The organism is Streptomyces sp. NPDC051578 (assembly GCF_044454045.1).
Taxonomy (GTDB): domain Bacteria; phylum Actinomycetota; class Actinomycetes; order Streptomycetales; family Streptomycetaceae; genus Streptomyces.
Genome location: NZ_JBITDH010000001.1, coordinates 1,968,256 through 2,022,023, shown reverse-complemented (window position 1 = coordinate 2,022,023; position 53,768 = coordinate 1,968,256). Strand labels below are relative to the sequence as shown.

At 70.6% G+C, this 53,768-nt stretch carries 59 protein-coding genes and 1 pseudogene; 49 read left to right on the top strand and 11 right to left on the bottom strand.

All coding sequences use genetic code 11. From position 1 onward, the window contains the following. The first annotated feature begins 110 nt into the window (after window positions 1-110). From rplN to glmM, 25 genes are all read left to right on the top strand, one after another. Window positions 111-479 (top strand): 50S ribosomal protein L14, encoded by a 369-nt coding sequence (rplN, locus tag ACIA6C_RS09120; protein WP_003956455.1) that lies wholly within the window; start codon window positions 111-113, stop codon window positions 477-479. Window positions 480-481: 2 nt separating this feature from the next. Further along, window positions 482-805 carry a 50S ribosomal protein L24 gene (gene rplX, locus ACIA6C_RS09115; protein WP_136213229.1) on the top strand — a complete coding sequence of 108 codons (324 nt, stop codon included), beginning with the start codon at window positions 482-484 and terminating at the stop codon, window positions 803-805. After that, complete coding sequence (gene rplE / locus ACIA6C_RS09110) at window positions 805-1,356, top strand: 50S ribosomal protein L5 (RefSeq protein WP_030298216.1); 552 nt, start codon at window positions 805-807, stop codon at window positions 1,354-1,356. Before rplX ends, rplE begins: the two co-directional genes overlap by 1 nt. Window positions 1,357-1,361: 5 nt before the next feature. After that, the gene (locus ACIA6C_RS09105) at window positions 1,362-1,547 is read left to right on the top strand and encodes a type Z 30S ribosomal protein S14 (protein ID WP_003956452.1); all 186 of its coding nucleotides are present in this window, start codon (window positions 1,362-1,364) and stop codon (window positions 1,545-1,547) included. A gap of 223 nt (window positions 1,548-1,770) precedes the next feature. Next, the gene (rpsH, locus tag ACIA6C_RS09100; protein WP_007265911.1) at window positions 1,771-2,169 is read left to right on the top strand and encodes a 30S ribosomal protein S8; all 399 of its coding nucleotides are present in this window, start codon (window positions 1,771-1,773) and stop codon (window positions 2,167-2,169) included. Window positions 2,170-2,189: 20 nt separating this feature from the next. After that, window positions 2,190-2,729 (top strand): 50S ribosomal protein L6, encoded by a 540-nt coding sequence (gene rplF / locus ACIA6C_RS09095; RefSeq protein ID WP_053682616.1) that lies wholly within the window; start codon window positions 2,190-2,192, stop codon window positions 2,727-2,729. Window positions 2,730-2,731: 2 nt separating this feature from the next. Further along, window positions 2,732-3,115: a 50S ribosomal protein L18 gene (gene rplR, locus ACIA6C_RS09090; protein ID WP_030026334.1), complete on the top strand. Its 384-nt coding sequence runs from the start codon at window positions 2,732-2,734 to the stop codon at window positions 3,113-3,115. Window positions 3,116-3,160: 45 nt separating this feature from the next. Continuing rightward, complete coding sequence (gene rpsE, locus ACIA6C_RS09085; RefSeq protein WP_190183000.1) at window positions 3,161-3,763, top strand: 30S ribosomal protein S5; 603 nt, start codon at window positions 3,161-3,163, stop codon at window positions 3,761-3,763. Then, window positions 3,763-3,945: a 50S ribosomal protein L30 gene (rpmD, locus tag ACIA6C_RS09080; protein ID WP_053682614.1), complete on the top strand. Its 183-nt coding sequence runs from the start codon at window positions 3,763-3,765 to the stop codon at window positions 3,943-3,945. The genes rpsE and rpmD overlap by 1 nt, the downstream gene beginning before the upstream one ends. Before the next feature lie 2 nt (window positions 3,946-3,947). Then, complete coding sequence (gene rplO / locus ACIA6C_RS09075; protein WP_030154704.1) at window positions 3,948-4,403, top strand: 50S ribosomal protein L15; 456 nt, start codon at window positions 3,948-3,950, stop codon at window positions 4,401-4,403. A gap of 186 nt (window positions 4,404-4,589) precedes the next feature. Beyond that, a complete protein-coding gene (gene secY, locus ACIA6C_RS09070) occupies window positions 4,590-5,903 on the top strand; it encodes a preprotein translocase subunit SecY (protein WP_190183002.1) in 1,314 nt (437 codons plus the stop codon). Next, window positions 5,903-6,550: an adenylate kinase gene (locus ACIA6C_RS09065; protein WP_366080276.1), complete on the top strand. Its 648-nt coding sequence runs from the start codon at window positions 5,903-5,905 to the stop codon at window positions 6,548-6,550. Before secY ends, ACIA6C_RS09065 begins: the two co-directional genes overlap by 1 nt. Window positions 6,551-6,641: 91 nt before the next feature. Then, window positions 6,642-7,478 carry a type I methionyl aminopeptidase gene (gene map / locus ACIA6C_RS09060; RefSeq protein WP_361133925.1) on the top strand — a complete coding sequence of 279 codons (837 nt, stop codon included), beginning with the start codon at window positions 6,642-6,644 and terminating at the stop codon, window positions 7,476-7,478. Between the two features lie 140 nt (window positions 7,479-7,618). Next, window positions 7,619-7,840 carry a translation initiation factor IF-1 gene (gene infA, locus ACIA6C_RS09055; protein ID WP_003956442.1) on the top strand — a complete coding sequence of 74 codons (222 nt, stop codon included), beginning with the start codon at window positions 7,619-7,621 and terminating at the stop codon, window positions 7,838-7,840. A 73-nt stretch (window positions 7,841-7,913) separates the two neighbouring features. Continuing rightward, window positions 7,914-8,027: a 50S ribosomal protein L36 gene (rpmJ, locus tag ACIA6C_RS09050; protein WP_003956441.1), complete on the top strand. Its 114-nt coding sequence runs from the start codon at window positions 7,914-7,916 to the stop codon at window positions 8,025-8,027. A 199-nt stretch (window positions 8,028-8,226) separates the two neighbouring features. Continuing rightward, window positions 8,227-8,607 (top strand): 30S ribosomal protein S13, encoded by a 381-nt coding sequence (rpsM, locus tag ACIA6C_RS09045; protein WP_030710357.1) that lies wholly within the window; start codon window positions 8,227-8,229, stop codon window positions 8,605-8,607. Between the two features lie 54 nt (window positions 8,608-8,661). After that, window positions 8,662-9,066, top strand: a complete 405-nt coding sequence (gene rpsK / locus ACIA6C_RS09040) for a 30S ribosomal protein S11 (protein WP_003956432.1) — start codon at window positions 8,662-8,664, stop codon at window positions 9,064-9,066. A gap of 140 nt (window positions 9,067-9,206) precedes the next feature. Continuing rightward, window positions 9,207-10,229, top strand: coding sequence for a DNA-directed RNA polymerase subunit alpha (locus ACIA6C_RS09035; RefSeq protein ID WP_007265920.1), 1,023 nt, complete (start codon window positions 9,207-9,209; stop codon window positions 10,227-10,229). 139 nt (window positions 10,230-10,368) lie between these two features. Beyond that, a complete protein-coding gene (gene rplQ / locus ACIA6C_RS09030) occupies window positions 10,369-10,836 on the top strand; it encodes a 50S ribosomal protein L17 (protein ID WP_030298228.1) in 468 nt (155 codons plus the stop codon). 111 nt (window positions 10,837-10,947) lie between these two features. After that, window positions 10,948-11,799, top strand: a complete 852-nt coding sequence (truA, locus tag ACIA6C_RS09025; RefSeq protein ID WP_399273934.1) for a tRNA pseudouridine(38-40) synthase TruA — start codon at window positions 10,948-10,950, stop codon at window positions 11,797-11,799. 52 nt (window positions 11,800-11,851) lie between these two features. After that, window positions 11,852-13,471, top strand: a complete 1,620-nt coding sequence (locus tag ACIA6C_RS09020; RefSeq protein WP_399273932.1) for an ABC-F family ATP-binding cassette domain-containing protein — start codon at window positions 11,852-11,854, stop codon at window positions 13,469-13,471. A gap of 65 nt (window positions 13,472-13,536) precedes the next feature. Then, window positions 13,537-14,790 (top strand): glycosyltransferase family 87 protein, encoded by a 1,254-nt coding sequence (locus ACIA6C_RS09015; RefSeq protein ID WP_366080271.1) that lies wholly within the window; start codon window positions 13,537-13,539, stop codon window positions 14,788-14,790. A 236-nt stretch (window positions 14,791-15,026) separates the two neighbouring features. Further along, entirely contained in the window at window positions 15,027-15,470 is a 444-nt protein-coding gene (gene rplM, locus ACIA6C_RS09010) for a 50S ribosomal protein L13 (RefSeq protein ID WP_329197517.1), read from the top strand. A 42-nt stretch (window positions 15,471-15,512) separates the two neighbouring features. Continuing rightward, entirely contained in the window at window positions 15,513-16,028 is a 516-nt protein-coding gene (gene rpsI, locus ACIA6C_RS09005; protein ID WP_361133907.1) for a 30S ribosomal protein S9, read from the top strand. 136 nt (window positions 16,029-16,164) lie between these two features. Further along, complete coding sequence (gene glmM, locus ACIA6C_RS09000; protein ID WP_361133904.1) at window positions 16,165-17,523, top strand: phosphoglucosamine mutase; 1,359 nt, start codon at window positions 16,165-16,167, stop codon at window positions 17,521-17,523. 45 nt (window positions 17,524-17,568) lie between these two features. Here glmM and ACIA6C_RS08995 read toward each other — a convergent pair whose 3' ends face one another. Then, window positions 17,569-18,522 (bottom strand): DUF389 domain-containing protein, encoded by a 954-nt coding sequence (locus tag ACIA6C_RS08995; protein ID WP_399273928.1) that lies wholly within the window; start codon window positions 18,520-18,522, stop codon window positions 17,569-17,571. A gap of 16 nt (window positions 18,523-18,538) precedes the next feature. Beyond that, window positions 18,539-19,558, bottom strand: coding sequence for a type I pantothenate kinase (coaA, locus tag ACIA6C_RS08990; protein WP_361133898.1), 1,020 nt, complete (start codon window positions 19,556-19,558; stop codon window positions 18,539-18,541). A 272-nt stretch (window positions 19,559-19,830) separates the two neighbouring features. Between coaA and ACIA6C_RS08985 the strand changes: the two genes are divergently transcribed. The 8 genes from ACIA6C_RS08985 to ACIA6C_RS08950 all read left to right on the top strand — a co-directional run bounded on the left by ACIA6C_RS08985 (window position 19,831) and on the right by ACIA6C_RS08950 (window position 28,263). Further along, window positions 19,831-20,634 carry a hypothetical protein gene (locus tag ACIA6C_RS08985; protein ID WP_399273926.1) on the top strand — a complete coding sequence of 268 codons (804 nt, stop codon included), beginning with the start codon at window positions 19,831-19,833 and terminating at the stop codon, window positions 20,632-20,634. 144 nt (window positions 20,635-20,778) lie between these two features. Next, the gene (gene glmS / locus ACIA6C_RS08980; RefSeq protein ID WP_366082397.1) at window positions 20,779-22,629 is read left to right on the top strand and encodes a glutamine--fructose-6-phosphate transaminase (isomerizing); all 1,851 of its coding nucleotides are present in this window, start codon (window positions 20,779-20,781) and stop codon (window positions 22,627-22,629) included. 20 nt (window positions 22,630-22,649) lie between these two features. Then, window positions 22,650-23,018, top strand: coding sequence for a holo-ACP synthase (locus tag ACIA6C_RS08975; RefSeq protein ID WP_399273923.1), 369 nt, complete (start codon window positions 22,650-22,652; stop codon window positions 23,016-23,018). 121 nt (window positions 23,019-23,139) lie between these two features. Then, window positions 23,140-24,531: an NAD(P)H-hydrate dehydratase gene (locus ACIA6C_RS08970; protein WP_399273921.1), complete on the top strand. Its 1,392-nt coding sequence runs from the start codon at window positions 23,140-23,142 to the stop codon at window positions 24,529-24,531. A 421-nt stretch (window positions 24,532-24,952) separates the two neighbouring features. Continuing rightward, window positions 24,953-26,089: an alanine racemase gene (gene alr, locus ACIA6C_RS08965; protein ID WP_399273919.1), complete on the top strand. Its 1,137-nt coding sequence runs from the start codon at window positions 24,953-24,955 to the stop codon at window positions 26,087-26,089. A 47-nt stretch (window positions 26,090-26,136) separates the two neighbouring features. After that, window positions 26,137-27,378, top strand: a complete 1,242-nt coding sequence (locus ACIA6C_RS08960; RefSeq protein ID WP_399273917.1) for an alpha/beta fold hydrolase — start codon at window positions 26,137-26,139, stop codon at window positions 27,376-27,378. Beyond that, complete coding sequence (gene tsaE / locus ACIA6C_RS08955; RefSeq protein ID WP_399273915.1) at window positions 27,335-27,919, top strand: tRNA (adenosine(37)-N6)-threonylcarbamoyltransferase complex ATPase subunit type 1 TsaE; 585 nt, start codon at window positions 27,335-27,337, stop codon at window positions 27,917-27,919. Before ACIA6C_RS08960 ends, tsaE begins: the two co-directional genes overlap by 44 nt. A gap of 155 nt (window positions 27,920-28,074) precedes the next feature. Beyond that, the gene (locus ACIA6C_RS08950) at window positions 28,075-28,263 is read left to right on the top strand and encodes a hypothetical protein (RefSeq protein WP_361133878.1); all 189 of its coding nucleotides are present in this window, start codon (window positions 28,075-28,077) and stop codon (window positions 28,261-28,263) included. A gap of 48 nt (window positions 28,264-28,311) precedes the next feature. On the opposite strand, the gene ACIA6C_RS08945 is transcribed toward ACIA6C_RS08950, so the two are convergent. Continuing rightward, on the bottom strand, window positions 28,312-28,863 hold the full coding sequence (locus ACIA6C_RS08945; RefSeq protein ID WP_361133875.1) for a hypothetical protein: 552 nt from the start codon (window positions 28,861-28,863) through the stop codon (window positions 28,312-28,314). A 196-nt stretch (window positions 28,864-29,059) separates the two neighbouring features. On the opposite strand from ACIA6C_RS08945, the gene tsaB reads away from it, so the two are divergent. Genes tsaB through ACIA6C_RS08920 form a run of 5 tightly spaced genes read left to right on the top strand, consistent with a single transcriptional unit; the run spans window position 29,060 to window position 32,299 of the window. Next, on the top strand, window positions 29,060-29,722 hold the full coding sequence (gene tsaB, locus ACIA6C_RS08940; protein WP_399273912.1) for a tRNA (adenosine(37)-N6)-threonylcarbamoyltransferase complex dimerization subunit type 1 TsaB: 663 nt from the start codon (window positions 29,060-29,062) through the stop codon (window positions 29,720-29,722). A gap of 17 nt (window positions 29,723-29,739) precedes the next feature. Beyond that, entirely contained in the window at window positions 29,740-30,264 is a 525-nt protein-coding gene (locus ACIA6C_RS08935; protein ID WP_399274544.1) for a GNAT family N-acetyltransferase, read from the top strand. Continuing rightward, window positions 30,257-31,366: a tRNA (adenosine(37)-N6)-threonylcarbamoyltransferase complex transferase subunit TsaD gene (gene tsaD, locus ACIA6C_RS08930; RefSeq protein WP_399273910.1), complete on the top strand. Its 1,110-nt coding sequence runs from the start codon at window positions 30,257-30,259 to the stop codon at window positions 31,364-31,366. The genes ACIA6C_RS08935 and tsaD overlap by 8 nt, the downstream gene beginning before the upstream one ends. Continuing rightward, window positions 31,363-31,635, top strand: a complete 273-nt coding sequence (locus ACIA6C_RS08925) for a hypothetical protein (RefSeq protein WP_361133865.1) — start codon at window positions 31,363-31,365, stop codon at window positions 31,633-31,635. The genes tsaD and ACIA6C_RS08925 overlap by 4 nt, the downstream gene beginning before the upstream one ends. 46 nt (window positions 31,636-31,681) lie before the next feature. Beyond that, entirely contained in the window at window positions 31,682-32,299 is a 618-nt protein-coding gene (locus ACIA6C_RS08920) for a hypothetical protein (protein ID WP_366082409.1), read from the top strand. 66 nt (window positions 32,300-32,365) lie between these two features. Here ACIA6C_RS08920 and ACIA6C_RS08915 read toward each other — a convergent pair whose 3' ends face one another. Next, window positions 32,366-33,550, bottom strand: a complete 1,185-nt coding sequence (locus tag ACIA6C_RS08915; protein WP_399273907.1) for a serine hydrolase domain-containing protein — start codon at window positions 33,548-33,550, stop codon at window positions 32,366-32,368. Between the two features lie 83 nt (window positions 33,551-33,633). Next, complete coding sequence (locus tag ACIA6C_RS08910) at window positions 33,634-34,821, bottom strand: methyltransferase domain-containing protein (protein WP_399273905.1); 1,188 nt, start codon at window positions 34,819-34,821, stop codon at window positions 33,634-33,636. 92 nt (window positions 34,822-34,913) lie between these two features. On the opposite strand from ACIA6C_RS08910, the gene ACIA6C_RS08905 reads away from it, so the two are divergent. Continuing rightward, entirely contained in the window at window positions 34,914-35,858 is a 945-nt protein-coding gene (locus tag ACIA6C_RS08905; protein WP_399273903.1) for a polysaccharide deacetylase family protein, read from the top strand. Beyond that, the gene (locus tag ACIA6C_RS08900) at window positions 35,855-36,733 is read left to right on the top strand and encodes a polysaccharide deacetylase family protein (protein ID WP_399273901.1); all 879 of its coding nucleotides are present in this window, start codon (window positions 35,855-35,857) and stop codon (window positions 36,731-36,733) included. The genes ACIA6C_RS08905 and ACIA6C_RS08900 overlap by 4 nt, the downstream gene beginning before the upstream one ends. 27 nt (window positions 36,734-36,760) lie before the next feature. On the opposite strand, the gene ACIA6C_RS08895 is transcribed toward ACIA6C_RS08900, so the two are convergent. Beyond that, window positions 36,761-38,158, bottom strand: a complete 1,398-nt coding sequence (locus ACIA6C_RS08895) for an FtsW/RodA/SpoVE family cell cycle protein (RefSeq protein WP_399273899.1) — start codon at window positions 38,156-38,158, stop codon at window positions 36,761-36,763. A 315-nt stretch (window positions 38,159-38,473) separates the two neighbouring features. On the opposite strand from ACIA6C_RS08895, the gene groES reads away from it, so the two are divergent. Together groES and groL are read left to right on the top strand one after the other, a co-directional pair. Next, window positions 38,474-38,782 (top strand): co-chaperone GroES, encoded by a 309-nt coding sequence (gene groES, locus ACIA6C_RS08890; RefSeq protein ID WP_030230757.1) that lies wholly within the window; start codon window positions 38,474-38,476, stop codon window positions 38,780-38,782. A 138-nt stretch (window positions 38,783-38,920) separates the two neighbouring features. Further along, window positions 38,921-40,549: a chaperonin GroEL gene (gene groL, locus ACIA6C_RS08885; protein ID WP_190183028.1), complete on the top strand. Its 1,629-nt coding sequence runs from the start codon at window positions 38,921-38,923 to the stop codon at window positions 40,547-40,549. 141 nt (window positions 40,550-40,690) lie between these two features. On the opposite strand, the gene ACIA6C_RS08880 is transcribed toward groL, so the two are convergent. Together ACIA6C_RS08880 and ACIA6C_RS08875 are read right to left on the bottom strand one after the other, a co-directional pair. Next, complete coding sequence (locus ACIA6C_RS08880) at window positions 40,691-41,425, bottom strand: ester cyclase (protein WP_399273897.1); 735 nt, start codon at window positions 41,423-41,425, stop codon at window positions 40,691-40,693. Window positions 41,426-41,509: 84 nt separating this feature from the next. Beyond that, entirely contained in the window at window positions 41,510-42,283 is a 774-nt protein-coding gene (locus tag ACIA6C_RS08875) for an SDR family oxidoreductase (protein WP_366082680.1), read from the bottom strand. Between the two features lie 117 nt (window positions 42,284-42,400). Between ACIA6C_RS08875 and ACIA6C_RS08870 the strand changes: the two genes are divergently transcribed. Further along, window positions 42,401-43,309, top strand: a complete 909-nt coding sequence (locus tag ACIA6C_RS08870; protein ID WP_399273894.1) for a LysR family transcriptional regulator — start codon at window positions 42,401-42,403, stop codon at window positions 43,307-43,309. A gap of 172 nt (window positions 43,310-43,481) precedes the next feature. On the opposite strand, the gene ACIA6C_RS08865 is transcribed toward ACIA6C_RS08870, so the two are convergent. After that, on the bottom strand, window positions 43,482-43,808 hold the full coding sequence (locus tag ACIA6C_RS08865; RefSeq protein ID WP_136213260.1) for a WhiB family transcriptional regulator: 327 nt from the start codon (window positions 43,806-43,808) through the stop codon (window positions 43,482-43,484). Window positions 43,809-44,182: 374 nt separating this feature from the next. Between ACIA6C_RS08865 and ACIA6C_RS08860 the strand changes: the two genes are divergently transcribed. The 4 genes from ACIA6C_RS08860 (at window position 44,183) to ACIA6C_RS08845 (ending at window position 48,668) form a co-directional block, all read left to right on the top strand. Beyond that, window positions 44,183-44,794: a response regulator transcription factor gene (locus tag ACIA6C_RS08860; RefSeq protein ID WP_003948568.1), complete on the top strand. Its 612-nt coding sequence runs from the start codon at window positions 44,183-44,185 to the stop codon at window positions 44,792-44,794. Between the two features lie 264 nt (window positions 44,795-45,058). Further along, window positions 45,059-45,688, top strand: coding sequence for a sigma-70 family RNA polymerase sigma factor (locus ACIA6C_RS08855; RefSeq protein WP_329197567.1), 630 nt, complete (start codon window positions 45,059-45,061; stop codon window positions 45,686-45,688). Window positions 45,689-45,820: 132 nt separating this feature from the next. Continuing rightward, a complete protein-coding gene (gene guaB / locus ACIA6C_RS08850) occupies window positions 45,821-47,320 on the top strand; it encodes an IMP dehydrogenase (protein ID WP_361133836.1) in 1,500 nt (499 codons plus the stop codon). A 223-nt stretch (window positions 47,321-47,543) separates the two neighbouring features. Further along, window positions 47,544-48,668 (top strand): GuaB3 family IMP dehydrogenase-related protein, encoded by a 1,125-nt coding sequence (locus ACIA6C_RS08845; protein ID WP_361133833.1) that lies wholly within the window; start codon window positions 47,544-47,546, stop codon window positions 48,666-48,668. 78 nt (window positions 48,669-48,746) lie between these two features. On the opposite strand, the gene ACIA6C_RS08840 is transcribed toward ACIA6C_RS08845, so the two are convergent. Together ACIA6C_RS08840 and ACIA6C_RS08835 are read right to left on the bottom strand one after the other, a co-directional pair. Further along, the gene (locus tag ACIA6C_RS08840; RefSeq protein ID WP_399273891.1) at window positions 48,747-49,217 is read right to left on the bottom strand and encodes a hypothetical protein; all 471 of its coding nucleotides are present in this window, start codon (window positions 49,215-49,217) and stop codon (window positions 48,747-48,749) included. A gap of 114 nt (window positions 49,218-49,331) precedes the next feature. Continuing rightward, window positions 49,332-50,561 carry a nucleotide sugar dehydrogenase gene (locus ACIA6C_RS08835; protein ID WP_361129716.1) on the bottom strand — a complete coding sequence of 410 codons (1,230 nt, stop codon included), beginning with the start codon at window positions 50,559-50,561 and terminating at the stop codon, window positions 49,332-49,334. A 286-nt stretch (window positions 50,562-50,847) separates the two neighbouring features. Between ACIA6C_RS08835 and ACIA6C_RS08830 the strand changes: the two genes are divergently transcribed. Both ACIA6C_RS08830 and ACIA6C_RS08825 read left to right on the top strand, forming a co-directional pair. Continuing rightward, a complete protein-coding gene (locus ACIA6C_RS08830; RefSeq protein WP_399273889.1) occupies window positions 50,848-52,554 on the top strand; it encodes a glycerol-3-phosphate dehydrogenase/oxidase in 1,707 nt (568 codons plus the stop codon). A gap of 149 nt (window positions 52,555-52,703) precedes the next feature. Further along, window positions 52,704-53,768 (top strand): annotated as a pseudogene (locus ACIA6C_RS08825) (hypothetical protein); the annotation flags it as partial.

Genomic DNA, 53,768 nt, shown 5'->3' with positions numbered 1-53,768 from the left:
CCGCCAGACATAGCCTGGGGGGTTTCCCTCAGGTCAGTTCCGCCAGGCTCGGCGAGGGGCTCCGGTAACGGACCCCTCGCCGGGAACCGGCAGACAATCAGGAGATAGACGTGATCCAGCAGGAGTCGCGACTGCGTGTCGCCGACAACACTGGTGCCAAGGAAATCCTTTGCATCCGTGTTCTCGGTGGCTCCGGTCGCCGCTACGCGGGCATCGGTGACGTCATTGTCGCCACCGTCAAGGACGCGATCCCCGGTGGCAACGTGAAGAAGGGTGACGTCGTCAAGGCGGTCATCGTTCGCACCGTCAAGGAGCGCCGCCGCCAGGACGGCTCGTACATCCGCTTCGACGAGAACGCCGCTGTCATTCTCAAGAACGACGGCGACCCTCGCGGCACCCGTATCTTCGGCCCCGTGGGCCGTGAGCTGCGCGAGAAGAAGTTCATGAAGATCATCTCGCTCGCGCCGGAGGTGCTGTAAGCATGAAGATCAAGAAGGGCGACCTGGTCCAGGTCATCACCGGTAAGGACAAGGGCAAGCAGGGCAAGGTCATCGCGGCCATGCCCAGCGAGAACCGCGTCCTCGTCGAGGGTGTCAACCGGGTCAAGAAGCACACGAAGGCCGGTCAGACCGCTGGCGGTTCGCAGACCGGTGGCATCGTGATCACCGAGGCGCCGGTCCACGTCAGCAACGTTCAGCTGGTCGTGGAGAAGGACGGCCAGAAGGTCGTCACCCGCGTCGGCTACCGCTTCGACGACGAGGGCAACAAGATCCGCGTTGCCAAGCGGACGGGTGAGGACATCTGATGGCTACCACTCCGCGTCTCAAGACGAAGTACCGCGAGGACATCGCGGGCAAGCTGCGTGAGGAGTTCTCCTACGAGAACGTCATGCAGATCCCCGGCCTCGTGAAGATCGTGGTCAACATGGGTGTGGGCGACGCCGCCCGCGACTCCAAGCTGATCGACGGCGCCATCCGCGACCTGACGACGATCACCGGTCAGAAGCCGGCCGTCACGAAGGCCCGCAAGTCCATCGCGCAGTTCAAGCTGCGTGAGGGTCAGCCGATCGGCTGCCACGTCACCCTCCGTGGTGACCGCATGTGGGAGTTCCTGGACCGTACGCTGTCGCTCGCGCTGCCGCGTATCCGTGACTTCCGTGGTCTGTCGCCGAAGCAGTTCGACGGCCGTGGCAACTACACCTTCGGTCTCACGGAGCAGGTCATGTTCCACGAGATCGACCAGGACAAGATCGACCGTACCCGGGGTATGGACATCACCGTGGTCACCACGGCGACCAACGACGACGAGGGCCGTGCCCTCCTTCGTCACCTCGGCTTCCCCTTCAAGGAGGCGTAAGCGAGATGGCGAAGAAGGCTCTCATCGCGAAGGCTGCCCGCAAGCCCAAGTTCGGTGTGCGTGCGTACACCCGCTGCCAGCGCTGCGGTCGTCCCCACTCCGTGTACCGCAAGTTCGGCCTGTGCCGCGTGTGCCTTCGTGAGATGGCTCACCGTGGCGAGCTGCCGGGCGTGACCAAGAGCTCCTGGTAGTTCCCTCCGTCCGCAAGGACTTGGGAAGTCTCCAGGCACTCTCGGTAAGCATCTGGTCGGCGGATGCCCGGCCGCGCATGCCTTAGGCTTGTGTGGTTGGGCGTCCGCCGCCCATAACGACTTACTACGCCGTAGGTCCCCGCACCGCACCCGTCCCGCCACTGAGTGGGGAGAGGGATGGCGCATACAGGAAACCCCGGCGAGAGAGGCCGAAGGCCACTTCATGACCATGACTGACCCGATCGCAGACATGCTGACCCGTCTGCGTAACGCTAACTCGGCGTACCACGACACCGTCGTGATGCCGCACAGCAAGATCAAGTCGCACATCGCAGAGATCCTCAAGCAGGAGGGTTTCATCACCGGCTGGAAGGTCGAGGACGCCGAGGTCGGCAAGAACCTCGTCCTCGAGCTGAAGTTCGGGCCGAACCGTGAGCGCTCCATCGCGGGCATCAAGCGGATCTCGAAGCCCGGTCTGCGCGTGTACGCGAAGTCCACCAACCTGCCGAAGGTGCTCGGCGGCCTGGGCGTGGCGATCATCTCCACGTCCCACGGTCTCCTCACCGGCCAGCAGGCAGGCAAGAAGGGCGTAGGTGGGGAAGTCCTCGCCTACGTCTGGTAGTCGGGAACGGAGGAAAAGCAATGTCGCGAATCGGCAAGCTCCCCATCCAGGTTCCCGCCGGTGTGGACGTCACCATCGATGGCCGCACGGTCGCGGTGAAGGGCCCCAAGGGTTCCCTCTCGCACACCGTCGCTGCGCCCATCGCCGTCGCCAAGGGTGAGGACGGCGTCCTGAACGTCATCCGCCCGAACGACGAGCGTCAGAACAAGGCCCTGCACGGCCTGTCCCGCACGCTGGTGGCGAACATGATCACCGGTGTGACCACGGGGTACGTCAAGGCTCTCGAGATCAGCGGTGTCGGTTACCGCGTCGCCGCGAAGGGCTCCGACCTGGAGTTCCAGCTTGGTTACAGCCACCCGATCCTGATCGAGGCGCCCGAGGGCATCTCCTTCAAGGTCGAGTCGCCCACCAAGTTCACGGTCGAGGGCATCGACAAGCAGAAGGTCGGCGAGGTCGCCGCCAACATCCGCAAGCTGCGGAAGCCCGACCCGTACAAGGCCAAGGGTGTCAAGTACGCCGGCGAAGTCATCCGCCGCAAGGTCGGAAAGGCTGGTAAGTAGCCATGGCATACGGTGTGAAGATCGCCAAGGGCGACGCGTACAAGCGCGCTGCCAAGGCTCGCCGCCACATCCGCATCCGCAAGAACGTCTCGGGTACGGCGGAGCGTCCGCGCCTCGTCGTGACGCGTTCCAACCGCAACATCGTTGCTCAGGTCATCGACGACCTCCAGGGTCACACCCTGGCGTCCGCGTCGACCCTGGACGCTTCGATCCGCGGTGGCGAAGGCGACAAGAGCGCCCAGGCCCAGGCTGTCGGCGCGCTCGTCGCCGAGCGTGCCAAGGCCGCGGGTGTCGAGACCGTCGTGTTCGACCGCGGTGGCAACCGATACGCCGGGCGCATTGCCGCTCTGGCTGACGCCGCCCGCGAAGCCGGGCTGAAGTTCTAAGCCCCGGTTCCGGGACTCACGGACGTAACAGAGAGAGGTAATCCAATGGCTGGACCCCAGCGCCGCGGAAGCGGTGCCGGTGGCGGCGAGCGGCGGGACCGGAAGGGTCGCGACGGTGGCCCTGCCGCCGAGAAGACCGCTTACGTTGAGCGCGTTGTCGCGATCAACCGCGTCGCCAAGGTTGTCAAGGGTGGTCGCCGCTTCAGCTTCACCGCGCTGGTCGTGGTGGGCGACGGTGACGGCACTGTAGGTGTCGGTTACGGCAAGGCCAAGGAAGTTCCCGCGGCCATCGCCAAGGGTGTCGAGGAAGCCAAGAAGAACTTCTTCAAGGTTCCGCGCATCCAGGGCACCATCCCTCACCCGATCCAGGGCGAGAAGGCCGCGGGCGTCGTCCTGCTCAAGCCTGCTTCCCCCGGTACCGGTGTAATCGCCGGTGGCCCGGTGCGCGCCGTTCTGGAGTGCGCCGGCGTTCACGACATCCTGTCGAAGTCCCTGGGCTCCGACAACGCGATCAACATCGTGCACGCGACCGTGGCGGCCCTCCAGGGCCTGCAGCGTCCCGAGGAGATCGCGGCTCGCCGTGGTCTGCCCCTCGAGGACGTCGCCCCCGCGGCCCTGCTTCGTGCGCGTGCTGGGGCGGGTGTCTGATGGCCCGCCTCAAGATCACGCAGACGAAGTCGTACATCGGCAGCAAGCAGAACCACCGCGACACTCTGCGTTCGCTCGGGCTCAAGCGCCTGAACGACGTGGTCGTCAAGGAGGACCGCCCCGAGTTCCGCGGAATGGTGCAGACCGTCCGCCACCTCGTGACGGTTGAGGAGGTTGACTAATCATGGCTGAGAACAGCCCGCTGAAGGCCCACAACCTCCGTCCCGCCCCCGGCGCCAAGACCGCGAAGACCCGTGTCGGTCGTGGTGAGGCGTCGAAGGGTAAGACGGCCGGTCGTGGTACGAAGGGCCAGAAGGCCCGTTACCAGATCCCGCAGCGCTTCGAGGGTGGGCAGATGCCCCTCCACATGCGCCTGCCGAAGCTCAAGGGCTTCAAGAACCCGTTCCGCACCGAGTTCCAGGTCGTCAACCTGGACAAGCTCGGCGCTCTCTACCCCGAGGGTGGAGAGGTCACGGTGGCCGACCTGGTCGCCAAGGGCGCGGTGCGCAAGAACAGCCTCGTCAAGGTCCTGGGCCAGGGCGAGATCTCCGTGGCGCTGACGGTTTCGGTTGACGCCGTCTCCGCCTCCGCCAAGGAGAAGATCGCCGCTGCCGGCGGCACCGTCACCGAGCTCGTCTAAGACGAACTCACGTGACAAATAGCTAAAACCCGACCGGGGATGCCTCACATATGGGGCATCCCCGGTTGGTCGTTCCACGGGGGGCGCAGTCGCCGGTAAGGTGGCCTGCACCTTTGCTTGTACGTATTCACCGATCCCTCAGACCGTCACCTCTGACGCAGTAGCGCGGGGGTCGCAGGAGGCACCGTGCTCACCGCGTTCGCCCGGGCGTTCAAGACGCCCGACCTGCGCAAGAAGCTGCTCTTCACGCTCGCCATCATCGTGCTGTTCCGCCTCGGGTCCCACATCCCGGTCCCCGGCGTGAACTACAAGAACGTCCAGTTCTGTGTGGACCAGGCAGGGACCGGCAACAGCCTGTTCGGCCTCGTCAACATGTTCAGCGGTGGCGCACTGCTGCAGATCACGATCTTCGCGCTCGGAATCATGCCGTACATCACGGCGAGCATCATCCTGCAGCTGCTGACCGTGGTCATCCCGAAGCTGGAGAACCTCAAGAAAGAGGGGCAGTCCGGCACGGCGAAGATCACCCAGTACACGCGTTACCTGACGGTCGCGCTCGCGATCCTCCAGGGCACGGGTCTGGTGGCCACCGCCAAGACGGGCGCGCTCTTCGGGTCCTGCCAGCTCCGCACCGAGATCGTCTCGGACCGCTCGATCTTCACCATGATCACGATGGTGCTCACCATGACCGCCGGTACCTGTGTCGTCATGTGGCTCGGTGAGCTGATCACCGACCGCGGCATCGGCAACGGCATGTCGATCCTCATGTTCATCTCGATCGCGGCCGGCTTCATCGGCGCCATGTGGCAGATCAAGCTCCAGGGCAAGATCGCTGACGGATGGGTCGAGTTCGGAGTGGTGATCCTCGTCGGCCTGGCGATGGTGGCCCTGGTCGTCTTCGTCGAACAGGCGCAGCGCAGGATCCCGGTCCAGTACGCGAAGCGCATGATCGGGCGCCGCGCGTACGGCGGCACCTCGACCTACATCCCGCTCAAGGTGAACCAGGCCGGTGTCATCCCGGTCATCTTCGCCTCGTCGCTGCTGTACATCCCGGCACTGGTCGTGCAGTTCAGCGGCTCGACGGCGGGCTGGGCGACCTGGATCCAGAAGCACTTCGTCAAGGGCGACCACCCGTACTACATCGCCGCCTACTTCCTCCTGATCGTGTTCTTCGCCTTCTTCTACGTGGCGATCTCGTTCAACCCCGAGGAAGTTGCAGACAACATGAAGAAGTATGGTGGGTTCATCCCGGGCATCCGCGCCGGCCGGCCTACCGCCGAGTACCTGAGCTACGTACTCAACCGGATCACCTGGCCGGGGTCGCTGTACCTGGGTCTGATCGCTCTCGTGCCGACAATGGCGTTGGCAGGCTTCGGAGCGAACCAGAACTTCCCGTTCGGCGGGACGAGCATCCTCATCATCGTGGGTGTGGGTCTGGAAACCGTGAAGCAGATCGAGAGCCAGCTCCAGCAGCGTAATTACGAAGGGTTCCTCCGCTGATGCGTATCGTCCTCGTCGGGCCCCCCGGCGCCGGCAAGGGAACACAGGCCGCGTTCCTCGCCAAGAACCTGTCGATCCCGCACATCTCCACGGGTGACCTGTTCCGCGCCAACATCAGCCAGGGCACCGAGCTCGGCAAGAGCGCCAAGTCGTACATGGACGCGGGCGAGCTCGTCCCGGACTCGGTCACCATCGGCATGGCCAAGGACCGGATGGAGCAGCCCGACGCCGAGAACGGCTTCCTGCTCGACGGCTTCCCGCGCAACCTCTCCCAGGCCGAGGCGCTGGACGAGATCCTCAAGGCGGCCGGGCTCGCCCTGGACGCCGTCCTCGACCTGGAGGTCGAGGAGGACGAGGTCGTCAAGCGCATCGCGGGCCGCCGGACCTGCCGCAAGGACTCCGCGCACGTCTTCCACGTGACGTACGCGCCGCCGAAGACGGAAGGCGTCTGCGACCACTGCGGCGGCGAGCTGTACCAGCGCGGAGACGACTCCGAGGCCACGGTCCGCAACCGGCTGTCCGTCTACCACGCGGAGACCGAGCCGATCATCGACTACTACAAGGCCCAGGGCCTCGTGTCGACCATCCCCGCCCTCGGTGAGGTCGCGGACGTCACGCGGCGCGCGATGGACGCCTTGAAGAAGTAGTCCCCAGTCGTGCAGGTACGGCCGCGGTGTCCCAGGGACACCGCGGCCGTACTGTTGAGAAGTCCGATTTCAGAAGGTGGAAGGCCGTTCCATGGTGCAGCTCAAGACGCCCGAGCAGATCGCGAAGATGCGCGAGGCGGGGCTGGTCGTCGCCGCGATCCACGCGGCGACCCGTGAGGCGGCCGTGCCGGGCGCCACGACCCGGGACCTGGACATGGTGGCCCGCAAGGTCATCGCGGACGCCGGTGCGAAGTCGAACTTCCTCGGCTACGGCGGTTTCCCCGCGACGATCTGCACCTCGGTGAACGAGGTCGTCGTCCACGGCATCCCGGACGACAAGACGGTCCTCAAGGACGGCGACATCATCTCGATCGACGCCGGCGCGATCGTGGACGGCTGGCACGGCGACGCCGCGTACACGGCGTTCGTGGGCACCGGTCACGCTCCGGAGCTGATCGAGCTCTCGCGGGTGACCGAGGAGTCGATGTGGGCCGGCATCGCCGCGATGAAGCTCGGCAACCGCCTGGTGGACATCTCGAAGGCGATCGAGGGCTACATCCGCCGCCAGCCGCGTCCGGCCACCGGCAAGTACGGGATCATCGAGGACTACGGCGGCCACGGCATCGGTTCCGAGATGCACATGGACCCCCACCTGCTGAACTACGTCTCGCGCAAGCGGGGCAAGGGCATCAAGCTGGTCCCGGGCGTCTGCCTGGCGATCGAGCCCATGGTCTCGCTCGGCACCGCCCACACGGAGGTCCTGGCGGACGACTGGACGGTCATCACCACGGACGGGACCTGGTCCTCCCACTGGGAGCACTCGATCGCCCTGACGGAAGAGGGCCCGATCGTCCTGACCAGCCCGGACTGCGGCAAGGCGAAGCTGGCGCAATACGGCGTGACGACCGCGCCGGACCCCCTTGGTTAATGATCTATGGTGTAGGGCAAACTTTCCGGATTCGTCTTTCTGGGTGCCCTGCCGTAGACTGACTCGTCGGCTCCTTTGCATCCGCATGTCTTCGTGCGGAGCATGGAGCTGATCAAGGTAGCCGATTCGAAGGGCGAAGCGTGGCCAAGAAGCAAGGTGCCATCGAGATCGAGGGCACCGTGATCGAGTCCCTCCCGAACGCGATGTTCAAGGTGGAACTGCAGAACGGTCACAAGGTCCTCGCGCACATCAGCGGCAAGATGCGGATGCACTACATCCGCATCCTCCCCGATGACCGGGTCGTGGTGGAGCTGTCTCCGTACGACCTGACGCGTGGCCGGATCGTCTACCGATACAAGTAGATCTTGTCCTCACTCCCGACCGGGCGTCTGTTCCGGCGCGGGTGGTGGCACTGACCCGGAGAACCTCACCAACATGAAGGTCAAGCCGAGCGTCAAGAAGATCTGCGACAAGTGCAAGGTGATCCGCCGTCACGGTCGGGTCATGGTCATCTGCGACAACCTGCGCCACAAGCAGCGCCAGGGCTGACGCACGCCGACCGACCTGCCTTCCGCAGTTCTTCGCGCGACGTAAGAAAACGTACATACGCAGAACCCGCCCAGCCCTTCACGGGGCCGGCGGCACCTCCGGCGGGGGCCGGGGACCCGGACGTACCACCACCCATCAGGAGTGGTCGGCGGTCGGGAACGGTTCTGCGGAAGACCCCCGAACACACAGGAGCCATTGAATGGCACGCGTTTCCGGTGTTGACATCCCGCGCGAAAAGCGTGTGGAGATCGCACTCACCTACGTCTTCGGTATCGGGCGCACCCGGTCCAAGGAGATCCTCGCCTCCACCGGCGTGAACCCGAACACCCGCGTTCGTGACCTGGCCGAAGAGGACCTGGTCAAGATCCGCGAGTACGTGGACGCCAACCTCCGTACCGAGGGTGACCTCCGCCGCGAGATCCAGGCCGACATCCGTCGCAAGGTCGAGATCCAGTGCTACCAGGGCATCCGCCACCGTCGTGGCCTGCCGGTGCACGGTCAGCGCACCAGCACGAACGCGCGTACCCGCAAGGGCCCGCGTCGCGCGATCGCCGGTAAGAAGAAGCCGGGCAAGAAGTAGTCCTGTTCAGCGGTCTTGCGCTGTAGGACCGACCACCTCCCGTAGGAGATTTAGATGCCCCCCAAGGGTCGTCAGGGCGCTGCCAAGAAGGTGCGCCGCAAGGAAAAGAAGAACGTCGCTCACGGGCACGCCCACATCAAGAGCACGTTCAACAACACCATCGTCTCGATCACCGACCCCTCGGGCAACGTGATCTCCTGGGCCTCCGCCGGCCACGTCGGCTTCAAGGGCTCGCGCAAGTCCACCCCCTTCGCCGCGCAGATGGCCGCCGAGTCGGCCGCCCGCCGCGCGCAGGAGCACGGCATGCGCAAGGTTGACGTCTTCGTCAAGGGTCCGGGCTCCGGCCGCGAGACCGCGATCCGCTCCCTGCAGGCCACCGGCCTGGAGGTCGGCTCCATCCAGGACGTCACCCCCACCCCGCACAACGGCTGCCGTCCGCCGAAGCGCCGCCGCGTCTGACGCGACGGACGCGCCTGTGCGTCTTTGAGTGTCCGGGCGGTACGACCCCTTCGGGGGCCGTGCCGCCCGTACCCTTGCAGTACCCAGCAGTACATGTCGGGCGTCAAATAGTGGGCGTCCACGACTGAAGGAACACAGACATGCTTATCGCTCAGCGTCCCTCGCTGACCGAAGAGGTCGTAGACGAGTACCGCTCGCGGTTCGTGATCGAGCCGCTGGAGCCGGGCTTCGGCTACACCCTCGGCAACTCCCTGCGCCGCACGCTCCTGTCCTCCATCCCGGGTGCCGCCGTCACCAGCATCCGCGTGGACGGCGTCCTGCACGAGTTCACCACCGTGCCGGGCGTCAAGGAAGACGTCACCGACATCATCCTCAACATCAAGCAGCTGGTCGTCTCCTCGGAGCACGACGAGCCGGTCGTGATGTACCTGCGCAAGCAGGGTCCCGGCCTGGTCACCGCTGCCGACATCGCGCCCCCGGCCGGTGTCGAGGTGCACAACCCGGACCTGGTCCTCGCCACGCTCAACGGCAAGGGCAAGCTGGAGATGGAGCTGACCGTCGAGCGCGGCCGCGGCTACGTCTCCGCCGTGCAGAACAAGCAGCTGGGCCAGGAGATCGGCCGCATCCCGGTCGACTCCATCTACAGCCCGGTCCTCAAGGTCACCTACAAGGTCGAGGCGACCCGAGTCGAGCAGCGCACCGACTTCGACAAGCTGATCGTCGACGTCGAGACCAAGCAGGCCATGCGCCCGCGCGACGCCATGGCGTCCGCCGGCAAGACCCTGGTCGAGCTGTTCGGTCTGGCGCGCGAGCTCAACATCGACGCCGAGGGCATCGACATGGGCCCGTCCCCGACGGACGCCGCCCTGGCCGCCGACCTGGCGCTGCCGATCGAGGAGCTCGAGCTCACCGTCCGGTCGTACAACTGCCTCAAGCGCGAGGGCATCCACTCCGTGGGTGAGCTCGTCGCCCGCTCCGAGGCCGACCTGCTCGACATCCGCAACTTCGGTGCGAAGTCGATCGACGAGGTCAAGGCGAAGCTGGCCGGCATGGGCCTGGCCCTCAAGGACAGCCCGCCCGGATTCGACCCGACCGCCGCGGCGGACGCCTTCGGCGCCGACGACGACGCGGACGCCGGTTTCGTCGAGACCGAGCAGTACTGATTCTCCCCGCCGCCGGCGGCCGGGGCCTGTGGGCCCCGATCGCCGGCCGGGCTTGATCGAGACTTTCCCGGGGCAGCCGCTCCGGGGGAACTGACACCGGTACCTGACACGGCCGGTGCAGATATGAAGGAGTAACACCATGCCGCGTCCCGCAAAGGGTGCCCGCCTGGGCGGCAGCGCCGCGCACGAGAAGCACCTCCTCGCGAACCTCGCGAAGGCGCTCTTCGAGCACGGCCGCATCACCACCACCGAGGCCAAGGCCCGTCGCCTGCGTCCCTACGCCGAGCGTCTGGTCACCAAGGCCAAGAAGGGCGACATCCACAACCGTCGCCTGGTGCTGCAGACGATCACGGACAAGAGCATCGTGCACACGCTGTTCACCGAGATCGCCCCGCGCTACGAGAACCGCCCCGGTGGTTACACGCGCATCACCAAGATCGGCAACCGTCGTGGCGACAACGCCCCGATGGCGGTCATCGAGCTGGTCGAGGCCCTGACGGTCGCGCAGCAGGCCACCGGTGAGGCCGAGGCCGCCACCAAGCGTGCCGCGAAGGACGCCGAGGCCGTGGCCGAGGCTCCCGCCGCCGAGGAGACCAAGGAGGCCTGATCCCGTTCCGGGATCGAGCTTGCTTGATCGGCTCTGAACGGGCCCGCCCCTTCCCGGGGCGGGCCCGTTCTGCGTTCCTGACGTTCCCCAGCTTTTGAGAGGATCGGTCACGTGAGTGACGAGGTGGAGCCCGGGCACGTCCGGGTACGGCTGGACCTGTCGTACGACGGCAAGGACTTCTCCGGCTGGGCGAAGCAGCGCGAGCTGCGGACCGTGCAGGGGGAGCTGGAGTCGGCCCTGCGGACCGTGATGCGGCTGCCGGAGCCGGTGGAGCTGACCGTGGCCGGGCGGACCGATGCGGGCGTGCACGCGCGCGGGCAGGTCGCCCAGTTCGACGTGCGCGACGAGGTGTGGGCGGAGCACGAGGACAAGCTGCTGCGCCGCCTCGCGGGGCGGCTGCCGCACGACGTACGGGTGTGGAGGGCCGCGCGGGCCCCCGAGGGCTTCAACGCGCGCTTCTCGGCCGTCTGGCGCCGATACGCCTACCGGGTGGGCGACCACCAGGCGGGGGTGGACCCGCTGCGCCGCGGGCACGTGCTGTGGCACCAGTGGCCGCTGGACGTGGACGCCATGAACGAGGCCTCCACCGCGCTGCTCGGCGAGCACGACTTCGCCGCGTACTGCAAGAAGCGCGAGGGCGCCACGACCATCCGCACGCTCCAGCAGCTCAGCTGGGAGCGCGCGGAGGACGGCATCATCACCGCCACGGTGCGCGCCGACGCCTTCTGCCACAACATGGTCCGCTCGCTGGTCGGCGCGATGCTGCACGTGGGCGACGGGCACCGGCCCGTGACCTGGCCCGGCGAGGTCCTGCGGGCCGCCGTACGGGACTCCTCGGTCCACGTGGTCAAGCCCCACGGGCTCACCCTGGAGGAAGTCGGCTACCCGGCCGACGAGCTGCTGGCCGCCCGCAGCAAGGAAGCGCGCAACATGCGGACCCTGCCCGGAGCCGGCTGCTGCTGATCCACCGCTCATCCATTTGGGCGGATCGCGGCCCGGCCTGGACAATGCGCCCATGGGACATCTCGAAGCCAGCCACCTGGAGTACTACCTTCCCGACGGGCGGGTCCTGCTCCCCGACGTCTCCTTCCGTGTGGGGGAGGGCGCGGTGGTGGCCCTCGTCGGGGCCAACGGGGCCGGCAAGACCACCCTGCTGAAGCTGATCTCCGGTGAGCTCCAGCCGCACGGCGGGGCGGTCACGCACAGCGGCGGACTCGGCGTGATGTCCCAGTTCGTGGGCTCGGTGCGGGACGAGACGACCGTACGGGACCTGCTGGTCTCGGTGTCCCAGCCGCGGATCCGGGAGGCGGCGAGGGCCGTGGACCGGGCCGAGGCGCTGATCCTCACGGTCGACGACGAGGCCGCCCAGATGGCCTACGCGCAGGCGCTCAGCGACTGGGCCGACGTCCAGGGCTACGAGGCGGAGACCCTGTGGGACGTCTGCACCATGGCGGCGCTGGGCATCCCGTACGACTCGGCCCAGTTCCGCGAGGTGCGCACGCTCTCCGGCGGTGAGCAGAAGCGGCTCGTCCTGGAGGCGCTGCTGCGCGGGCCGGACGAGGTGCTGCTGCTCGACGAGCCGGACAACTACCTCGACGTCCCGGGCAAGCGGTGGCTGGAGGAGCAGCTGCGGACCACCCGCAAGACGGTCCTGTTCGTCTCCCACGACCGGGAGCTGCTGACCCAGGCCGCCCAGAAGATCATCAGCCTGGAGGCGAGCCCGATGGGCTCCGACGTCTGGGTGCACGGCGCGGGCTTCGGCACCTACCACGAGGCCCGCAAGGAGCGCTTCGCCCGCTTCGAGGAGCTCAAGCGGCGCTGGGACGAGGAGCACGCCCGCCTGAAGGCTCTGGTGCTGCGGCTGCGCAACCAGGCCGCGAGCAGCCCCGACATGGCCTCGCGCTACCGGGCGATGCAGACCCGCTTCCAGAAGTTCGAGGAGGCCGGCCCGCCGCCGGAGCCGCCGCGGGAGCAGGACATCACGATGCGGCTCAAGGGCGGCCGTACGGGCGTGCGCGCGCTGACGGTGCAGAACCTGGAGCTGACCGGCCTGATGAAGCCGTTCTCCCTGGAGGTCTTCTACGGGGAGCGGGTCGCGGTGCTCGGCTCGAACGGCTCCGGCAAGTCGCACTTCCTGCGGCTGCTGGCGGGTGAGGACGTCAAGCACACCGGTGAGTGGAAGCTGGGCGCCCGGGTGGTTCCCGGCCACTTCGCGCAGACGCACGCCCACCCGGAGCTGTTCGGCCGCACGCTCGTCGACATCCTGTGGACGGAGGCGGCCAAGCCCCTGGGCCAGGCGATGGGGGCCCTGCGCCGTTACGAGCTGGAGCGGCAGGCGGAGCAGCCGTTCGAGAAGCTGTCGGGCGGCCAGCAGGCGCGGTTCCAGATCCTGCTGCTGGAGCTGGCCGGCACCACGGCGCTGCTGCTGGACGAGCCGACCGACAACCTGGACCTGGAGTCGGCCGAGGCCCTCCAGGACGGTCTGGAGGCGTACGACGGCACGGTGCTGTGCGTGACGCACGACCGCTGGTTCGCGCGAACATTTGACCGTTACTTGGTCTTCGGTTCAGACGGTGTTGTACGGGAGACTCAGGAACCCGTATGGGACGAACGTAGGGTCGAGCGCGAGCGCTGAGGGGGTGAACGGCCCCCCGCGGGGTCGAGGGAGGCGTTGTGGGGCTGCGGCCTAGCATCTGGCTCATGAAGTGGGACCGTCCGGTTTCGGCCGGTCGGCGGGTCGACTGGCTGCTGCGGCCGGCGCCGCGCTCCTGGCGGGCGGTCTCCCTCGTGATCCTGCTGTCGATCGCGGTCTCCACGAGCCTGCGCGCGAACTGGGGCTCGGACAACGCGTTCGTGGTGAAGGCCGCGGACGCGCTGCTGTCGGGTGCCTCGCCCTACGAGGACAAGCGGTTCCTGTACCTGCCCAGCGCCGTGATCATGGCCGTGCCGGAGGCGCTGCTGCCGCACTGGGCGCTGCGCTGGCTGCTGCCGCTGGGCATGACCGCGCTGATCGGCGCCGGCTGGTGGGCGGCGCTGCGGCTGTTCTCCGTACCGGTGCGCTCCCGCCTCGCGGTGGGGGGTTTCGGCCTGTTCGCGCTGGCCTACAAGCCGTACCTGAACCTGGTGCTGATCGGGAACTGGACGGCGATCTCGGCGGCCGCGCTGCCGCTGGCGCTGCTGCTCGCCCACCGGCGGCGGTGGGCGGCGGCGGGCCTGGTGGTGGGGCTGGCCATCGCCTGCAAGCCGATGCTCGTGCCGATCGGCCTGCTGTTCGTACTGGCCCGGCAGTGGCGGGGGCTGGCCGTGGCGGTGCTGGTCCCGGTGGCGCTGTCACTGGCGGGGGCGCTGATGATGCCGAGCCCGACGCTGTTCTTCACCAAGACGCTGCCGTTCCTTTTCCAGGGGCAGGACGCCTACGCGCTCCCCTGGGACGCCTCTCCGATCGCGGTGCTGCCGCGGATGGGGGTGCCGCAGCCGGTCGCGGTGCTGCTGGCCGGGGCGGGGGCGCTCGGCGGACTGTGGGCGGTGTGGGTGCGCTGGCGGCGGACGGAGGGACCCGGCGGGGACGAGCTGCGCCTCGCGGAGACGGCCTGCATGGTGATGCTCGCCGCATTCCTGGTGTCGCGGCCGTCCTTCGACCACTACCTGCTGGTGGTGCTGCCGCTGCTGATCGTTTCGGGGGTGCGGGAGGGTTCGGCGGCCCGCTCGCCCTGGTTCTGGCTGGCCCTGGTGCCTCAGCTGGCGCTGGTCCCCTGGCCCGCGGAGCTGGCCCACAAGAGGCGGGCGTTCCGGGACATGGCGGCCCTGTGCGGGCTCGCGGCTCTGCTGGTGCGTCGTACCCTGCGCTCCGGTCGGGTTATTCTGGGTCCAGTAACAACTGCGGGGTCCCCACCCAGGACCGAACCGGAGTGCGCCGCGAAGCCAGCAGCATCGGCATCGCGGACCGCGTTTTGACCCGTACGGGTCCTCTTGGGTACTCTGCTGGTTTGTTATGCGTATTGGCTTTCTCATTCTCACGTGAAAGGGCCTTACGCCGGTCCACCGGACCGATGACCAGCGGTTCACACGGGTTGCGTCCCCGATGTGGACAAGCGGCTGTCGTGATCGTCCGTGGTGACCCTGTCAGGACCCTTCCCGCGGGGCTCGTGCCCTCTGGGATGACCCACCACTGAAGAAGCGAAGGCATACGCGTGCGTACGTACAGCCCCAAGCCCGGCGACATCTCGCGCCAGTGGCTCGTCATTGACGCCCAGGACGTTGTCCTCGGCCGTCTGGCGACCCAGGCCGCTGCCCTCCTGCGCGGCAAGCACAAGCCGACCTATGCGCCCCACATGGACATGGGCGACTTCGTCATCATCGTCAACGCCGACAAGGTCCACCTGTCCGGCAACAAGGCGTCCCAGAAGATGGCGTACCGCCACTCCGGTTTCCCGGGCGGTCTGCGTTCCGTGCGCTACGACGACCTCCTGGCGAACAACCCGGAGAAGGCCGTCGAGAAGGCCGTCAAGGGCATGCTCCCCAAGAACACCCTGGGCCGTCAGATGCTCTCGAAGCTGAAGGTCTACTCGGGCGACCAGCACCCCCACGCTGCCCAGCAGCCGGTGCCGTTCGAGATCACCCAGGTCGCGCAGTAGTTCCGGCCACCCCCTAAGACGTAGAGAATTCTGAGGAGAATCGTGGCCGAGACCACCGTCGAGAGCCCCATCGAGGGCGACGAGACGTACGACGCTGTTACCACTTTCGAGTCCGAGGCGCCGGAGGGTGACTACACCTCCGAGTCCCTCGCCGGCCGCTTCGGCGACCCGCAGCCGGCCGCCGGCCTGGGCCGTCGCAAGAACGCCATCGCGCGCGTCCGGATCGTCCCGGGCACCGGCAAGTGGAAGATCAACGGTCGCACCCTTGAGGACTACTTCCCCAACAAGGTGCACCAGCAGGAAGTCAACGAGCCGTTCAAGCTCCTTGAGCTGGACAACCGCTACGACGTCATCGCCCGCATCTCGGGTGGCGGCGTCTCCGGCCAGGCCGGCGCCCTGCGCCTCGGCGTGGCCCGTGCGCTGAACGAGGCGGACGTCGACAACAACCGCCCGGCGCTCAAGAAGGCCGGCTTCCTCTCCCGCGACGACCGTGCGGTCGAGCGCAAGAAGGCCGGTCTCAAGAAGGCCCGTAAGGCTCCGCAGTACAGCAAGCGTTAATCTGCGCCTGCTGTTCTGCAACGAAACCGCCCCGGCAGCACTCTCTGTGCTGCCGGGGCGGTTCGTTTACCGCCACAAGCGGCACATACCTGTCACACAGCGGCACTAAGCGAAGCGTGAACTCGGGAGGACAACAGTGGGACGACTCTTCGGGACGGACGGTGTACGAGGCGTCGCCAACGCGGATCTGACGGCCGAGCTCGCGCTCGGTCTCTCCGTGGCGGCCGCACACGTACTGGCCGAGGCGGGCACCTTCGCCGGCCACCGGGCCACCGCCGTGGTCGGCCGGGACCCCCGAGCTTCCGGCGAGTTCCTGGAGGCCGCGGTCGTCGCGGGCCTCGCGAGCGCGGGCGTGGACGTCCTGCGCGTCGGTGTGCTGCCCACCCCGGCGGTGGCGTATCTCACCGGTGCGCTGGGCGCCGACCTCGGCGTGATGCTCTCCGCCAGCCACAACGCGATGCCCGACAACGGCATCAAGTTCTTCGCGCGCGGCGGCCACAAGCTGGCCGACGAGCTGGAGGACCGGATCGAGTCCGTCTACGACGAGCACCGCACCGGCGCCCCCTGGGACCGTCCCACCGGCGCGGGCGTCGGCCGGGTCTCGGACTACAACGAGGGCTTCGAGAAGTACGTCGCCCACCTCATCGGGGCCCTCCCCAACCGCCTCGAAGGACTCAGGATCGTCCTGGACGAGGCCCACGGCGCGGCAGCGTACGTCTCCCCCGAGGCCTTCGCCCGGGCCGGCGCGGAGATCATCACGATCGGCGCCGAGCCCGACGGCCTGAACATCAACGACGGCTGCGGCTCCACCCACCTCGGTCTGCTCAAGCAGGCCGTCGTCGAGCACGGGGCCGACTTCGGCATCGCGCACGACGGCGACGCCGACCGCTGCCTGGCCGTGGACGCCTCGGGCGCGGAGGTCGACGGGGACCAGATCCTCGCGGTGCTGGCCCTGGCCATGCGCGAGGCGGGGCAGCTGCGCGAGAACACCGTCGTCGGCACGGTGATGTCGAACCTTGGCTTCAAGCTGGCCATGGAGGCCGAGGGCATCCAGGTCGTGCAGACCGGCGTCGGCGACCGCTACGTGCTGGAGTCGATGAAGGAGCACGGCTACGCGCTCGGCGGCGAGCAGTCCGGCCACGTGATCATCCTCGACCACGCGACGACCGGGGACGGCACCCTGACGGGGCTGCTGCTGGCGGCCCGGGTCGCGGCGACCGGGCGGTCCCTGGCGGAGCTGGCGGGCGTGATGCAGCGGCTGCCGCAGGTGCTGATCAACGTGCCCGACGTGGACAAGTCCCGGGTCGGGACCTCCGGCGAGCTGGCGGCCGCGGTGGGCGACGCCGAGCGCGAGCTGGGCGCCACCGGGCGGGTGCTGCTGCGTCCCTCCGGTACGGAGCCGCTCGTACGGGTGATGGTGGAGGCCGCCGACATCGAGCAGGCCCGCGCGGTCGCGGGACGCCTCGCGGACGTCGTGAAGTCGGCGCTCGGTTAGTCATCCCGGTTCCCTGAGCCCCGTCGCCCCCGCGGGTGGCGGGGCTCAGGCCGTTCCGGAGGGGGTACGGCGCCAGCGGCCGCGCTGGGTGCGCCACAGCAGCTTCTGTGCGTACAGGGTCAGGGTGCCGGCCAGCATGATCCCGCCCAGGTTCACCAGCAGCTGCTCCGCCGAGCCCCACATCTGGCCCACCTCGCCGTAGCTGAGGGCCACCGCGGCGTTGGCGGCCGCCGGGACGGTCGTCACCGAGATCGCCACGCCGACCAGCGCGCCGGACTTGGCGGACGTCAGGGACAGCACCCCAGCCACCCCGGCGAGCAGGGCCACCACGAACGAGAACGGGTCCGGCTGCCAGATGAAGCTGGTGTTGGGGCGCGGGTTCTCCAGCATCGACCGCTCGAACAGGCCCAGCGCGTCCATGGCCAGGCTGAACAGGGTGGTCGCCGCCATCGCGGCGGCGAAGCCGGTCAACAGGGCGAGCAGGGAGCGCGCCGCGGGTTTCGGAGCTCGCCGGACCAGGCCCGTACACACGCCCGCGAGCGGGCCGAACTCCGGGCCGACGGCCATCGCGCCCACGATCAGGATGGCGTTGTCCAGGACCACACCGCAGGCGGCGATCAGCGTCGCGACGATCATGAAGGCGGTGTAGGTGATCGTGAGGGTCGACTCCTCGTGGGTCGCCTCGCTCAGCTGCTCCCACAGCACGGCGTCGGCCCCTTCGCCCGGTGCCTCCTCCTCGGCCCGGTCGGCGCTCTTGGAGAGGGTCAGGTCGATGTTCTCGACGGTGATCGAGCCGTCCTCGTCGATGCCCAGTTCCCGTAGCGCCTGGAGCAGCTCGTCGCCCGCCTCGCGCGCGACGTCGCAGGTGACGACGTCACCCGCCGGGGCGAGGGCCGCGCCGGTCAGCACCACCAGGTGGGTGGTGCCGACGGTCTCCTCGATGAGGCGCAGTACGGCGTGCGTCCGGTCGGGCGGGGTGATCATCCGCAGGTGCAGCATGCCCGAACAGTAGCTTTCAGAGTTTGCGCAGGCTCAGCTTCTGCACCTTGTGGTCCGGGCCCTTGCGCACGACGAGGGTCGCCCGGCCGCGGGTCGGGGCCACGTTCTCCATCAGGTTGGGCTTGTTGATGGTCCGCCACATCGTCTGCGCGTACTCCAGGGCCTCCTCCTCGGAGACCTGCGTGTACTTGCGGAAGTAGGAGAAAGGATTCTGGAACGCGGTCTCGCGCAGCTTCCGGAACCGGTTGAGGTACCAGCGCTCGATGTCCTCGGGGCGCGCGTCCACGTACACGCTGAAGTCGAAGTAGTCGGCGAGGCCGACGCGGGTCCGCCCGTCCTTGCCGGGCAGGGCCGGCTGGAGGACGTTGAGCCCCTCCACGATCAGGATGTCCGGGCGGCGGACGACGAGCTGCTCGCCGGGGACGATGTCGTAGATCAGGTGGGAGTAGACCGGGGCCGTGACCTCGTCCTTGCCCGCCTTGATGTCGGCGACGAAGCGGGTGAGCGCGCGGCGGTCGTACGACTCGGGGAAGCCCTTGCGGGCGGTCAGGCCGCGGCGCTGGAGCTCCTTCATCGGGTACAGGAAGCCGTCGGTGGTGACGAGCTCGACGCGCGGGTGCTCGGGCCAGCGGGCCAGCAGGGCCTGGAGCAGACGGGCCACGGTGGACTTGCCGACGGCGACGGAGCCGGCGACGCCTATGACGAAGGGGGTGCCCTGCTGGGCGCCGTGGCCGTTGCCGGCGTCGCCGAGGAAGGTGTTGAGGGTGCCGCGGAGGTTGCTGGTGGCGCCGACGTAGAGGTTCAGCAGGCGGGAGAGCGGGAGGTAGACGTCGCGGACCTCGTCGAGGTCGATGACGTCGCCCAGGCCGCGGAGCCGTTCGACCTCGTCGGCTGTGAGCGGCAGGGGGGTGCGCTCGCGCAGGGCGCTCCATTCGGCCCGGGTGAGGTCGACGTAGGGGGAGGCCTCGGCGGGCCGGCGGTGGCCGGCGCGGTCCGTTGCGCGGCCCGGCGTGCTTCGTGGCGGCGAAGTGATCACAAGGCCATTGTCGGGGCTCGCGCTCGCTTATGGGTGGTGTGGTCGGTCACGTGGGGAGCGGCTCCCGGGGGCCGGGTACGTGGCCGGATCCCGATCGGAGTCTCGTGTCGGTCTCGTGCCGGTCACGATTGGCAAGGGTGTGTGAAAACCGGATCGTCCGACCGTCCGGTCACCCGTACATTGCTGATCGCCACAGCTCCGGTGCGCCTCCGACCGAGGGCGCGCCGACCGGGGCTGTCTGTGTGCGTTTCTTGTTCCGGGGGAGATTTCCGTTGCGTACCGTGCTTGTCCGTCGTGCTGTCCTGACCGCTTCGGCGGTGTCCCTGACCCTGCTGGCCACCGCCTGCGGGTCGGGCGGGGCCGGCGGCGCCGGGGCCGATTTCAAGGCCGGCTCCCAGGGCGGCTCCCAGCCGTCCGCCACGGCTTCGGGCGCGGCTCCGGCGGGACCCAAGGGGAAGACGGCCGCCGAGCTGGCCAGCCTGCTGGTCACCCGGGCGGACCTGCCGGACCACGAGCTGGAGCCGGTCACGGACGGCGAGGCGCAGAACGATCCGATCGACACCGACAAGGCCGCCTGCAGGCCGCTGGCCCAGGCCGAGGGGATGCAGCCGATCGGCACGTCCACCGGGGTCGCCCGCGTCGTCGCGGGCGGGAAGCCCGCGCCGGCGGCGGCCGGGGACGCCGGCGCGGCGCGGCAGGCGGCAGCCGCCGCGGGCGCCGGCCGGCAGGCGACGGCCACGTCGGTCGCGCTGGTGTCCTACGACGGCAAGGGCGCCGAGGAGGCCTTCGCCGCGGTCAAGGACGGGGTGCAGGCGTGCACGGGCGGCTTCTCGGTGACGCAGGCCGGGGAGAAGACGGCCATCGGGAGCGTCGAGGCCGACGCCGCGCTCACCGGCGGCGACGAGGCGGTCTCGTTCAACACCGTGATGGACCTGGGGGACGGCGACCGGAACGTCACCCGGGTGGTGGTGCTGCGCAAGGGCAACACCCTCGCGACGTTCACCGCGCTGAGCGTGAGCGGCGAGGCCGAGCAGCCGAAGGCCGTCGTGGACGCGCAGGCGAAGAAGCTCGGCTGATGGCTGATGGCTGACGGCTGATGGCTGACGGCTGACGGCTGACTCTGGCTCAGGCGTCAACCCTGCTCCGGCACATTCGCCGGGGCGGGGTTCGTCCGGTTCAGGTACGGGGCAGGAGCCCGGCATCGGCGTACCCTGCCGCCTATGTGCGGAATTGTGGGTTACGTGGGAGCGCAGTCGGCGCTCGATGTGGTCATCGCCGGACTCAAGCGGCTGGAGTACCGCGGCTACGACTCGGCCGGTGTCGCCGTGCTCGCGGACGGCGGACTGGACGCCGTCAAGAAGGCCGGCAAGCTGGTCAACCTGGAGAAGGAACTGGTCGGGCATCCGCTGCCGGCCGGCTCCACGGGCCTGGGACACACCCGGTGGGCGACCCACGGCGGGCCCACCGACGTCAACGCCCATCCGCACCTCGACAACGCGGGGCGCGTGGCGGTCGTGCACAACGGGATCATCGAGAACTTCGCCGCATTGCGCGCCGAACTGGCGGAGCGGGGCCACAAGCTGGAGTCCGAGACGGACACCGAGGTCGTGGCGCACCTGCTCGCCGAGCAGTTCGACGCCGTGTCCGGAGACCTGGCGGAGGCCATGCGGCGCGTCTGCCGGCGGTTGGAGGGCGCGTTCACGCTGGTCGCCGTGCACGCCGACGCGCCGGACGTGGTGGTCGGGGCGCGCCGGAACTCCCCCCTGGTGGTGGGCGTTGGGGAGGGTGAGAACTTCCTCGCCTCGGACGTGGCCGCCTTCATCGCCCACACCCGGTCCGCGATCGAGCTGGGGCAGGACCAGGTCGTCGAGCTCCGCCGCGAAGGGGTGACGGTGACCAACTTCGACGGTTCGGCCGCGGAGGTGCGGGCGTACCACGTGGACTGGGACGCCTCGGCGGCCGAGAAGGGGGGATACGACTACTTCATGCTCAAGGAGATCGCCGAGCAGCCGAAGGCCGTCGCCGACACCCTCCTGGGCAGGATCGACGCGAGCGGCCTGCTGACGCTGGACGAGGTGCGCATCCCCGCCTCGGTGCTCCGCGAGGTCGACAAGGTCGTGATCGTGGCGTGCGGTACGGCGTACCACGCGGGCATGATCGCGAAGCTGGCCATCGAGCACTGGACCCGCATCCCGTGCGAGACGGAACTGGCCAGCGAGTTCCGCTACCGCGACCCGATCCTGGACCAGCGGACGCTGGTGATCGCGATCTCGCAGTCGGGCGAGACCATGGACACCCTGATGGCGCTGCGGCACGCGCGCGAGCAGGGCGCCAAGGTGCTGGCCGTCTGCAACACGAACGGGTCGACGATCCCCCGCGAATCGGACGCCGTGCTGTACACGCACGCCGGTCCCGAGGTGGCCGTCGCCTCGACCAAGGCGTTCCTGACGCAGCTGGTGGCCTGCTACCTGGTCGCGCTGTACCTCGGGCAGGTCCGGGGCACGAAGTGGGGCGACGAGATCCGCGCGGTGATCCGGGAGCTGTCGGACATCGCCGCGGCCGTGGACAGGGTGCTGGAGACGATGGAGCCGGTACGGGCGCTGGCGCGTTCGCTGGCCGACAAGAACACCGTGCTGTTCCTCGGCCGCCACGTCGGGTACCCGGTGGCGCTGGAGGGTGCGCTCAAGCTCAAGGAGCTGGCGTACATGCACGCGGAGGGCTTCGCGGCGGGCGAGCTCAAGCACGGGCCGATCGCGTTGATCGAGGAGGACCTGCCGGTGGTGGTCGTGGTGCCGTCGCCGCGCGGGCGTTCGGTGCTGCACGACAAGATCGTGTCGAACATCCAGGAGATCCGGGCCCGCGGGGCTCGTACGATCGTGATCGCGGAGGAGGGCGACGAGGCGGTGGTCCCCTACGCGGACCACCTGATCCGCATCCCGGCGACGCCCACGCTGCTCCAGCCGCTGGTGGCGGCGGTGCCGTTGCAGGTGTTCGCGTGCGAGCTGGCGACCGCCCGGGGGAACGAGGTGGACCAGCCGCGCAACCTCGCCAAATCCGTCACGGTCGAATAGTCGAACAGGGGCATGGTGTTGTGATTATCGGTGTGGGCATTGACGTTGCCGAGATCGAGCGGTTCGGCGCCGCCCTGGAGCGGACCCCGCACCTCGCGCAACGGCTCTTCGTCGACGCCGAGTTGACCCTGCCGAGCGGCGAGCGGCGCGGGAACGCCTCGCTCGCCGCCCGGTTCGCGGCCAAGGAGGCGCTCGCCAAGGCGCTCGGCGCGCCCGGCGGGATGCTGTGGACCGACGCCGAGGTGTACGTCGAGGAGACCGGGCAGCCGCGCGTACGGGTGTCCGGGACGGTGGAGGCGCGGGCGACGGCACTCGGCGTGAAGTCGTGGCACATCTCCCTGAGCCACGACGCGGGGGTCGCCTCCGCCGTGGTCATCGCCGAGGGATAGACCGCCGGGGGACAGACCGCCGGGGGTCGACCACCGATGGGCAGCCCGCGGCCGGGGGGCGGGCCGCCGGGTGGGGGACCGGGGCGGTCGTCCCGGCCGCCTTTTCGGGCAGGGTGGTGGCATGCGTACTGCTTACAGCGTGGAGACCGTACGGGCCGCCGAGCGCGAGCTGATGGCGCGGCTGCCGGAGGGCACCTTGATGCGGCGGGCGGCGGCCGGGCTGGCCGCCGTGTGCGCCGGGCTGCTGGGGAGGGTGTACGGCGCGCGGATCGTGCTGCTGGTCGGCCCGGGGGACAACGGCGGAGACGCCCTGTACGCGGGCGCGCGGCTGGCCCGGCGCGGCGCCGGGGTGACGGCCGTGCCGATGGACCCCGAGCGGATGCACCCGGGCGGCCTGGCCGCCCTGCTGGGCGCGGGCGGCCGGGTGGAGTCGGCGGTGCCCGGGCGGGCGGACCTGGTGGTGGACGGACTGCTCGGCATCGGCGGCCGCGGCGGGCTCCGGGCCGCGGCCGCGGCGCTGGTGGAGCGGATCCCGCCGGGCGCGGTGGTGGTGGCCGCGGACCTGCCGAGCGGCGTGGACGCGCAGACGGGCGAGGTGGCCGGGGCGGCGGTACGGGCCGACGTCACGGTGACGTTCGGGGCCTACAAGCCGGGGCTGCTGATCGACCCGGGAGCCTCGCGGGCCGGTGCGGTACGGCTGGTGGACATCGGGCTCACCCTCCCCGCGCCGGACGCGGAGGCGCTGCAACACGCCGATGTGGCGGGGCTGCTGCCCGAGCCGGGCGCGGCCAGCGACAAGTACCGCCGGGGCGTGGTCGGCATCGTCGCCGGGTCGGCCCGCTACCCGGGGGCTGCGGTGCTGGCGGTCGCGGGGGCGCTGCGCGGCGGCGCCGGAGCGGTGCGGTACGTGGGTCCGGCGGCGGTCGGGGAGGCGGTACTGGCCAGGTACCCGGAGACGCTGATCGGGCGGGGCCGGGTGCAGGCCTGGGTGATCGGGCCCGGCCTGGGGGACGAGCGGGGCGCGGAGGTCCTGGACGACCCGGTGCCGGTGCTGGTCGACGCCGACGGGCTGCGCGGGCTGGACCCGGAGGCGCTGCGGGCCCGGACGGCGCCGACGGTACTGACCCCGCACGCGGGCGAGGCGGCGGCGCTGCTGGGCGTGCGGCGCGAGGAGGTGGAGGCGGGCCGGCTGGACTGCGTTCGGGCGCTGGCGCAGCGGTACGGGGCGACGGTGCTGCTCAAAGGCTCGACCACGCTGGTCTGCGACGGCGCCGCCCCCGTCCGGGTCAACCCGACCGGCACCCCGTGGCTGGCCACGGCCGGCAGCGGTGACGTGCTGTCGGGCCTGGCGGGCTCCCTGCTGGCGGCGGGTCTGTCCGGCCCCGACGCCGCTTCCGTGGCGGCGTACCTCCACGGCCTGGCGGCCCGCCGCGCGGCATCGGGCGCCCCGCTCCTCGCCCACGAGGTGGCCGAAGCCCTCCCGGCCGCCTGGCGCGACGTCCGCACACCCTGACGGACGGACGGACGGACGGACGCACGGACGGACGGGTCGGCCTGGACGGGCCGAGCCGGACATGCGCCGCGGACCCGTGTCCGGGACGGAGCCGGCCGGACACGGGTCCGCGACGGCCGCGAGCCTGCCCGGCGCCTCCGGGCTGGCCGGGGTCGCGACGGCCGAGGACGAGGAGAAGCCCGTGGTGGCGTTCTCCGACGAGGACGGCACCGCGCGGCTGCCGCCGGGAGCGCAGTGGCGCACGGCGGGCGGCCGCGCGCGGTCCACCCCGGCTGAACCGCGCTCTCCTCCTCAGAGGGCTGCGCATCTCCGGGTCGCCCCCAGGGACGGCGAACGGCCCGGCCGGGCGGCACGGTCCACGCCGGAGCACCCGCCCGCACGGCGCGGGGGCGCGGCGGGGGCTTCTGAGAGACTGTGCTCGATGAACGAGACACCGACGCGCGCGTACGCCGAGATCGACCTAGCCGCCGTGCGGAGCAACGTGCGCGCTTTGCGCGAGCGGGCGCCCCGGGCCGAGCTCATGGCCGTCGTCAAGTCGGACGCGTACGGGCACGGGGCCGTCCCCTGCGCCCGCGCCGCCCTCGACGCCGGGGCGACCTGGCTCGGCACCGCGACGCCCGAGGAAGCGCTCGCGCTGCGCGCCGCCGGGATCGGTTCCCGGATCATGTGCTGGCTGTGGACGCCCGGCGGCCCCTGGCGGGAGGCCATCGAGGCCGATCTGGACCTGTCCGTCAGCGGGACGTGGGCCCTGGACGAGGTGCGGGCCGCCGCCCGCGGGAGCGGGAAGGTGGCGCGCGTACAGCTCAAGGCCGACACCGGCCTCGGGCGGGCCGGCTGCCAGCCCGCCGACTGGGCGGAACTGGTGGGCGCCGCCGTCGCCGCGCAGGCCGAGGGGACCGTCCTCGTCACCGGCGTGTGGTCGCACTTCGCCTGCGCCGACGAGCCGGGCCACCCCTCCATCGCCCTCCAGCTCACCGCCTTCCGCGAGATGCTCGCCTACGCCGAGAAGGAGGGCATCGAGCCCGAGGTCCGGCACATCGCCAACTCGCCGGCCACGCTCACCCTCCCTGAGAGCCACTTCGACCTCGTCCGCTGCGGCATCGCCGTCTACGGCGTCTCGCCGGCGCCCGAGTTGGGCACGCCCGAACAGCTGGGCCTGCGCCCCGCGATGACCCTCAAGGCCTCCGTCGCGCTGGTCAAGACCGTGCCCGCCGGTCACGGAGTCAGCTACGGCCACCACTACGTGACGGAACGTGAGACCCGCCTCGCCCTCATCCCCGTCGGGTACGCGGACGGCGTCCCGCGCCACGCCTCCGGAAGCGGCCCGGTCCTCGTCGGCGGCGCGGTCCGGCGGGTCGCCGGGCGGGTGGCCATGGACCAGTTCGTGGTCGACGTCGAGGGCGCCGACGTGACCGCCGGAGATCCGGCGGTCCTCTTCGGGCCCGGTGACCTGGGAGAACCCACCGCCGAGGACTGGGCCGCGGCGGCGGGCACCATCGCGTATGAGATCGTCACCCGTATCGGGGGCAGAGTGCCCAGGGTGTACCGCAACGGCTGAATACGGCTGCGTACGACCGAGTACGGCTGAGTGAGGACGGCGACCGCGTGGGCGAGAACTGGCGCAAGGCCGGCTGGGCCGGCGCGGCCATCGGAGTCATAGCCGCCGGTGCGGCCGCCGGTGTCGCGGTCGAACGGATCACCGTCGGACGCGGCATCCGCAGGAAGGCGCGGCTCGCGCTCGACGCCGCGGGGGACTACGGCTCCCTGCGCGGGGCGGAGGGCCTGTGCCGCGCCGAGGACGGCACCGAGCTGTACTACGAGGTCGACGAACCGCCCGAGGAGCCGGGCCGGCGCGGCCGGCTGCGGCGCAAGAAGCCGCCCGCCGCGACCGTCGTCTTCTGCCACGGCTACTGCCTGGGACAGGACTCCTGGCACTTCCAGCGCGCCGCCCTGCGCGGAACCGTCCGCTGCGTCTACTGGGACCAGCGCAGCCACGGCCGCAGCATGCGTGGCCTCTCCCAGGCCGACGGCGAGCCGGTGACCATCGAGCTGCTCGGCCGCGACCTCAAGGCGGTGATCGACGCCACCACCCCCGAGGGGCCGCTGGTGCTCGTCGGCCACTCCATGGGCGGCATGACCATCATGGCGCTGGCCGAACAGTTCCCGGAGCTGGTACGGGAGCGCGTGCTCGGCGTCGCCCTGGTCGGCACCTCCAGCGGCCGGCTGGACGAGGTCACGTACGGGCTCCCGGCCGTCGGCATGGGCGCCGTACGCCGTCTCCTTCCCGGGGTGCTCAAGGTGCTCGGCTCGCAGGTGGAGCTGGTGGAACGGGGCCGCCGGGCCACCGCCGACCTCTTCGCGGGCATGATCAAGCAGTATTCGTTCGGCTCGCGTGAAGTCGACCCGGGGGTCGCCCGCTTCGCCGAGCGGCTGATCGAGGCGACCCCGATCGACGTGGTCGCCGAGTTCTACCCGGCCTTCCAGGTCCACGACAAAACCATCGCGCTCCAGCGGTTCGCGGACATCCCGGTCACCGTCATCGCCGGGGACCGCGACATGATCACCCCGGCCGAGCACAGCGCCGCCATCAAGGACGTGCTCCCGGCCGCCGAACTGGTCGTCCTGGAGAACACCGGGCACCTGATGATGCTGGAGCGCCCGGACGCGGTGACCGCGCTGCTGACCGGACTGCTGGCGCGCACTGGCGCCGTGCCGGAGGCGCTGCCCGCGGAGGGGGCCGGGTCCGCGGACGCGCCCGGCACCGTATCCGCCGGAGGCCCGGGAGCGACTAACGTTGGCCCGCATGGAAGAAGTACCGCGAGAAGCGCCGCACAGCCCGGCTCCTGAGGCCTTCGCGTCCGTGACGGCCGAAGGCGCCGTCGCCGAGACCCTGATCACCGTCGACTCGCCCGGCTCCATGAGCGAGCTGGGCCGTCGGATCGCCGGCCTGCTGCGGCCCGGCGACCTCGTCCTGCTGACGGGCGAGCTCGGCGCAGGCAAGACCACCCTGACGCGCGGCCTCGGCGAAGGCCTCGGCGTGCGCGGGGCCGTCACCTCCCCGACCTTCGTCATCGCCCGGGTGCACCCGCCGCTCGGTGACGGGCCGGCCCTGGTGCACGTGGACGCGTACCGGCTCGGCGGCGGGCTGGAGGAGATGGAGGACCTGGACCTCGACGTCTCGCTGCCCGAGTCCGTGGTCGTCGTCGAATGGGGCGACGGCAAGGTCGAGGAGCTCTCCGAGGACCGGCTCCATGTGGTGATCTCCCGCGCGGTCGGCCACGAGGAGGTCCTCGACGACGTCCGGCAGGTCTCGGTGCGCGGGATCGGTGCGCGCTGGGCCGGTGCGGCCGACGGACTGGCCGGGCTGGCGGAACGCGTCGCCCGGTAGCGGACCGGGCGGCGGCGCGGGGCGGCCGCGCGGGCGGACATCCCGACACCGCGTCGGGAAAACGTTGCGCGAGTACGGACGCTCGTGGTGACATGGTACCGAGCGCTGGTTAGGTGTACCTAAGTACGCGCCCCGGGCCGGTCCAGGAGGCAGCCATGTCGGCAGCAGGAGCAGCACGCGCAGCAGCGGGAGCAGGGCGAGCGCCCGGCGAGGTCGTGTCCGTGGGGGCGCTGCTCGCCTCTTGCGCGGCCGCCGACGCCGTGTCCACGCCGCCCGCGCGCATCCCCGTACGGCCGGTGCCCCAGGACGGGGAACAGGCCGCTGCGGAGTCCGAAGCGGCCTGAGGTTCCCTGCGGGCATCGCCCGTACGGGTGAAAGATGAAGGGTGCCCGTCAGGGCACGACGACCACCTTCGTGTTGATCGTCGCGAAGGCCCACATCGCGTCGCCGTCGGCCCGCGACATGCGGATGCCGCCCGTCTTCTTCGACTGGTCCGGCTCCGGCACCGTGCCGTCGACGCGCGCGCTGAAACCGATCGCGATGCCGTCGGTGGTGGCGAACCGTACGACGTGCTCGATCGGCACGCCGTCCGAGCCGGTGACCGTGCCCGAGCGCGAGCCCACCGGATAGCTGCCCGGCACCGGGTGGACCGTGCTCGGCATGACCGTGAAGGACTTCGGCTCCTGGCCGTCCTCGCCGACCAGCCACACGCGCTTTTGGGACACCGAGTAGACGACCCGCACCCCGGTCCCGGAGTCGGCCGGCACCGCGGCGGGCTTCGACGGGTCCGGCCGGGCGGGGCCCGGGGCCGGCGCGGGGGCCTGCGGGGCTGCCTTCGCGGGGCGGGCGGGCGCCGTGGCCGAGGCCTGGTAGCCGAGGAAACCGACGACGGCCAGCGCCGCGACGGTGAGCCCGGCCACGATTCCCGAGCTGCTGCGTGCCACCTTGCTCCGCCTTCCCGCGGTCTCCCCGCGTGTACGTCCTCATCGGCCCTGTGTCGTAGGGTCCCGGCCCCGGCCGTTACCGGTACGGGAATACCCGGTCGAACACCGCACCGACTGCCTCGGTCGAAAGGTAGCAGCCGGGGTGGCCCGCGACCGGCCGCAAGGGCCGGGGTCCCGGGAGTCGTAGGCTGTTCGCGTGCTCTTGCTCGCTGTAGATACCGCCACGCCCGCCGTCACCGTCGCCCTGCACGACGGCGAGTCAGTCCTCGCCGAGTCGAACCAGGTCGACGCCCGCCGTCACGGGGAGCTGCTGCTGCCCTCCGTCGACAAGGTCCTCGCCGAGGCCGGGGTGAAACTCGAAGCCGTCACCGGCATCGTCGTCGGCGTCGGCCCCGGCCCCTACACCGGGCTGCGCGTCGGCCTCGTCACGGCCTCGACATTCGCCGCCGTCCTCGGCGTCCCGGTGCACGGCCTGTGCACCCTGGACGGCCTGGCCCACGCGGCCGGCGCCGCCGGGATCGAGGGCCCCTTCACCGTCGCCACCGACGCGCGGCGCAAGGAGGTCTACTGGGCCCGGTACGAAGACCCGCGCACGCGCGTCGGCGACCCGGCGGTGGACCGCCCCGCCGACATCGCCGAGCACGTCGCGGGGCTGCCCGCGGTCGGACAGGGCGCGCTGCTGTACCCGGACGTCTTCACCGACGCCCGCGGGCCCGAGCACCAGAGCGCCGCCTCCCTCGCGGCCCTGGCGGCGCAGCGGATCGCCGCCGGCCTGGAGTTCCTGCCTCCGACCCCGCTGTACCTGCGCCGCCCCGACGCCCAGGTACCCAAGAACTACAAGGTGGTCACCCCGAAGTGACCGCGGTACTGCGCGAGATGCGCTGGTGGGACATCGGGCCCGTGCTGGAACTGGAACACGAGCTGTTCCCCGAGGACGCCTGGTCCGCCGGAATGTTCTGGTCCGAGCTCGCCCACGCGCGCGGCCCGCACGCCAGCCGCCGCTACGTCGTCGCCGAGATCCCTCCCGGCAGCGGCGCCGCCGGAGCCGAGGGGGCCACCGGCCGCATCGTCGGCTACGCCGGGCTGGCCGCCGCCGGGGACCTGGGCGACGTACAGACCATCGCGGCGGCCCGCGACCAGTGGGGCACCGGCCTCGGCGCCCGGCTCCTCGACGACCTGCTGCGCCACGCGACCGCCTTCGAGTGCGCCGAGGTGCTTCTGGAGGTGCGGGTGGACAACACCCGCGCCCAGAAGCTCTACGAGCGCTTCGGTTTCGAGCCGATCGGCTTCCGCCGGGGCTACTACCAGCCCGGCAACGTCGACGCGCTCGTGATGCGCCTTTCCGATCCCGCACACTCCGTCCTCGCGGACGGACCCGTACAAGGTGAGACCCATGGCTGACGAACCCCTCGTCCTCGGTATCGAGACCTCCTGCGACGAGACCGGCGTCGGCGTCGTCCGCGGCACCACCCTGCTGGCCGACGCGGTCGCCTCCAGCGTCGACGAGCACGCGCGCTTCGGCGGTGTCGTACCCGAGGTGGCCTCCCGCGCGCACCTGGAGGCCATGGTCCCGACCATCGACCGCGCCCTCAAGGAAGCCGGCGTCAGCGCCCGCGACCTCGACGGCATCGCCGTCACCGCGGGCCCGGGCCTCGCGGGGGCGCTGCTCGTGGGCGTCTCGGCGGCGAAGGCGTACGCGTACGCGCTGGGCAAGCCGCTCTACGGGGTCAACCACCTCGCCTCGCACATCTGCGTCGACCAGCTGGAGCACGGGCCGCTGCCGGAGCCGACCATGGCGCTCCTGGTGTCGGGCGGCCACTCCTCGCTGCTGCTCGCGCCGGACATCACCGCCGACGTACGGCCGCTCGGCGCGACCATCGACGACGCGGCCGGCGAGGCCTTCGACAAGATCGCCCGCGTGCTCCAGCTGGGCTTCCCGGGCGGTCCGGTCATCGACCGGCTCGCCCGGGAGGGCGACCCGAAGGCGATCAACTTCCCGCGCGGGCTGACGGGGCCGCGCGACGCGGCGTACGACTTCTCCTTCTCCGGCCTCAAGACGGCGGTGGCCCGCTGGATCGAGGCGAAGCGGAAGGCGGGCGAGGACGTGCCGGTGCGCGATGTGGCGGCGTCCTTCCAGGAGGCCGTGGTGGACGTGCTGACCCGCAAGGCGATCCGCGCCTGCAAGGACGAGGGCGTCGACCACCTGATGATCGGCGGCGGTGTCGCGGCCAATTCCCGGCTGCGGGCGCTGGCCCAGGAGCGGTGCGACGACGCGGGGATCACCCTGCGCGTGCCGCGGCCCAAGCTGTGCACGGACAACGGCGCGATGGTGGCCGCGCTCGGCGCGGAGATGGTCAAGCGGAACCGGCCGGCCTCGGACTGGGACCTGTCGGCGGACTCCTCGCTGCCGGTGACGGACCCGCACGTTCCGGGGACGCGGGGAGACCACGGGCACGGCCACGACCACGTGCACGAGGTGAGCAAGGACAACCTCTACTCATGAGCACGGTCGCGCTGATGTGGGAGGCCCGGGCCGTGCCCGGCCGGGGCAACGAGCTGCTGGAGTGGGCCCGCGCCCAGGTCCTGGCCCGGGAGCCGGTGCGGCGCGAGGTGCTGCGGGCCCCGCAGGACCGGGTGCTGGTGGTCACCTGGTGGGAGGCCGCGGAGGGCGTGGCGGCGGAGCTGCCCGAGCTTCCCGAGCCGGCCGCGGACCTGATCACCCGGGCCGTGCACCGCTGGCGATTCGAGTCGGTGGAGGTTGCCGGCGGCTGAGCGCCGGTCGAGTGACCCTGTATCAGGTCCTCGTACGGTCATGTGCATGCCTCGTCATGACCTGCCGCCCCCGCCGCCGCCCGCGCACCTGCGGGAGTGGCTGGACGAGTCCGTCGTACGCGCCGAGCGCGCGCGCTTCCTCCAGGAACTGGCCCGGCGCATCCTCGCCCCGGGCCGGCTGCTGTCGCTCTGGGCGGTGGCAGCCGTCTTCGCCCTCGGCTGGAGCTTCATCGGCATGGCCCTGATGGCGATCGAAAGCCACGACCCGCTCTCGTACCTCCTCGGGGCCGTCTTCGGCGCGCTCGGCACGGCCGTGCTGGTGCCGGCCGGGATCTGGTTCGCCAAGGGCGCCGAACGGGACCGGCAGCTGCGCCGGCTGCTGTGCGCCTGGGCCGAATCCGACCGCGACCCGGCCGCGGCGGCCCTGGTGCGCGCGCCGTGGCGCAGCCTGACCTGGCTGCTCGCCTCCTTCGCCCTCGGCGCGGTCGGGCTGTGGGTGACGTTCGGGACGGCGGTCGAGGCGCGGCCGGGCGAGGTGACGAACGGCGAGGTCACCTACCTCATGGGGCTCGGCCTGATCCTGTGGGTCACCGCCCTCCTCGGTCTCGGCAAGGCCGGCGCGCACCACCGCTGGACCGTGCGCGCCTTCGGCGAGAGGGCCTGAGGGCTGCCCCGCGGCCCCCGCGGCCCCCGCGGCCCCCGCGGGCGCCGCGTGACCGAGGGACGGCCCTCAGGAGGACGGCGCCGGAACCGACCACAGGTGGTCCGGGACCGCGATCCGCGTGACCGTCTTGCCGATGAGGTTGCTCAGGCTCCCGGTGTCCTTGTCGATGTCGGAGTTCACGATGACCACCATGACCACGCCCTGCTGCGGATGCCGGACGGCGATCGTCTCGTAGCCGGGCAGCTCGCCGTTGTGCCCGACCCAGCCGTTGACGTCGAGGACCCCCAGCCCGTAGCGCACGCCCGGGAGGCCGGTCGGCAGGGCCTCCATGCGCTGCGCCTGCGTCCCCGGCTCCAGCAGCCGCTTGCCGTCGGGCAGTTTCCCGCCGGTCAGCGCGGGGACCCAGGTGCGCAGGTCGTCGAGGGTGGAGGTCATCGCACCGGCCGCCCAGCCCCAGGAGGGGTTCCACCGGGAGGCGTCGAGCACCTTCCCGCCGGGCGTCCCGGCGACCGTGTAGCCGTGGACGTACGGGCTCGGGATCTCGGCGCCCTTCGGGAGCGCCGTGTCCTTGAGCCCCACGGGCTCCAGCACGTGGTCACGCAGGTAGCCGGAGAGGTCCTGCCCGCCGAGCTTCTCCACGAGCAGTCCGAGCAGCACGGTGTTGGTGTTGGAGTACTCCCACCGGGCGCCGGGCGGGAACCGGGCCGGGTGCCGGAACGCCACGTCGAGCAGCTCCTGGGGCTTCCAGGAACGGGTGGGGTGGGCGCGCAGCTCGGCCTGCCAGGCCTCGTCGGAGGGGTAGTTGTAGAGGCCGCTGCGCATGGCGGCGAGCTGGCGGATGGTGATCCGGCCGCCACCCGGCACCCCGTCGAGGTACTTCGAGACGGGGTCGTCGAGGCGGAGCCTGCCCCGGTCCACGAGCTGGAGCACCGCGGTGACGGTGAAGCTCTTGGTGACGCTGCCGATCCGGGTGTGGAGGCCGGGCTCCATCGGGGCGCCCGTCGCGGTGTCGGCGGTGCCGAAGGAGCGTACGTACGAGCCGTGGCCGCGGTCGAACCACAGCCCGACGGTGACCCCCGGGATGCCTTCCTCCTTCATGGCGGCCGTGACCGCGTCGTCGATCCGCCGCGCGGTGGCCGGATCGACGCCGGCCCGTCCCGGGGCCTCCGCGGCGGGGGCCTGCCCCGCGCACAGGGCCGTCAGCAGCAGGGAAGCGGCCGCCATCGCGGGGACGGCCCGGAAGCTGCGCATGGCGCACCACCTCTGAACGACCGGGGCCCCGAGGCTGACCCTCCCAGCCTATGAACCCGGCGCCCGCCCGGCGACCGGGCCGTTCACGGCCCTTCCACGGGCGCCCCGATCAGCATCGAGGGAGCACCGGCGACGCGGGTCAGGATCACCGTCGCCGAATGCGGGCCCTGGGGCTTGACCTTCTTGCGCAGTTCCTCCGGCTCGATGGCCGAACCGCGCTTCTTCACGGTCAGGACGCCGACGCCGCGCTCGCGCAGCAGCGCCCTCAGCTTCTTCAAGCCGAAGGGCAGCACGTCGGTGATCTCGTACGCGGTCGCGTACGGGGTCGCGCGCAGCTCGTCCGCGGTGATGTAGGCGATGGTCGGGTCGATCAGGCGGCCGCCCAGCTGCTCGGCGACCTCCGCGACGAGATGGGCGCGGATCACGGCGCCGTCGGGCTCGTACAGGTACCGGCCCACCGGCCCCGCCTCGGGGTCCGGCAGCGGATCGGCGGTGCGCAGCGCGCGCGGCCCCGGCAGCAGCGTGGCCCGTACGCTGCCGGGCTCCGTCCCGAACCACAGCACGGCCTCCTTCACGTCCCCCTGGTCGGAGATCCACTCGGCCTCGGCCTCCGCCGGGACGGCCTCGTGCGGGATCCCGGGGGCGATCTTGATGGCGGCGTACGGGGCGCTGCGCGCGGCCGCGACGGCCCAGGACAGCGGCGGCGAGTAGCTCTCGGGGTCGAAGATCCGGCCCCGGCCGCCGCGCCGGGCCGGGTCGATGAAGACGGCGTCGTAACCGGCGGTGTCGACGGTCGTCACGTCCGCCTCCCGGACCTCGATCAGGTCCGCCAGCCCCAGCGCCTCGGCGTTGGCCCGGGCGACGGCCACCGTCAGCGGGTCGTGGTCCACCGCCAGCACCCGGATGCCCAGCCGGGCCAGGGCCAGGGCGTCCCCGCCGATGCCGCAGCACAGGTCCGCGACGCTGCGTACGCCGAGGGCCGCGAGCCGGCCGGCGCGGTAGGCCGCGACGGAGGCGCGGGTGGCCATCTCGCCGCCCCCGGGGGTGAAGTACATGCGGAAGGCGTCCTCGGCCCCGAACTTCACGGCCGCCCGCTGCCTGAGGCGGGCCTGCCCGAGCGCGGTGGAGACCAGGGCGGCGGGGTGCTCGCGGCGCAGCCGGGTCGCCACGGCCAGCTCCTGGGCGGCGTCGTAGTCGTGGAGCGAGTCGAGGAGGGCGCGCCCCTCGGGGGTGAGCAGGGCGGCGAAGTCTTCGGGGGTCACGCGGTCCATTGTCGGCCAGTGTGGGCCAGTCGATGGAAGGTCGAGCTCCGCTCGCGGTGTCTGCCGGGGCCCGGGGGAGTGTCCTGGGAGTATCCGTCGCTATGCAGCCTGTACGACAAAAGGGAAATAAGACGCAACAAGGTCATCGGCCCGCGGCGCGTCCGCTCGGCCGGTACGGGGTGGCCCTCGCCGCGCTGCTGGTCGCCGCGCTGGGCACCGCATGCGGCTCCTCGAACCCGCCGGCCACCAAGCCCAAGGGCGGCACCGGCGCCGAAGGCTCGGGCGCCGCGGGCGCGCTCGCCAACCCCGCCGAGCAGCAGAAGGCCGCCCAGCAAGCCCGGATCGCCGCCGCGAAGAAGTGGAAACTGGCCAAGCCGCCGCTGACCGCCCCGCCCGCGCCCAAGACGAAGCCGGAGATCACCACCCGCGACGGCTTCGAGGTCGAAGGCCAGGAGGACCTGCCGCCCGTCTTCACCACGGTCCCCACCGAGGACAAGGTCGTCTTCCTGACGATCGACGACGGCGCCGAGAAGGACCCCGAGTTCCTCAAGATGATGAAGGAGCTCCACCTCCCCTACACGGCGTTCCTCAGCGACTACCTGGTCCGGGACAACTACCCGTACTTCAAGGAGATGCAGGCCGCGGGCGTCACCCTGAACAACCACACGCTCAACCACCGCTACCTGCCGGCCCTCGACTACGAACAGCAGCGCGAGGAGATCTGCGGCCAGCAGGACACCATCCAGAAGCAGTTCGGCAAGCGGCCGACACTCTTCCGGCCCCCCTACGGCAACTACAACCAGGACACGCTGCGCGCGGCGAAGTCCTGCGGCATCAAGGCCGTCCCGCTGTGGAACGCCGAGGCGTTCGTGAACCGGATGGATTACCGTGAATGGGACCGGGACCTCCACCCCGGCGACATCATCCTCACGCACTTCCGGGGCCGGGACGACTGGAAGGGCACGATGCCTGACATGATCCGTCATGTCATGAAGACCGTCACGGACAAGGGATACGCCGTGGCTCGCCTGGAGGACTACTTGTGAAGTACGCGCGCCGGTTGATAGCCGGGACGCTCGCAGCCGGCGCGCTCGCGCTGTCCCTGTCGGGGTGCGGGAACAGCGTGGACCCCATCGAACGACTGGGCCGCAAGACCAAGCAGGAGGCGGGGAAGCCGTCGGCCTCCCCGTCCACCGCCGCCTCGTCCCCGGCGCCGGCGGCCTCGGCGGACGACGCGTACCGCAAGTGGGGGCTGACGGCCCCGGTCCAGTACGCGCCGAAGCCCGCCCAGAAGCCGCAGCTCCCCAAGGCCGCGCCGGGCAAGCCGGCCGTCATAGACCGAATACCCGTCGCGCCGACCGACAAGGTCGTCTTCCTGACCTTCGACGACGGCGCGGAGAAGGACCCGCAGTTCCTCAAGATGGCGGCCGACCTCAAGCTGCCGATCAGCATGTTCCTCACGGACAACGTGGCCTCGTCCGACTACGGCCACTTCCAGACGCTGCGCGACAACGGCAGCGGCAGCACGATAAACAACCACACGCTGACCCACCCCAACCTGCGCACGCTGGACTTCGCGGCGCAGAAGAGGGAGATATGCGGTCAGCAGGAACGCCTGGAGAAGCGCTTCGGTACCAAACCGACCCGCTTCCGGCCGCCGTTCGGCAACTACAACGACAACACCCTCAAGGCCGCCTCCGAGTGCGGCATCTCCCAGGTCATCCTGTGGCGCGTGTCGATGCAGATCACCGGCTTCCAGTACGCCGAGGGCTCCGCGCTCCGCCCGGGCGACATCATCCTCGCCCACTTCCGCGGCCCGGCGGAACTCAAGGGCGAAACCGAAACCAAGATGACCGCCAACATGCTCACCCGCATCCAGGAACAGGGCTTCAAGATCGCCCGCCTGGAGGACTACCTGTAGGGGCGGAGCATCCCGCCCCGGGACCCCCTACACCCCCGCCCCCGCCGGCGTCAGCCCCGCCTCCGCCGGGTCGTGGGCATCCGCCTCGCGTTGGCGTTCCGCGCTGTCGCTGATGCGGAGCAGCAGGGCGATCATGAGCCAGTTGGCCAGGAGGGACGAGCCGCCCTTCGCCAGGAAGGGCAGGGCCTTGCCCGTCAGGGGGATCAGGCCCGTGACGCCGCCCGCGACCACGAACACCTGGAGCGCCAGCGCCGCCGCCAGCCCCACCGCCAGGAGCTTGCCGAACGGGTCCCGCGCCGCCAGCGCCATCCGCAGGCCCCGCTGGACGAGGAGCGCGTAGATCAGCAGGACCGCCATCACCCCCGCGAGGCCGAGCTCCTCGCCCACGGTGGTCAGGATGAAGTCGCTGCGCCCCGCGAACTTGATCAGCTCGGGGTGGCCCATGCCGAGTCCGGTGCCGGTGATGCCGCCCGTGCCGAAGCTGAACAGCGCCTGCGCCGACTGGTCGGAGGTGACGCCCGACGGCCGGTCCTTCCAGTAGTAGGACAGCGGGTTGAGCCAGGCCGCCACGCGCGCCTTGACGTGCGGCTCGGTCGAGCCCACCACGAAGGCGCCGCCCGCCGCCATGACCAGGCCGCAGACGATCCAGCTGGTGCGTTCCGTGGCGACGTACAGCATCACCACGAACACGCCGAAGAAGATCAGCGACGTACCGAGGTCCCGTTCGAAGACGAGCACCAGCAGCGACAGGACCCAGACGGTGACGATCGGCCCGAGCTGCCGCATCGGCGGCAGCCGCATCCCCAGGAACTTGCGGCCCGTCAGGGCCAGCGAGTCCCGGTGGACGACCAGGTAGCCCGCGAAGAAGACCGCGATCATGATCTTCACGAACTCGCCCGGCTGGAGCGAGAACCCGAACAGGATGATCCAGCGCTTCGCCCCGTAGGTGTCCGCGCCGAAGAAGGCCGGCGCGATGAGCAGCACCAGCGCGACGGCCATCGTGAGGTAGATGAAGCGCTGCAGCAGTCTGTGGTCGCGCAGCAGCGCCACCACCAGCAGGCAGGCGGCGACCCCGACCACCGTCCACATCAGCTGACCGGGGGCGTTCGCGTCGGATCCGTAGCGCTCGATGTACCCCTGGTCGAGGCGGTTGATGAGGACGAGCCCGAGCCCGGTCAGCAGCATGGCCAGCGGGAAGATCAGCGGATCCGCGTACGGCGCGAAGCGGCGGATGCCCAGGTGCCCCACCAGCGACAGCAGCGTCAGGCTGATGGTGAAGCCGGTGAGCTTCGGCGGCAGTGCGCCGTTCATCGCCAGACCTGCCGCGGCATGACCGAAAACGGCGATGCCGGTGACGAGGACGAGCAGCAATGCTTCGGTACGACGGCGCGCGCCGGCCACCGTCAGCGGCCTCAGACCCCGCACGGGATGCCTTCACCGCCGGTATTAGGGCGTTTTATCTTCATATCCACTACGACGAGGAAGCCCTGACGATGGTTCCTGGAAGGCCCGCCCGGCGCCGTCCGGGGCCGTTCGGAGGGGGGTGATCCGCAATCCGTCGGGTGGTGTGTTGGCACTCCGCTTGACCGAGTGCTAATCGCCGGAATAGTCTCGCACCTGGCACTCGCCCCCGGTGAGTGCCAACACAGCGACAGGCAGGTCCGGCACCCGCGACGACGGATCGACCTGGTCGCCACCTCAGACAGTTAACCCCGGATCTCCGAAGGGGGAGGTCGGATCGTGACGACCGCCAGCTCCAAGGTTGCCATCAAGCCGCTTGAGGACCGCATTGTGGTCCAGCCGCTCGACGCCGAGCAGACCACGGCCTCCGGCCTGGTCATCCCGGACACCGCGAAGGAGAAGCCCCAGGAGGGCGTCGTCCTTGCGGTCGGTCCGGGTCGCTTCGAGGACGGCCAGCGTCTCCCGCTGGACGTCAGCGTCGGCGACATCGTGCTGTACAGCAAGTACGGCGGCACCGAAGTGAAGTACAGCGGCGAGGAGTACCTCGTCCTCTCGGCCCGCGACGTGCTCGCGATCGTCGAGAAGTAAGCCACTTCTCCAGTTTTGCTTTGAGCTGCGCCCCTGGTCACCCTGCTGATGCCGGGGGGCTAGGGGCGTAGTTCGTTCTAGGCGGTGGCGGTCGCGGTGAGCGGCCGAGGATCGCAACGAGAGGACTGAACCGCTCCCATGCCGAAGATTCTGAAGTTCGACGAGGACGCCCGTCGCGCCCTTGAGCGCGGTGTGAACAAGCTTGCCGACACGGTGAAGGTGACGATCGGCCCCAAGGGCCGCAACGTCGTCATCGACAAGAAGTTCGGCGCGCCCACCATCACCAACGACGGTGTCACCATCGCCCGCGAGGTCGAGCTGGACGACCCGTACGAGAACCTGGGCGCCCAGCTCGTGAAGGAGGTGGCGACCAAGACCAACGACATCGCGGGTGACGGCACCACCACCGCCACCGTGCTGGCCCAGGCGCTGGTCCGCGAGGGTCTGCGCAACGTCGCCGCCGGCGCCTCCCCGGCCGCCCTCAAGAAGGGCATCGACGCCGCCGTCAAGGCCGTGTCCCAGGAGCTCCTCGCGACCGCCCGCCCGATCGAGGACAAGTCCGACATCGCCGCGGTGGCCGCGCTCTCCGCGCAGGACCAGCAGGTCGGCGAGCTCATCGCCGAGGCGATGGACAAGGTCGGCAAGGACGGTGTCATCACCGTCGAGGAGTCCAACACCTTCGGCCTGGAGCTGGAGTTCACCGAGGGCATGGCCTTCGACAAGGGCTACCTCTCGCCGTACATGGTCTCCGACCAGGAGCGTATGGAGGCCGTCCTCGACGACCCGTACATCCTGATCAACCAGGGCAAGATCTCCTCCATCCAGGACCTCCTGCCGCTGCTGGAGAAGGTCATCCAGGCCGGCGCCTCCAAGCCGCTGCTGATCATCGCCGAGGACGTCGAGGGCGAGGCCCTCTCGACCCTGGTCGTCAACAAGATCCGTGGCACCTTCAACGCCGTCGCCGTCAAGGCCCCCGGCTTCGGTGACCGCCGCAAGGCGATGCTCCAGGACATGGCCACCCTCACCGGTGCCACCGTCATCGCCGAGGAGGTCGGCCTCAAGCTCGACCAGGCCGGTCTGGACGTCCTCGGTACCGCGCGCCGCGTGACCATCACCAAGGACGACACCACCATCGTCGACGGTGGCGGCAGCTCCGACGAGGTCCTCGGCCGCGTCAACCAGATCAAGGCCGAGATCGAGTCCACGGACTCCGACTGGGACCGCGAGAAGCTGCAGGAGCGCCTGGCGAAGCTCGCCGGCGGCGTCTGCGTCATCAAGGTCGGCGCCGCCACCGAGGTGGAGCTCAAGGAGAAGAAGCACCGCCTCGAGGACGCCATCTCGGCGACCCGCGCCGCGGTCGAGGAGGGCATCGTCTCCGGCGGTGGCTCCTCCCTCGTCCACGCCGTGAAGGTGCTGGAGGGCAACCTCGGCCTCTCCGGCGACGAGGCCACCGGTGTCTCCGTCGTCCGCCGTGCCGCCGTCGAGCCGCTGCGCTGGATCGCCGAGAACGCGGGCCTCGAGGGCTACGTCATCACCGCCAAGGTCGCCGAGCTCGACAAGGGCCAGGGCTTCAACGCCGCGACCGGCGAGTACGGCGACCTGGTGAAGGCCGGCGTCATCGACCCGGTCAAGGTCACCCGTTCCGCGCTGGAGAACGCCGCTTCCATCGCCTCCCTGCTGCTCACGACCGAGACCCTGGTCGTCGAGAAGCCGGCCGAGGAAGAGGCCGACGCCGGTCACGGCCACGGTCACGGCCACAGCCACTGACCACGTCAGAGCTGAGCTGAACCGGGGAAGCCCCGGTTCCCGCCGCTGCGAAGCGGTGGGGACCGGGGCTTTCCCGTGCCGTGGGGCGGGCTGTGCGCAACCCCGTGTGCCGTGGGGCGCGCCGTGGACACCCCGTGTGCGTCACATGCCCATGTCCTGGGTGGTGCTGCGCGAGGCCATGCCCGTGTTCATGCCCAGCTGGCGCATCAGGCCGGGGGCGTCGTAGTACCACCAGCCCTCCGCGACCTGGCCGTTCTCGATCCGGAAGGTGGTGCAGCCCGCCATGCTGACCTCCTGTCCCGTCGAGGGGGCCCCCATGAACTCGCCCTTCTGCCTGCCGGTCCAGTTCCACAGGGTGGTGACGCAGTCGCCTTCGGCGATCTGGCGGTGCAGGTCGAAGGTGAAGTCGAAGGCGTCGCGCCACATCGTCATGCTCTGGCGCAGTCCCTCGCGCCCGTCGGCGTTGCCGGGCATCCGCATCATGTCGTGGTCGATGTAGCCGGCCGCGACGCACTCCTCCATGACGTCGAAGTTGCCCTTCTCCGCCAGGTCCTCGAAGATCCGGTTCACGAGCAGCTTGTTGAGGTACTCGTCGCGGACGACGTCCAGGTTCATGAACTTCGGCATGCCTTCGCAGAGGGACACCATTTCCTGGAACATCCGGTCCGTCTCGGGCAGCTGAGAGTTCCTCATGGCCTCCTCGTACGAGGGGAATTCGACGAGATCGACGTAGTGCGTCTTGGCGTCGCGGTCCCGTCCGATCATCGTGTGGGTGACCGTCCGCCGGCCGCTCGCCTGCTCCGCCCAGCGGTCGATGAGCGCGTTCATCTCTTCGAACCGCTTGGTTTCGTAATCAATTACCTGCACGAAAGTCATCGCGTCGCCTCCCGGCTGGATGGACCCAGATGAGACACATCCAGTTTAGGGAGGTTCGTCCCGGTCGGCGCCGCGCTCAGGGAGTTACCGGGGCCCGTACTTGCGGCCCGTACGCGACGTCACCCCGCCCAGCAGCCCGCGCGGCGTCAGCTTCACCACGCCCATCAGCGCCTTGTACCGCGGGTCGGGGATGGAGACGGTCTTGCCCCGCGCCAGGTCGGCCAGTGCCGCCGCCACCAGCTTGTCGGCGTCCAGCCACATCCACCCCGGGATGTTGTCGGTGCCCATCCCGGCCCGCTCGTGGAACTCGGTCCGTACGAATCCCGGGCACAGCGCCATCAGCCGCACCCCGCTCCCGGCCAGGTCCCGCGCCGCGCCCTGGGTGAACTGCACGACCCACGCCTTGCTCGCCCCGTAGGTCCCGCGCGGCACGAAGGCGGCCACGGAGGCCACGTTGACGACACCGCCGCGCCCGCGCGAGCGCATCGACTCGGCCGCCGCCGAGGTCAGCCGCAGCACCGCCTCGATGTGCACCTTCAGCATCGTCAGCTCGTCCGCCATGGGGACCTGGAGGAAGCTGCCCTTGTTGCCGAAGCCGGCGTTGTTGACCAGCAGGTCGACCGGGTGCGTGCGGTCGCCGAGGCGGGCCTCGACCGCGGCGATTCCCTTCTCCGTGGACAGGTCGGCGGTCAGCACCTCCGCCTCGATGCCGTGCCGGTCGTGCAGTTCGGTGGCCTGCTCACCCAGGCGCTCGGTGTCCCGCGCCACCAGCACCAGGTTGTGTCCCTGGGCGGCGAGCCGCCGGGCGAAGGCGGCGCCGATGCCCGCCGTGGATCCCGTAATCAACGCAGTCGTCATAGGCGCAACCTAGCTTTATTCCGGGCCCGGTTCGCCAGTCGCCCCCGTCGCACCCCACGCCCCAAAGCGAGCCTGGAGCATTCCCGCTTCGGTCAAAGGTGGGCTTATGCTCGAAGGGTGATCGAGGCACGTCATCTACGGGTTCTGCGCGCCGTCGCCGGGACCGGGTCCTTTTCCGCCGCCGCCCGCGAACTGGGCTGCACCCAGCCGGCCGTCTCCCAGCAGATGAAGGCTCTGGAGCAGTCGGCCGGCACCCCGCTGCTCATCCGGACCGGCCGCGAGATGCGGCTCACCCAGGCCGGCGAGGCGCTGGTCAGGCATGCCGCCGGCATCCTGGCCGGACTGACCGCCGCCGAGGAGGAGGTCGCGGCGATCGCCGGGCTGCGCGCGGGCCGGGTCCGGCTTGTGTCGTTCCCCAGCGGCAGTTCCACGCTGGTCCCCACGGCGCTGGCGGCCATGCGCGCCGAGCACCCCGGCACCCGGATCTCGCTGGTCGAGGCCGAGCCCCCGCGCTCGGTGGAGATGCTGCGCGAGGGGGACTGCGACCTGGCGCTGGCCTTCCGGTACGGGGCTTCGGCCGGCCCCGCCGCCGAGTGGGAGGACCTGGTGGTGCGGCCCCTGCTGACCGACCGGCTCGTGGGGCTGGTCCCCGAGACGCACCGGCTGGCCGGAGCCGGCCGGGTGGGCATGGCAGAGCTGGCCGGGGAGCCGTGGATCGCGGGGTGCCCGCGCTGCCGACGCCATCTGGTCGAGGTGTGCGAGGAGGTGGGCTTCACCCCGCGCATCGACTTCGCGACCGACGACTACCCGGCGGTGGTCGGCCTGGTCGGGGCGGGGCTCGGGGTGGCGGTGCTGCCGGAGCTCGCGGTGGAGTCCGTACGGGCCAAGGGGGTCAGCGCCGTGGTGGTCGAGCCGGCCGTCGAGCGCGAGGTCGTGGCGCTGACCCTGCCCGACCTCGCCCGGGTCCCGGCGGTGGCCGCGACCCTGGTGGAACTGGAGCGGGCCGCCGCGTCCATGGGGGCGTGACGGTCCCGGTCCGGGGGCGGTGCGACACGCCCGGGCGCGCCGCGTCGGCAGAGTTCCGCGGGAGGGGCTCACGGAGGTTCGGCGTAAAGGTTCCGGGTGGGATCGAGTGATCTTCGGATGATCCGCCCTCGGAGTGAGGAAACGTTCCTTCGGACGGTTCGGTGGGTGGGCGTCAGTGCGGAGCGGCCGGACCGGTAGCGCTCGACGCGGGGATCAGCCGGTGGCGTGCGCGTCCCATCAGCTCTTCGCGTTCGTCCTCGGTGAGGCCGCCCCACACCCCGTAGGGCTCGCGGACGGCGAGTGCGTGCGCGGCGCATTCCGCGCGCACCGGACAGCGCATGCAGACCTCTTTAGCCGAGGCCTCGCGCGCGCTCCTGGCCGCGCCCCGCTCGCCTTCCGGGTGGAAGAAGAGGGAGCTGTCGACCCCGCGGCAGGCAGCCAGCAGCTGCCAGTCCCAGAGGTCGGCGTTCGGTCCGGGGAGCCGGGAGAAATCTGCCATGGGTAGTCCTCTTGGTGCCGGTTGAGGCGGATAGGGTCCATGTCTCCACATCTACAGTCGTAGTAGATGTAAATATGACTCATTGGGAATCTAGCCTCAGACACAGGGCGAACGGAAGGAAAGCCGCCAAATAGGGCATAGCTCCAGATGGAGGACCGGGGGCTCGTGGCTCCTGCGCCGTGATCGCGTCCTCACGTAGAGTGCCGAAGGTGTCCGTCCGACCCGTAACTCTTTCGAGTGACCATCGTTGAGAGTGCGAAGGCGGTTGAACCAAGAAGTTCTCGGACAGGTGTCCGGGGGCATCGACCGCACAGGTGACGATACGTACCAGCCTGGAGGCTCAAGGTGACGCGCATCAGCTGCGGAGGGCGGTCATGACTTCCGTCCTCGTCTGCGACGACTCCCCGCTTGCCCGAGAGGCGCTCCGTCGCGCGGTTGCCACCGTGCCCGGCGTCGAGCGTGTGACGACGGCTGCCAACGGCGAGGAAGTCCTCCGCCGCTGGGGTGCCGACCGCTCCGATCTCATTCTGATGGATGTCCGGATGCCGGGCCTCGGCGGTGTGGAGACGGTTCGCCGGCTGCTCTCGGCCGACCCGGGCGCCCGCATCATCATGCTGACGGTCGCCGAGGACCTGGACGGCGTGGCCCTCGCGGTCGCCGCCGGAGCCCGGGGCTATCTGCACAAGGACGCCTCGCGCGCCGAACTGCGGGCCACGGTCACCCAGGCGCTCGCCGACCCGACCTGGCGACTGGCCCCGCGCCGGCTGCGCTCCGCCGAGATGGGCGCCGCGCCCACCCTCACCGCGCGCGAGATCCAGGTGCTGGAGGGCATGAGCCACGGCCGTTCCAACGCGGAGATCGGGCGCGAGCTCTTCCTCTCCGAGGACACGGTCAAGACGCACGCCCGCAGGCTCTTCAAGAAGCTCGGCGCCTCGGACCGGGCGCACGCCGTGGCACTCGGGTTCCGCTGGGGCCTGGTCCGCTGACCGCGGAGCACCCAGAGTGTCCCGCCGTACCCGGTGCGCAAGCGGGGGTTGGCGGGGCACAATCCGGGGGACGTGTCGCTTCGGGCGCGATGCCGCATCCTTGAGGGTGTGCCGCATTTTCGAAGATGTGGCCTCAGGGACCATTCGGGCCGAGCGGAGGGGAGGGCGCAAACCATGAGTTCCGGCGCACCCGCTCATAACGCTTCGACGCACAACCAGGACCGCGGTGCCACGAACGGTCCCGTGCCAGGGCACCATGGATCGATGCGCGACGACGAGGCCCAGGGGTCACCCACGGCCACAAGCCACACGGACGCCGCCAAAGGCGGCGGTGCCGGGGCCGTCAGCGCGCTCGTACGCCGAGCGGTGGAAGGCGACGAGCAGGCCACCCACGACCTGCTCGCCTTCGTGCACCCCCTCGCCATCCGCTACTGCCGTACCCGGCTGTCCCGACTTCCCGGTGACGCTCGTCACTTCGTGGAGGACCTGGCGCAAGAGGTGTGCGTCGCCGTCCTGATGGCGCTGCCCCGCTACCGGGACACCGGCCGCCCCTTCGAGGCGTTCGTCTTCGCCATCGCCGCGCACAAGGTCGCCGACCTCCAGCGGGCGGCCATGCGCCACCCGGGGAGCACCGCCGTCCCGTCCGACGAGATGCCGGAGCGGCCCGACGACTCGCTGGGGCCCGAAGAGCGGGCGCTGCTGAGCAGTGACGCCGCCTGGGCCAAGAAGCTGCTGGCCAACCTCCCCGAGAATCAGCGCGAGCTGCTCGTCCTGCGGGTGGCGGTCGGTCTGACCGCCGAGGAGACCGGGCAGATGCTCGGGATGTCGCCCGGCGCCGTACGGGTGGCGCAGCACCGCGCGCTCAGCCGGCTGCGCGCCCTCGCCGAGCAGTAGGGACACGTTCCCTCACGGTCAGTGGTCGTAGGAACAGACGAAACTGACGGTTGATGTTGGTCGTGGAATGAGACGCCCCGGGATCCCGTTAGCATGGACATCCGCGCTGAGCAAGACCATTGGGAAGGTGTCATGACCGCCGACGGAGTGCCCGACAAATTCGCCACGCTCGGACTGACCTACGACGACGTCCTGCTGCTGCCGGGCGCGTCGGACATGGCGCCGGACCAGATCGACACCTCCTCCCTCATCTCCCGCAACGTCCGGGTGAACGTCCCGCTGCTCTCCGCGGCCATGGACAAGGTCACCGAGGCCCGCATGGCCATCGCGATGGCCCGCCAGGGCGGTGTCGGCGTACTGCACCGCAACCTCTCCATCGCCGACCAGGCCAACCAGGTCGACCTGGTCAAGCGCTCCGAGTCGGGCATGGTCACCGACCCGATCACGGTCCACCCCGACGCGACGCTCGGCGAGGCCGACCAGCTCTGCGCGAAGTTCCGCATCTCCGGTGTCCCGGTCACCGACGCCGCCGGCAAGCTGCTGGGCATCGTCACCAACCGCGACATGGCCTTCGAGTCGGACCGCAGCCGCCAGGTGCGCGAGGTCATGACCCCGATGCCGCTGGTCACGGGCAAGGTCGGCATCTCCGGCGTCGACGCCATGGAGCTGCTGCGCCGCCACAAGATCGAGAAGCTGCCGCTCGTCGACGACGCGGGCATCCTCAAGGGCCTCATCACGGTCAAGGACTTCGTCAAGGCCGAGAAGTACCCGAACGCCGCCAAGGACAAGGACGGCCGGCTGCTCGTCGGCGCGGCCGTCGGTGTCGCCGGTGACGCGTACGAGCGCGCCCAGGCCCTGATCGAGGCGGGCGCCGACTTCATCGTCGTCGACACCGCCCACGGCCACTCCCGCCTGGTCGGCGACATGGTCGCCAAGATCAAGTCGAACTCCGGCGTCGACGTCATCGGCGGCAACGTCGCCACCCGCGACGGCGCCCAGGCGCTCATCGACGCCGGCTGCGACGGCATCAAGGTCGGCGTCGGCCCCGGCTCCATCTGCACCACCCGCGTCGTCGCCGGCATCGGCGTCCCGCAGGTCACCGCCATCTACGAGGCCTCGCTCGCCGCGAAGGCCGCGGGCGTCCCGGTCATCGGCGACGGCGGCCTCCAGTACTCCGGCGACATCGCCAAGGCGCTCGTCGCCGGCGCGGACACCGTGATGCTCGGCTCGCTGCTGGCGGGCTGTGAGGAGTCCCCGGGCGAGCTGCTCTTCATCAACGGCAAGCAGTTCAAGTCGTACCGCGGCATGGGCTCGCTCGGCGCGATGCAGTCCCGCGGCGACCAGCGCTCCTTCTCCAAGGACCGCTACTTCCAGGAGGGCGTCGGCGGGGACGACAAGCTGATCCCCGAGGGTATCGAGGGCCAGGTCCCCTACCGCGGCCCGCTGTCCGCGGTCGTGCACCAGCTGGTCGGCGGCCTGCGCCAGTCGATGTTCTACGTCGGCGGCCGCACGGTCCCCGAGCTGCAGGACCGGGGCCGCTTCGTCCGGATCACCTCGGCGGGGCTCAAGGAGAGCCACCCGCACGACATCCAGATGACGGTCGAGGCGCCGAACTACTCCCGCAAGGGCTGAGTGGAGCTTTGACGAAGGGCGGGCCGGGGTGACCGGGCCCGCCCTTCGGCCGTCCGGCGTCCGTGGGTGACCGGCGCTGCGCGCCGCGCTGGAGCTCTGCCCCAGACCCCACGCCGCAAACGCCGGCGGGGCTGGAATGGCGTCCGTACAGCGGTCACCGGAACGCGGGCCCCCGGGGTTCGGGGATACTGGACGGGCAGACCCAGAGGAAAGGCCACCACACGTGACTGAGATCGAGATCGGGCGCGGCAAGCGCGGCCGCAGGGCGTACGCGTTCGACGACATCGCCATCGTCCCGAGCCGGCGTACGCGGGACCCGAAGGAGGTCTCGATCGCCTGGCAGATCGATGCGTACCGCTTCGAGCTCCCCTTCCTGGCCGCCCCCATGGACTCGGTGGTCTCCCCGCAGACCGCGATCCGCATCGGCGAGCTCGGCGGCCTCGGCGTGCTGAACCTCGAAGGCCTGTGGACCCGCTACGAGGACCCGCAGCCGCTGCTGGACGAGATCGCGGAGCTGGACGAGGCGACCGCGACCCGCCGGCTCCAGGAGATCTACTCCGCGCCGATCCAGGCGGACCTGATCCGCCGGCGCATCAAGGAGGTGCGCGACTCCGGTGTGGTCACCGCCGCCGCGCTCTCCCCGCAGCGCACCGCCGAGTTCTCCAAGGCCGTCGTCGAGGCGGGCGTGGACATCTTCGTGATCCGCGGCACCACCGTGTCCGCGGAGCACGTCTCCGGCGCCGCCGAGCCGCTGAACCTCAAGCAGTTCATCTACGAGCTCGACGTGCCGGTCATCGTGGGCGGCTGCGCCACCTACACGGCGGCCCTGCACCTGATGCGCACCGGCGCCGCGGGCGTCCTGGTCGGCTTCGGCGGCGGCGCCGCGCACACCACGCGCAACGTGCTCGGCATCCAGGTCCCGATGGCCACCGCCGTCGCGGACGTGGCCGCGGCCCGCCGCGACTACATGGACGAGTCCGGCGGCCGCTACGTGCACGTCATCGCCGACGGCGGCGTGGGCTGGTCCGGGGACATCCCCAAGGCCGTCGCTTGCGGCGCCGACGCGGTGATGATGGGCTCCCCGCTGGCCCGCGCCACGGACGCGCCCGGCAAGGGCAACCACTGGGGCATGGAGGCCGTCCACGAGGACGTGCCGCGCGGCAAGAAGGTCGACCTGGGCACGGTCGGCACCACCGAGGAGATCCTCACCGGCCCGTCGCACTCCCCGGACGGCTCGATGAACCTCTTCGGCGCCCTGCGCCGCTCGATGGCCACCACCGGCTACAGCGAGCTCAAGGAGTTCCAGCGGGTCGAGGTCACCGTCGCGGACTCCCAGCACAGCCGCTGACCGGCTCCGGACCCCGCGTGTGCGGAAGGGCCCGGCTCCCCGAGGGGGAGCCGGGCCCTTCCGCACACGCGGGGCGGGTCAGGCGGCGGCCTTCTTGGCCGCGCCGAAGGAGACGAAGCCGCCGATGCCGAGGAAGAGGAAGGTCATGGGGCCCGCGTCTTCCTTCCAGGCGTCGACGAGGAGCGACACGCCCATGTTCAGGACGTCGAGCACGCCCACCTTGAGCTCGTCCGCGCCGATCATGGCGATGCCGAAGATCTGGCCGGCGAAGATCGCGGCCAGCGAGACCAGCACGCTGACGACCGGCAGGAGCGGGTTGCGCCCGCCCAGCTTGCCCGCGGCGAAGCCGACGAGGGCGCCGACGCCGACCGCGGCGTAGCCCACCTGGTACTTCGTGACGCCGATGATCGCGCCGTAGATGCCGGCCGCCACCACGGCCGCCACCAGGGCGGCGACGACGCCGAGGGCCACGTTGCCGGAACGGGCGGGCGCCGGGGCGGCCACCTCGGTGTAGGACGAGGGCGCGGGCGGCTGGAACTGCTGGCTCATGAAGGGTCCCCCCAGGGATGCGGACGCACGGATGCCCGAGGGACATAAGTGCGAGATAAGCGACGCCGCAGCTAGCAGGCCGCTCCGACATCCGGAGGGGGGATTTCCCGGCGGTCAGAGCCGGTGGGCCGCGCCGGCCGGGCTGGCGCCGCGGGTGTCCAGGAGCAACTGGGCTTTGACCGCGAGGCCTTGGAGGTCGTACGTGCGGTGGTGCTGGAGCAGGATCGTCAGGTCGGCGTTCGCGGCGGCCTCGTACAACGATTCGGCCCGCGGGACCGGCCGGTCCCGGACACGCCAGCCCGAGATGTACGGATCGTGGTAGCTGATCAGCGCGCCGAGGTCGATGAGCCGGCTGGCGATCTCCGGGGCCGGGGAACCCTCCTGGTCCGCGAGGTCGGGCTTGTACGTGACCCCGAGCAGCAGGACGCGGGCGCCGCGGGCGGATTTGCCGTGCTCGTTCAGCAGGGTGGCGGAGCGCTGGATGACGTACTGCGGCATCCGGGTGTTGACCTCCTGCGCCAGACCGACCATGCGCAGCGGGTGGCCCGGGGTGCGGGTGGTGTGGGGGAGGTAGGTGGGGTCCAGGGGGACGCCGTGGCCGCCGACGCCCGGGCCGGGGCGGAACGCCTGGAACCCGTACGGCTTCGTCTCGGCGCAGCGGATGACGTCCCAGAGGTCGACCCCGATGTCGTGGCAGAGGACCGCCATCTCGTTCATGAGGGCGATGTTGACGTGCCGGTAGTTGGTCTCCAGCAGCTGAACGGTTTCCGCCTCGCGCAGGCCGCGGGCTCGGACCACCTTCTCGGTGATGCGGGCGTAGAAGGCGTGTGCCGACTCGGTGCAGGCGGGGGTGAGGCCGCCGATGACCTTGGGGGTGTTGGCGATGCCGTGGGTGCGGTTGCCGGGATCGAGGCGGCTGGGGGAGTAGGCCAGGTGGAAGTCCCGGCCGGCGCGCAGTCCGGAGCCGGCTTCGAGGATCGGGCGCAGGTAGTCCTCCGTGGCACCGGGGTGGGCCGCGGATTCGAGGATGACGGTGGTGTGGGGCCGCAGCCGGGCGGCGAGCGTGTGGCCGGCCTCGCCGACCGCGGAGAGGTCGAGTGCCCGGTCGGCGCCGAGCTGGGTGGGGGCGCAGATGACGGCGGTGCGGACCCGGCCGAGCTCGGCGGGGTTGGTGGTGATCCGGAAGCCGGCCGCCGACATGCGGCGGATTTCGGCGGCGGTGAGGCTGCTGTCCGTGGCCGGACCGCTGTCGTAGCCGACTGTCTCGATTCCGGCGGCGACGGCCGCCTGGGCGAGGGGGAGGCCGAGGTGGCCGAGTCCGATGACGGCGAGATCTGCGGGCATGGGGGTAGCCGTCCCTTCCCTTCCCTTACATGAGCGGGCTGGGCGCGCAAGCCCTGGGGATGAGCAGGGCTGGTGCAATGTCAGACTAGGCGTATATATGACTGAAATGTCGCATTCCGGAGGGATGGCTACCGTTGTGTTGTCCACAGGCGGTGGCCGAGTCGGGAGCGGCCGGTGAGAATCGTGGACGGGGAGGGGTGCGGGTTCGCCCGCAGCAGGCGGGTACGCCCGCATCGAGCGGGTTCGCCCGCAGCAGGCGGGTTCGCCCGCACAACGGGAGGCAGCCGTGAGGACAGCGACACTGGGACCGGCGCAACGCGCCGAGGCGCTCGCCGCAATGGCCGAACGCGAACTGGACGTGCTGGTCGTCGGCGCGGGCGTGGTCGGCGCCGGAACCGCGCTCGACGCCGTCACCAGAGGCCTGACGACCGGCCTGGTGGAGGCCAGGGACTGGGCGTCGGGCACGTCGAGCAGGTCGAGCAAGCTGATCCACGGCGGCCTGCGCTACCTGGAGATGCTCGACTTCGCGCTCGTGCGCGAAGCGCTGAAAGAACGCGGTCTGCTGCTGGAGCGGCTGGCCCCGCACCTGGTCAAGCCCGTGCCGTTCCTCTACCCGCTCCAGCACAAGGCCTGGGAGCGGTTCTACGCCGGTTCGGGCGTGGCCCTCTACGACGCGATGTCGGTCTCCAGCGGGCACGGACGGGGCCTGCCGACCCACCGGCACCTCTCGCGCAAGCGCGCCCTGCGGATCGCGCCCGCGCTGCGCAAGGACGCCCTGGTGGGGGCCCTGCAGTACTACGACGCCCAGATGGACGACGCCCGGTACGTGACGACCCTGGTCCGGACGGCCGCGGTGTACGGGGCGCACTGCGCCAACCGGGCGAGGGTCATCGGCTTCCTGCGCGAGGGCGAACGGGTGGTCGGGGCGCGGGTGCGGGACGTCGAGGGCGGCGGGGAGTACGAGATCCGCGCCAAGCAGATCGTGAACGCCACCGGGGTGTGGACGGACGACACGCAGGCGCTGATCGGCGAACGCGGCCAGTTCCACGTCCGGGCGTCGAAGGGCATCCATCTGGTCGTACCGAAGGACCGGATCAACTCCTCCACCGGGCTGATCCTGCGGACCGAGAAGTCCGTGCTGTTCGTCATCCCGTGGGGCCGCCACTGGATCGTGGGCACCACGGACACCGACTGGGACCTCGACAAGGCGCACCCGGCGGCTTCGAGCGCCGACATCGACTACCTGCTGGAGCACGTGAACTCGGTCCTGGCGGTCCCTCTGACGCGGGACGACGTCGAGGGCGTGTACGCGGGCCTGCGGCCGCTGCTGGCGGGCGAGTCGGACGCGACGAGCAAGCTCTCGCGCGAGCACACCGTCGCGCACCCGGTGCCGGGGCTGGTGGTGGTCGCGGGCGGCAAGTACACGACGTACCGGGTCATGGCGAAGGACGCGGTGGACGAGGCCGTGCACGGGCTGGACCAGCGGGTGGCCGACTGCGTGACGGAGGACGTCCCGCTGGTGGGGGCGGAGGGGTACCGGGCGCTGTGGAACGGGCGCGCGCGGATCGCCGGCCGGACGGGCCTGCATGTGGTGCGGGTCGAGCACCTGTTGAACCGGTACGGGTCGCTGACGGAGGAACTGCTCGACCTGATCGCGGCCGATCCGGGGTTGGGGGAGCCGTTGTCGGGTGCGGACGACTACTTGCGGGCAGAAGTGGTGTACGCCGCGTCGCACGAGGGGGCGCGGCACCTGGACGACGTACTGACGCGGCGGACGCGGATCTCGATCGAGACGTTCGACCGTGGGACGCGATCGGCGCGGGAGTGTGCGGAGTTGATGGCTCCGGTGCTGGGGTGGGACAAGCAGCAGATCGAGAAGGAGGTCGAGCACTACGAGAAGCGGGTGGAGGCCGAACGGGAATCGCAGCGCCAGCCGGACGACCAGACGGCGGACGCGGCGCGGCTGGGTGCGCCCGACATCGTTCCGTTGTAACTCCGGGATCCGGGAGGGGGAACCGCGGACCCGGGGCGTCCGTCCGTTGCGGAGTGAGCAACAATGAGGGTTCTGCCGGGGCGGTTTACCGTGCCCCCCGGCGGCTGCCGGGGCAGCCGGGGCAGGCTGCACGAACGCAGAGGGGACGCATGTCGAAGCCGGATCACACCGAATCGCCTGCCGGTGTCGCTGGCGCTGGCGCCGCGAAGCCGGCCCGGGGTAGGGCGGGGTCCGAGCACGCCGACGCGGATCCCGCTGCCGCCGGGGGCGCCGGTGGCGCCGCTGGGGCGCGCAAGCCGGCTGACGCCGGGTCGACTGACGCCGGGTCGGAGCAGGCTGCGGCGAAGCAGGGGGTCGGTGGGGCGGCTAAGGCCGACCTGAACAAGGCGGCCCCTCCGGCTGGGAAGCCCGGCTCCGCCGAGTCGGCTGACGCCGGGGTCGAGCAGGCTGCGCCTGAGGACGCTGCGGCGAAGCCGGGCGTTGGTGGAGCGGCTGAGGCCGACCTGACCAAGGCGGCGGCCGGGACGGGCAAGCCCGGGTCCGGGAAGCCGGTTGACGGCGAGTCGGCGGCCACCGAGGTGCGGGACGCCGGAGCTGCGGGCGAGGCGACCAAGGATGGCGGGGCCGCGCCTGCGGAGGGCGAGCCCGTCGAGGCGAAGACGCGGAGCGCGAAGCCGATGCCCGCCGGGGGCGCTGCGAAGACCGACCTGAACAAGGCGGCCCCTCCGCCTGGGAAGCTCGGCTCCTCCGAGACGGCTGATGCCGGGGCCAAGCAGACCGAGTCAGCGGACGATGTGGCGAAGCCGGGCGTTGGTGGGGCGGCTGAGCCCGACCTGAGCAAGGCGGCGGCCGGGAAGTCGGCTGACGCCGACTCGGCGGAGGCCGGAGCCGAGCAGGCTGCGTCAGCGGACGTGGCGGCGAAGCCAGGTGCTGGTGGGGCGGCTAAGGCCGACCTGGCCAAGGCGGCGCCCGTGGCCGGGAAGTCGGCTGACGCCGAGTCGGCGGAGGCCGGAGCCGAGCAGGCTGCGTCAGCGGACGTGGCGGCGAAGCCGGGCGTTGGTGGGGCGGCTGAGGCCGACCTGAGCAAGGCGGCGGCCGGGAAGTCGGCTGACGCCGAGTCGGCGGAGGCCGGAGCCGAGCAGGCTGCGTCAGCGGACGTGGCGGCGAAGCCAGGTGCTGGTGGGGCGGCTAAGGCCGACCTGGCCAAGGCGGCG

Excerpts from the sequence above, each read along its gene's own strand:
- ACIA6C_RS08880 (WP_399273897.1), bottom strand. The coding sequence starts at position 41,425 with ATGACTTTCGTGCAGGTAATTGATTACGAAACCAAGCGGTTCGAAGAG.
- ACIA6C_RS08855 (WP_329197567.1), top strand. The coding sequence starts at position 45,059 with ATGCGCGACGACGAGGCCCAGGGGTCACCCACGGCCACAAGCCACACG.
- rplO (WP_030154704.1), top strand. The coding sequence starts at position 3,948 with ATGGCTGAGAACAGCCCGCTGAAGGCCCACAACCTCCGTCCCGCCCCC.
- rpsE (WP_190183000.1), top strand. The coding sequence starts at position 3,161 with ATGGCTGGACCCCAGCGCCGCGGAAGCGGTGCCGGTGGCGGCGAGCGG.
- rplE (WP_030298216.1), top strand. The coding sequence starts at position 805 with ATGGCTACCACTCCGCGTCTCAAGACGAAGTACCGCGAGGACATCGCG.
- ACIA6C_RS08860 (WP_003948568.1), top strand. The coding sequence starts at position 44,183 with ATGACTTCCGTCCTCGTCTGCGACGACTCCCCGCTTGCCCGAGAGGCG.
- ACIA6C_RS08970 (WP_399273921.1), top strand. The coding sequence starts at position 23,140 with ATGCGTACTGCTTACAGCGTGGAGACCGTACGGGCCGCCGAGCGCGAG.
- ACIA6C_RS09020 (WP_399273932.1), top strand. The coding sequence starts at position 11,852 with ATGGGACATCTCGAAGCCAGCCACCTGGAGTACTACCTTCCCGACGGG.
- ACIA6C_RS08840 (WP_399273891.1), bottom strand. The coding sequence starts at position 49,217 with ATGAGCCAGCAGTTCCAGCCGCCCGCGCCCTCGTCCTACACCGAGGTG.
- ACIA6C_RS08875 (WP_366082680.1), bottom strand. The coding sequence starts at position 42,283 with ATGACGACTGCGTTGATTACGGGATCCACGGCGGGCATCGGCGCCGCC.
- ACIA6C_RS08995 (WP_399273928.1), bottom strand. The coding sequence starts at position 18,522 with ATGCTGCACCTGCGGATGATCACCCCGCCCGACCGGACGCACGCCGTA.
- guaB (WP_361133836.1), top strand. The coding sequence starts at position 45,821 with ATGACCGCCGACGGAGTGCCCGACAAATTCGCCACGCTCGGACTGACC.
- tsaE (WP_399273915.1), top strand. The coding sequence starts at position 27,335 with ATGGAAGAAGTACCGCGAGAAGCGCCGCACAGCCCGGCTCCTGAGGCC.
- ACIA6C_RS08925 (WP_361133865.1), top strand. The coding sequence starts at position 31,363 with ATGAGCACGGTCGCGCTGATGTGGGAGGCCCGGGCCGTGCCCGGCCGG.
- ACIA6C_RS08835 (WP_361129716.1), bottom strand. The coding sequence starts at position 50,561 with ATGCCCGCAGATCTCGCCGTCATCGGACTCGGCCACCTCGGCCTCCCC.
- rpsH (WP_007265911.1), top strand. The coding sequence starts at position 1,771 with ATGACCATGACTGACCCGATCGCAGACATGCTGACCCGTCTGCGTAAC.
- ACIA6C_RS09015 (WP_366080271.1), top strand. The coding sequence starts at position 13,537 with ATGAAGTGGGACCGTCCGGTTTCGGCCGGTCGGCGGGTCGACTGGCTG.
- ACIA6C_RS09105 (WP_003956452.1), top strand. The coding sequence starts at position 1,362 with ATGGCGAAGAAGGCTCTCATCGCGAAGGCTGCCCGCAAGCCCAAGTTC.
- rpmD (WP_053682614.1), top strand. The coding sequence starts at position 3,763 with ATGGCCCGCCTCAAGATCACGCAGACGAAGTCGTACATCGGCAGCAAG.
- ACIA6C_RS08920 (WP_366082409.1), top strand. The coding sequence starts at position 31,682 with ATGCCTCGTCATGACCTGCCGCCCCCGCCGCCGCCCGCGCACCTGCGG.
- ACIA6C_RS09035 (WP_007265920.1), top strand. The coding sequence starts at position 9,207 with ATGCTTATCGCTCAGCGTCCCTCGCTGACCGAAGAGGTCGTAGACGAG.
- ACIA6C_RS08915 (WP_399273907.1), bottom strand. The coding sequence starts at position 33,550 with ATGCGCAGCTTCCGGGCCGTCCCCGCGATGGCGGCCGCTTCCCTGCTG.
- alr (WP_399273919.1), top strand. The coding sequence starts at position 24,953 with ATGAACGAGACACCGACGCGCGCGTACGCCGAGATCGACCTAGCCGCC.
- rpsM (WP_030710357.1), top strand. The coding sequence starts at position 8,227 with ATGGCACGCGTTTCCGGTGTTGACATCCCGCGCGAAAAGCGTGTGGAG.
- rplX (WP_136213229.1), top strand. The coding sequence starts at position 482 with ATGAAGATCAAGAAGGGCGACCTGGTCCAGGTCATCACCGGTAAGGAC.
- ACIA6C_RS08950 (WP_361133878.1), top strand. The coding sequence starts at position 28,075 with ATGTCGGCAGCAGGAGCAGCACGCGCAGCAGCGGGAGCAGGGCGAGCG.
- rpmJ (WP_003956441.1), top strand. The coding sequence starts at position 7,914 with ATGAAGGTCAAGCCGAGCGTCAAGAAGATCTGCGACAAGTGCAAGGTG.
- ACIA6C_RS08935 (WP_399274544.1), top strand. The coding sequence starts at position 29,740 with ATGCGCTGGTGGGACATCGGGCCCGTGCTGGAACTGGAACACGAGCTG.
- rplQ (WP_030298228.1), top strand. The coding sequence starts at position 10,369 with ATGCCGCGTCCCGCAAAGGGTGCCCGCCTGGGCGGCAGCGCCGCGCAC.
- ACIA6C_RS08905 (WP_399273903.1), top strand. The coding sequence starts at position 34,914 with ATGCAGCCTGTACGACAAAAGGGAAATAAGACGCAACAAGGTCATCGG.
- rplR (WP_030026334.1), top strand. The coding sequence starts at position 2,732 with ATGGCATACGGTGTGAAGATCGCCAAGGGCGACGCGTACAAGCGCGCT.
- ACIA6C_RS08865 (WP_136213260.1), bottom strand. The coding sequence starts at position 43,808 with ATGGCAGATTTCTCCCGGCTCCCCGGACCGAACGCCGACCTCTGGGAC.
- ACIA6C_RS08910 (WP_399273905.1), bottom strand. The coding sequence starts at position 34,821 with ATGGACCGCGTGACCCCCGAAGACTTCGCCGCCCTGCTCACCCCCGAG.
- map (WP_361133925.1), top strand. The coding sequence starts at position 6,642 with ATGGTGCAGCTCAAGACGCCCGAGCAGATCGCGAAGATGCGCGAGGCG.
- rplF (WP_053682616.1), top strand. The coding sequence starts at position 2,190 with ATGTCGCGAATCGGCAAGCTCCCCATCCAGGTTCCCGCCGGTGTGGAC.
- ACIA6C_RS09065 (WP_366080276.1), top strand. The coding sequence starts at position 5,903 with ATGCGTATCGTCCTCGTCGGGCCCCCCGGCGCCGGCAAGGGAACACAG.
- tsaD (WP_399273910.1), top strand. The coding sequence starts at position 30,257 with ATGGCTGACGAACCCCTCGTCCTCGGTATCGAGACCTCCTGCGACGAG.
- rpsK (WP_003956432.1), top strand. The coding sequence starts at position 8,662 with ATGCCCCCCAAGGGTCGTCAGGGCGCTGCCAAGAAGGTGCGCCGCAAG.
- glmS (WP_366082397.1), top strand. The coding sequence starts at position 20,779 with ATGTGCGGAATTGTGGGTTACGTGGGAGCGCAGTCGGCGCTCGATGTG.
- groL (WP_190183028.1), top strand. The coding sequence starts at position 38,921 with ATGCCGAAGATTCTGAAGTTCGACGAGGACGCCCGTCGCGCCCTTGAG.